General features: G+C 62.7%; 54 protein-coding genes and 1 pseudogene (2 of these 55 cut by a window edge). 27 read left to right on the top strand and 28 right to left on the bottom strand.

All coding sequences use genetic code 11. The features are described 5' to 3' along the window. From aroB to tapM, 7 genes are all read right to left on the bottom strand, one after another. Positions 1-706 carry the 5' portion of a 3-dehydroquinate synthase gene (gene aroB / locus PG883_RS00820; RefSeq protein ID WP_039039582.1) on the bottom strand. Its footprint begins 377 nt before the window's first position, so 706 of the gene's 1,083 nt are visible here — the first part of the coding sequence; its start codon is at positions 704-706; the stop codon falls past the left edge of the window. Positions 707-723: 17 nt separating this feature from the next. Continuing rightward, positions 724-1,242, bottom strand: a complete 519-nt coding sequence (gene aroK, locus PG883_RS00815) for a shikimate kinase AroK (RefSeq protein WP_010673824.1) — start codon at positions 1,240-1,242, stop codon at positions 724-726. A gap of 191 nt (positions 1,243-1,433) precedes the next feature. Next, a complete protein-coding gene (locus PG883_RS00810; protein ID WP_202040746.1) occupies positions 1,434-3,659 on the bottom strand; it encodes a type IV pilus secretin PilQ in 2,226 nt (741 codons plus the stop codon). Between the two features lie 16 nt (positions 3,660-3,675). Next, on the bottom strand, positions 3,676-4,203 hold the full coding sequence (locus PG883_RS00805) for a pilus assembly protein PilP (RefSeq protein WP_029314119.1): 528 nt from the start codon (positions 4,201-4,203) through the stop codon (positions 3,676-3,678). 2 nt (positions 4,204-4,205) lie between these two features. Further along, entirely contained in the window at positions 4,206-4,802 is a 597-nt protein-coding gene (gene tapO, locus PG883_RS00800; RefSeq protein WP_183148804.1) for a PilO family type IV pilus biogenesis protein TapO, read from the bottom strand. Next, the gene (gene tapN / locus PG883_RS00795; protein ID WP_039039579.1) at positions 4,799-5,368 is read right to left on the bottom strand and encodes a PilN family type IV pilus biogenesis protein TapN; all 570 of its coding nucleotides are present in this window, start codon (positions 5,366-5,368) and stop codon (positions 4,799-4,801) included. Before tapN ends, tapO begins: the two co-directional genes overlap by 4 nt. Continuing rightward, entirely contained in the window at positions 5,356-6,417 is a 1,062-nt protein-coding gene (gene tapM / locus PG883_RS00790) for a PilM family type IVa pilus assembly protein TapM (RefSeq protein ID WP_270806852.1), read from the bottom strand. Before tapM ends, tapN begins: the two co-directional genes overlap by 13 nt. Positions 6,418-6,715: 298 nt before the next feature. On the opposite strand from tapM, the gene PG883_RS00785 reads away from it, so the two are divergent. Continuing rightward, positions 6,716-9,205 carry a penicillin-binding protein 1A gene (locus tag PG883_RS00785; RefSeq protein WP_270806851.1) on the top strand — a complete coding sequence of 830 codons (2,490 nt, stop codon included), beginning with the start codon at positions 6,716-6,718 and terminating at the stop codon, positions 9,203-9,205. A 69-nt stretch (positions 9,206-9,274) separates the two neighbouring features. Here PG883_RS00785 and oxyR read toward each other — a convergent pair whose 3' ends face one another. The 3 genes from oxyR to PG883_RS00770 form a co-directional block, all read right to left on the bottom strand. Continuing rightward, positions 9,275-10,171, bottom strand: a complete 897-nt coding sequence (gene oxyR / locus PG883_RS00780; RefSeq protein ID WP_010673817.1) for a DNA-binding transcriptional regulator OxyR — start codon at positions 10,169-10,171, stop codon at positions 9,275-9,277. 135 nt (positions 10,172-10,306) lie between these two features. After that, on the bottom strand, positions 10,307-10,951 hold the full coding sequence (locus PG883_RS00775; RefSeq protein WP_270806850.1) for a DsbA family protein: 645 nt from the start codon (positions 10,949-10,951) through the stop codon (positions 10,307-10,309). A gap of 74 nt (positions 10,952-11,025) precedes the next feature. After that, positions 11,026-11,883, bottom strand: coding sequence for a Vmh family MBL fold metallo-hydrolase (locus PG883_RS00770; RefSeq protein ID WP_270806849.1), 858 nt, complete (start codon positions 11,881-11,883; stop codon positions 11,026-11,028). A gap of 120 nt (positions 11,884-12,003) precedes the next feature. On the opposite strand from PG883_RS00770, the gene PG883_RS00765 reads away from it, so the two are divergent. Beyond that, entirely contained in the window at positions 12,004-12,918 is a 915-nt protein-coding gene (locus PG883_RS00765) for a LysR family transcriptional regulator (protein WP_270806848.1), read from the top strand. A 61-nt stretch (positions 12,919-12,979) separates the two neighbouring features. Here the strand turns inward: PG883_RS00765 and PG883_RS00760 are convergent, their stop codons facing one another. Beyond that, positions 12,980-13,762 (bottom strand): BPSS1780 family membrane protein, encoded by a 783-nt coding sequence (locus tag PG883_RS00760; protein ID WP_045525644.1) that lies wholly within the window; start codon positions 13,760-13,762, stop codon positions 12,980-12,982. A gap of 40 nt (positions 13,763-13,802) precedes the next feature. Beyond that, a complete protein-coding gene (locus PG883_RS00755) occupies positions 13,803-14,117 on the bottom strand; it encodes a hypothetical protein (protein ID WP_191967241.1) in 315 nt (104 codons plus the stop codon). 138 nt (positions 14,118-14,255) lie between these two features. Between PG883_RS00755 and PG883_RS00750 the strand changes: the two genes are divergently transcribed. After that, entirely contained in the window at positions 14,256-15,083 is an 828-nt protein-coding gene (locus tag PG883_RS00750) for a M23 family metallopeptidase (protein WP_010673811.1), read from the top strand. A gap of 87 nt (positions 15,084-15,170) precedes the next feature. Here PG883_RS00750 and PG883_RS00745 read toward each other — a convergent pair whose 3' ends face one another. Then, positions 15,171-16,505 (bottom strand): MATE family efflux transporter, encoded by a 1,335-nt coding sequence (locus PG883_RS00745; protein WP_270806847.1) that lies wholly within the window; start codon positions 16,503-16,505, stop codon positions 15,171-15,173. A gap of 153 nt (positions 16,506-16,658) precedes the next feature. Here PG883_RS00745 and mscM point away from each other — a divergent pair, with 153 nt between their 5' ends. The 7 genes from mscM to frdD all read left to right on the top strand — a co-directional run bounded on the left by mscM (position 16,659) and on the right by frdD (position 26,586). Then, complete coding sequence (gene mscM, locus PG883_RS00740) at positions 16,659-19,934, top strand: miniconductance mechanosensitive channel MscM (protein ID WP_270806846.1); 3,276 nt, start codon at positions 16,659-16,661, stop codon at positions 19,932-19,934. A gap of 29 nt (positions 19,935-19,963) precedes the next feature. Then, entirely contained in the window at positions 19,964-20,641 is a 678-nt protein-coding gene (locus tag PG883_RS00735) for a glycerophosphodiester phosphodiesterase (protein ID WP_043156366.1), read from the top strand. 156 nt (positions 20,642-20,797) lie between these two features. Next, complete coding sequence (locus PG883_RS00730; RefSeq protein ID WP_010673807.1) at positions 20,798-22,675, top strand: methyl-accepting chemotaxis protein; 1,878 nt, start codon at positions 20,798-20,800, stop codon at positions 22,673-22,675. A 515-nt stretch (positions 22,676-23,190) separates the two neighbouring features. After that, positions 23,191-24,975 (top strand): fumarate reductase (quinol) flavoprotein subunit, encoded by a 1,785-nt coding sequence (gene frdA, locus PG883_RS00725; RefSeq protein WP_270806845.1) that lies wholly within the window; start codon positions 23,191-23,193, stop codon positions 24,973-24,975. Continuing rightward, positions 24,968-25,702, top strand: coding sequence for a succinate dehydrogenase/fumarate reductase iron-sulfur subunit (locus tag PG883_RS00720; RefSeq protein ID WP_042065016.1), 735 nt, complete (start codon positions 24,968-24,970; stop codon positions 25,700-25,702). The genes frdA and PG883_RS00720 overlap by 8 nt, the downstream gene beginning before the upstream one ends. A gap of 16 nt (positions 25,703-25,718) precedes the next feature. Then, positions 25,719-26,117, top strand: coding sequence for a hypothetical protein (locus PG883_RS00715; protein ID WP_010673804.1), 399 nt, complete (start codon positions 25,719-25,721; stop codon positions 26,115-26,117). Positions 26,118-26,229: 112 nt separating this feature from the next. After that, positions 26,230-26,586: a fumarate reductase subunit FrdD gene (gene frdD / locus PG883_RS00710; RefSeq protein ID WP_010673803.1), complete on the top strand. Its 357-nt coding sequence runs from the start codon at positions 26,230-26,232 to the stop codon at positions 26,584-26,586. A gap of 109 nt (positions 26,587-26,695) precedes the next feature. On the opposite strand, the gene PG883_RS00705 is transcribed toward frdD, so the two are convergent. Further along, positions 26,696-27,394 carry a DAPG hydrolase family protein gene (locus PG883_RS00705; protein WP_048207131.1) on the bottom strand — a complete coding sequence of 233 codons (699 nt, stop codon included), beginning with the start codon at positions 27,392-27,394 and terminating at the stop codon, positions 26,696-26,698. Positions 27,395-27,487: 93 nt separating this feature from the next. Here PG883_RS00705 and PG883_RS00700 point away from each other — a divergent pair, with 93 nt between their 5' ends. Continuing rightward, positions 27,488-28,129, top strand: a complete 642-nt coding sequence (locus tag PG883_RS00700; RefSeq protein ID WP_048207129.1) for a TetR/AcrR family transcriptional regulator — start codon at positions 27,488-27,490, stop codon at positions 28,127-28,129. A 10-nt stretch (positions 28,130-28,139) separates the two neighbouring features. On the opposite strand, the gene PG883_RS00695 is transcribed toward PG883_RS00700, so the two are convergent. Together PG883_RS00695 and PG883_RS00690 are read right to left on the bottom strand one after the other, a co-directional pair. Beyond that, positions 28,140-29,360, bottom strand: coding sequence for a winged helix-turn-helix domain-containing protein (locus PG883_RS00695; protein ID WP_270806844.1), 1,221 nt, complete (start codon positions 29,358-29,360; stop codon positions 28,140-28,142). 74 nt (positions 29,361-29,434) lie between these two features. Beyond that, positions 29,435-30,076 carry a class I SAM-dependent methyltransferase gene (locus PG883_RS00690; protein ID WP_219596702.1) on the bottom strand — a complete coding sequence of 214 codons (642 nt, stop codon included), beginning with the start codon at positions 30,074-30,076 and terminating at the stop codon, positions 29,435-29,437. A 187-nt stretch (positions 30,077-30,263) separates the two neighbouring features. On the opposite strand from PG883_RS00690, the gene PG883_RS00685 reads away from it, so the two are divergent. From PG883_RS00685 to PG883_RS00655, 7 genes are all read left to right on the top strand, one after another. Continuing rightward, the gene (locus PG883_RS00685) at positions 30,264-30,929 is read left to right on the top strand and encodes a thermostable hemolysin (RefSeq protein ID WP_109111955.1); all 666 of its coding nucleotides are present in this window, start codon (positions 30,264-30,266) and stop codon (positions 30,927-30,929) included. Then, entirely contained in the window at positions 30,926-32,407 is a 1,482-nt protein-coding gene (locus PG883_RS00680; protein ID WP_270806843.1) for an AMP-binding protein, read from the top strand. The genes PG883_RS00685 and PG883_RS00680 overlap by 4 nt, the downstream gene beginning before the upstream one ends. Then, positions 32,404-33,060: a TenA family transcriptional regulator gene (locus PG883_RS00675; protein WP_039039563.1), complete on the top strand. Its 657-nt coding sequence runs from the start codon at positions 32,404-32,406 to the stop codon at positions 33,058-33,060. Before PG883_RS00680 ends, PG883_RS00675 begins: the two co-directional genes overlap by 4 nt. Next, positions 33,057-33,905, top strand: a complete 849-nt coding sequence (locus PG883_RS00670; protein WP_270806842.1) for an SDR family oxidoreductase — start codon at positions 33,057-33,059, stop codon at positions 33,903-33,905. The genes PG883_RS00675 and PG883_RS00670 overlap by 4 nt, the downstream gene beginning before the upstream one ends. A gap of 1 nt (position 33,906) precedes the next feature. Beyond that, entirely contained in the window at positions 33,907-34,554 is a 648-nt protein-coding gene (locus PG883_RS00665; protein ID WP_104455469.1) for a tetratricopeptide repeat protein, read from the top strand. A gap of 81 nt (positions 34,555-34,635) precedes the next feature. Then, positions 34,636-35,328 (top strand): response regulator, encoded by a 693-nt coding sequence (locus PG883_RS00660; protein ID WP_128296505.1) that lies wholly within the window; start codon positions 34,636-34,638, stop codon positions 35,326-35,328. Beyond that, complete coding sequence (locus PG883_RS00655) at positions 35,325-36,764, top strand: ATP-binding protein (protein ID WP_045525604.1); 1,440 nt, start codon at positions 35,325-35,327, stop codon at positions 36,762-36,764. The genes PG883_RS00660 and PG883_RS00655 overlap by 4 nt, the downstream gene beginning before the upstream one ends. Positions 36,765-36,831: 67 nt before the next feature. Here the strand turns inward: PG883_RS00655 and rloA3 are convergent, their stop codons facing one another. Then, a complete protein-coding gene (rloA3, locus tag PG883_RS00650; protein ID WP_041201491.1) occupies positions 36,832-37,311 on the bottom strand; it encodes a retropepsin-like aspartic peptidase RloA3 in 480 nt (159 codons plus the stop codon). A gap of 391 nt (positions 37,312-37,702) precedes the next feature. Here rloA3 and PG883_RS00645 point away from each other — a divergent pair, with 391 nt between their 5' ends. From PG883_RS00645 to efp, 3 genes are all read left to right on the top strand, one after another. Beyond that, a complete protein-coding gene (locus PG883_RS00645; RefSeq protein WP_270806841.1) occupies positions 37,703-38,746 on the top strand; it encodes a GMP reductase in 1,044 nt (347 codons plus the stop codon). A gap of 92 nt (positions 38,747-38,838) precedes the next feature. Next, positions 38,839-40,035 carry an elongation factor P maturation arginine rhamnosyltransferase EarP gene (gene earP / locus PG883_RS00640; protein WP_270806840.1) on the top strand — a complete coding sequence of 399 codons (1,197 nt, stop codon included), beginning with the start codon at positions 38,839-38,841 and terminating at the stop codon, positions 40,033-40,035. A 45-nt stretch (positions 40,036-40,080) separates the two neighbouring features. Further along, a complete protein-coding gene (efp, locus tag PG883_RS00635; protein WP_010673788.1) occupies positions 40,081-40,647 on the top strand; it encodes an elongation factor P in 567 nt (188 codons plus the stop codon). A 94-nt stretch (positions 40,648-40,741) separates the two neighbouring features. On the opposite strand, the gene PG883_RS00630 is transcribed toward efp, so the two are convergent. From PG883_RS00630 to PG883_RS00615, 4 genes are read right to left on the bottom strand one after another with little or no spacing between them, the layout of a single operon-like run. Continuing rightward, positions 40,742-41,413 (bottom strand): methionine ABC transporter permease, encoded by a 672-nt coding sequence (locus tag PG883_RS00630; protein WP_010673787.1) that lies wholly within the window; start codon positions 41,411-41,413, stop codon positions 40,742-40,744. Next, positions 41,398-42,192 carry a methionine ABC transporter ATP-binding protein gene (locus PG883_RS00625; RefSeq protein ID WP_010673786.1) on the bottom strand — a complete coding sequence of 265 codons (795 nt, stop codon included), beginning with the start codon at positions 42,190-42,192 and terminating at the stop codon, positions 41,398-41,400. Before PG883_RS00625 ends, PG883_RS00630 begins: the two co-directional genes overlap by 16 nt. Beyond that, on the bottom strand, positions 42,189-43,001 hold the full coding sequence (locus PG883_RS00620) for a MetQ/NlpA family ABC transporter substrate-binding protein (RefSeq protein ID WP_010673785.1): 813 nt from the start codon (positions 42,999-43,001) through the stop codon (positions 42,189-42,191). Before PG883_RS00620 ends, PG883_RS00625 begins: the two co-directional genes overlap by 4 nt. 21 nt (positions 43,002-43,022) lie before the next feature. Beyond that, positions 43,023-44,063: an isopenicillin N synthase family dioxygenase gene (locus PG883_RS00615; protein ID WP_010673784.1), complete on the bottom strand. Its 1,041-nt coding sequence runs from the start codon at positions 44,061-44,063 to the stop codon at positions 43,023-43,025. Positions 44,064-44,372: 309 nt separating this feature from the next. Between PG883_RS00615 and PG883_RS00610 the strand changes: the two genes are divergently transcribed. Continuing rightward, complete coding sequence (locus PG883_RS00610) at positions 44,373-45,143, top strand: DUF3530 family protein (protein WP_128296498.1); 771 nt, start codon at positions 44,373-44,375, stop codon at positions 45,141-45,143. A gap of 121 nt (positions 45,144-45,264) precedes the next feature. Then, the gene (locus tag PG883_RS00605; protein ID WP_128296497.1) at positions 45,265-46,221 is read left to right on the top strand and encodes a D-2-hydroxyacid dehydrogenase; all 957 of its coding nucleotides are present in this window, start codon (positions 45,265-45,267) and stop codon (positions 46,219-46,221) included. A gap of 87 nt (positions 46,222-46,308) precedes the next feature. Here the strand turns inward: PG883_RS00605 and PG883_RS00600 are convergent, their stop codons facing one another. Beyond that, positions 46,309-46,782, bottom strand: a complete 474-nt coding sequence (locus tag PG883_RS00600; protein WP_039041096.1) for a YMGG-like glycine zipper-containing protein — start codon at positions 46,780-46,782, stop codon at positions 46,309-46,311. A 241-nt stretch (positions 46,783-47,023) separates the two neighbouring features. Further along, a pseudogene (locus PG883_RS00595) lies at positions 47,024-48,568 on the bottom strand (diguanylate cyclase domain-containing protein). A gap of 290 nt (positions 48,569-48,858) precedes the next feature. On the opposite strand from PG883_RS00595, the gene PG883_RS00590 reads away from it, so the two are divergent. Continuing rightward, the gene (locus tag PG883_RS00590) at positions 48,859-49,461 is read left to right on the top strand and encodes a nitroreductase family protein (RefSeq protein WP_270806839.1); all 603 of its coding nucleotides are present in this window, start codon (positions 48,859-48,861) and stop codon (positions 49,459-49,461) included. A gap of 107 nt (positions 49,462-49,568) precedes the next feature. Next, on the top strand, positions 49,569-51,086 hold the full coding sequence (locus tag PG883_RS00585) for an MASE1 domain-containing protein (protein ID WP_406568583.1): 1,518 nt from the start codon (positions 49,569-49,571) through the stop codon (positions 51,084-51,086). On the opposite strand, the gene PG883_RS00575 is transcribed toward PG883_RS00585, so the two are convergent. Beyond that, a complete protein-coding gene (locus tag PG883_RS00575) occupies positions 51,050-51,721 on the bottom strand; it encodes an HAD-IA family hydrolase (RefSeq protein WP_270806838.1) in 672 nt (223 codons plus the stop codon). The genes PG883_RS00585 and PG883_RS00575 overlap by 37 nt on opposite strands. Continuing rightward, on the bottom strand, positions 51,718-51,942 hold the full coding sequence (locus tag PG883_RS00570) for a hypothetical protein (protein WP_203762818.1): 225 nt from the start codon (positions 51,940-51,942) through the stop codon (positions 51,718-51,720). The genes PG883_RS00575 and PG883_RS00570 overlap by 4 nt, the downstream gene beginning before the upstream one ends. A 114-nt stretch (positions 51,943-52,056) precedes the next feature. On the opposite strand from PG883_RS00570, the gene PG883_RS00565 reads away from it, so the two are divergent. After that, a complete protein-coding gene (locus tag PG883_RS00565; protein ID WP_203762820.1) occupies positions 52,057-52,944 on the top strand; it encodes a LysR family transcriptional regulator in 888 nt (295 codons plus the stop codon). Positions 52,945-52,989: 45 nt separating this feature from the next. On the opposite strand, the gene PG883_RS00560 is transcribed toward PG883_RS00565, so the two are convergent. The 3 genes from PG883_RS00560 to PG883_RS00550 all read right to left on the bottom strand — a co-directional run bounded on the left by PG883_RS00560 (position 52,990) and on the right by PG883_RS00550 (position 55,599). Further along, the gene (locus PG883_RS00560) at positions 52,990-53,625 is read right to left on the bottom strand and encodes a cold shock domain-containing protein (protein ID WP_069652118.1); all 636 of its coding nucleotides are present in this window, start codon (positions 53,623-53,625) and stop codon (positions 52,990-52,992) included. Positions 53,626-53,728: 103 nt separating this feature from the next. Further along, positions 53,729-54,295: a cysteine hydrolase family protein gene (locus tag PG883_RS00555; RefSeq protein WP_223924289.1), complete on the bottom strand. Its 567-nt coding sequence runs from the start codon at positions 54,293-54,295 to the stop codon at positions 53,729-53,731. A gap of 140 nt (positions 54,296-54,435) precedes the next feature. After that, positions 54,436-55,599 carry an FAD-dependent monooxygenase gene (locus PG883_RS00550; protein WP_270806837.1) on the bottom strand — a complete coding sequence of 388 codons (1,164 nt, stop codon included), beginning with the start codon at positions 55,597-55,599 and terminating at the stop codon, positions 54,436-54,438. A 224-nt stretch (positions 55,600-55,823) separates the two neighbouring features. On the opposite strand from PG883_RS00550, the gene miaB reads away from it, so the two are divergent. Beyond that, positions 55,824-55,976 carry the start of a tRNA (N6-isopentenyl adenosine(37)-C2)-methylthiotransferase MiaB gene (gene miaB / locus PG883_RS00545; RefSeq protein WP_010673772.1) on the top strand. 1,281 nt of this gene lie beyond the right edge of the window, so the window shows 153 of its 1,434 coding nt (coding positions 1-153); its start codon is at positions 55,824-55,826; its stop codon lies beyond the right edge, outside the window.

Here is a 55,976-nt window from a genome sequence, read left to right as displayed (position 1 = left end):
CGTGCTCGGTCTCGTCCTGACCGACCACATCGGCCTTGATCTCGCAGCAGCGGCGAATGGCATAGGAGAGTGCATCACCGTCGAGGCGCTGCAGGCGGGTCATGTTGGTTTCAAGCCAGGAGAAGAAGGCGGCATCCCAGATGATGCCGTATTTGATCACCTCGGCCATGCCGGCGGCAAATTCCCGGGCAGGCAGGGTCTTGAGGCAGTCGGTATCGATGATCACATGCTTGGGCTGATAGAAGGCACCCACCATGTTCTTGCCGAGGGGATGGTTGACGGCGGTCTTGCCGCCGACGGAAGAGTCAACCTGGGAGAGCAGCGTGGTAGGCACCTGAATAAACGGAATGCCTCGTTGGTAGCTTGCCGCAGCAAAGCCGACAACATCACCTATCACACCGCCCCCCAGAGCGATCAGAGTGGTATCACGACCATGACTGGTTTCCAGCAGAGCAGACATGATCCGCTCGAAGGTCGCCAGGGTTTTGTAGGCCTCGCCATCGGGCAGGATCAGGTGTTCCACCTGAAAACCGGACAGCAACTGAATGATCTGTTCAAGATACAGGGGCGCGACCACGGTATTGGTCACTATCATGACCCGCTTGCCCTTGATCGTCTGCGCCAGTACCTCGGGGCGTTGCAGCAGACCGGCAGCTATCTCTATCGGGTAGCTGCGTTCACCCAGTTCGACCTTCAACCTTTCCATGGACGTCCTCTAATGAATTACATACCAATCAACTTGACGATTTGATTAGCGACAACTTTGGCACTCTGGTCATCCGTCTGGATGACAAAATCGGCAACCTCTTCGTACAGGGCGTTGCGCTCTTGCGCAAGACGCTCAAGCACTTCACGGGGCGGCTCTTCGGTTTGCAGCAAGGGACGACGCTTGTCTCTCTGGGTTCGCGCCAATTGCTTTTCAATGGTGGTTTCGAGGTAGACCACGATGCCGCGTGCGGAGAGTTTGTTGCGGGTTTCACGGCTCTTGATGGCACCGCCACCCGTTGCCAGCACGATACCCTGCTGTTCGGCGAGTTCACCGATCACCTTCTCTTCGCGGATCCGGAAGCCTTCTTCGCCTTCAACATCGAACACCCAGCCGATATCGGCACCACTGCGGCGCTCAATCTCATGATCTGAGTCGAAAAACTCCATGTGCAGTTGTTCTGCCAGATGTCTACCTATGGTGCTCTTGCCCGCACCCATGGGACCTATCAGGAAAATATTGCGTTTCTCAGCCATGTCTTTTCGTTAGTAATTACAAACTGTATGGCCCCGGTAAACACTCGACCGGGGTACCTATGAACCTTATCTTGCGATGGATCAGGAGGGGGATTATCTCAGTAGAAACCAGGACTGGCAACCGCAGCCCTTACGCCCCAGCCTCATCGGGGCGTAAGGTTATATGTGTTTTACTCTCACAAGTAAAGTTTTCAGAGGGCGTCGGTCACTATCCTCGGGGTCACGAAGATCAGCAGTTCACGCTTCTTGTTTTCACTGGTGGTTTTCTTGAACAGATAGCCCAACCCGGGGATATCACCCAGCAGCGGCACCTTGCTGACATCGCTCTTGATGGTCTGTTGATAGATGCCGCCAAGCACCAGAGTTTCACCGTTGTTGACCAACACCTGGGTGGTGATGGACTGGGCGTTGATGGACACCGCATCCCCGGTTCCGGTCGGCACGGTTTCACCCTTGGTATCCTGAGTCACGGTCAAGTCCAGGATCACCCTGTTGTCCGGGGTAATCTGCGGTGTGACCTTGAGGCTCAACACCGCCTTCTTGAAGGTGACCGAGGTCGCCCCGCTCGAAGAGGACTCCACATAGGGGATCTCGGTCCCCTGCTCGATCAGGGCCGGCTTCTGGTTGGCCGTGGTGACACGCGGACTGGCGATGATCTCGGCCTTGCTCTCCTTTTCCAGAGCCGAGAGCTCAAGATCCAAAAGGGTGCCATTGGCAAGACGGGCAACCTGGAATGCCAGGGTGCCGGCCGCGTTGGTCACCGGCAGGTTGACGTTGAGTCTGTCTTCTACGTTGGGGCGAGTGATGGTGGAACTGCCATCATTGTTTCCGGCGCCATCATTACCCTCTATGGTGCCCGAGGTGCCGTTGCCATGACCGTCTGTCTTGGTCACCCCCCAACGAACCCCCAGTGCCTCATCGAAACCATCATCAATGGTCACCATGCGCGCCTCGATCACCACTTGCTTGACCGGGATATCGAGGATATCCAGCATCCGCTTGACGTTGCTGATGACATCCGCCGTGTCCTTGACCACCAGCACGTTGGTACGTTCATCCACGCTGACCGCCCCTCTGGGGGAGAGCAGCTTGGTGCTCTCGGAGGAGAGCAGGGCCGCCACTTCCGATGCCTTGGCATAGTTGATCTGCAGATACTCGGTGTAGAGGGGAGCGAGATCCGCCACCTGGTTACGGCTCTCCATCTGTTGTTTCTCGCGAGCGGCAATCTCGTCCGCCGGCGCCACCAGCAGGATGTTGTTGTCCAGCCGTTTGTCCAGCCCTCTGACCTTGAGGATGATGTCCAGCGCCTGCTCCCAGGGCACGCCATCGAGACGCAGCGTGATGTTGCCGGAGACCGAGTCCGTGGTCACCAGGTTCAGATTGTTGAAATCGGCGATGATCTGCAACACGGTACGAACAGGAATATCCTGGAAGTTCAATGAGATGGGCTTGCCTTGGTACTGCTTCGCTGCCGTGGTGGCCACCCGTTTTTTCACCTCGATGATGAACATCTTGTCGGCCTGATCGTAACGGTAGTCAAACTGGCCGTTCACCGAGAGCTCGAACAGGGTGTCATTGCCCTGGCGGAACACCTCCACCTGGGAGACCGGGGTAGCAAAGTCCTGCACATTGATGAGGTTGAGCTGATCATCAGGCACCCGGGTACCGTGGAACTTGGCCAGCACTTTCTGACCACGGCTGCTGACATCCACCGCCGCCGAACTGTTGTCCAGCGTCACGAGGAACTCCCCCTGCCCCTCCTTGCCACGGCGAAAATCCACGCCCTTGACCGAGTTGAAGTAGGCGCCCCCCATGTTTGCCTGAGACACGGACAACACCGGCTTGCCGGGGGCAACGGGCGAAGGAGCCACGGTAGGTGTGGCAGCCATGGCCGGCTGAGCCTGATACTGGGACTGGTTCTGGGCAACTCGCTGGGTGTCAATCAGCGCAGATTGGGTCACCGGCTGGCTTCTGACGAGCGCAGACTGGCTGGCTGCAACAGGCGCCGCCGAGGAAGCGACCGGCTGCCCTGCCTTGTCTCCCAGCGCCACCAGCAATTTATTGCCCTGCTGATGGACCTGATAGGGGGTGAGCTGATCGAGGGCGATCTTGATGTCGAGCCCCTGCCCCTTCCCCTCCACCAGGAGGTTGTTCACCCCTTGCTGCTTGATGGGCAGGGGATTGACCGTCAGGGCACCGATGGCCCCGGGTACGTGCAGCAGAAGCTGATTGGGTTCATAGGTCAACCTGTCCGTAAAACCGCTGACCGGTTCGCTGAAGCTGAGCTCCAGCAGGAGTTGATCGGCCAGCAGGGGATTCACCTTGACCTCCTGCAACGCGGGTACTGCCCACACCTGAGTGCATCCGCCCAGCCACAGCAGCGCCACACCGGTCATCCTTCTTATTGTTGTTCTCATCTCTGCTCATCCCTGATCATAGTTTTGCGTCGAGATTGGCCATGGCCAGCTGGGTTTCTCGGGTGACCCAGCATCCTTTGCCATCCGGTACCGTCTCCATCAAGTCAACATGCGTGTTCGTTATCTTGATGACCCTGCCCTGATCCAGCCCCATGTGCTGGTTGAGCCCGACGCGCACGGCTTGCCCGTCCGGGGTTTTGATCAATGCCCACAACTGCCCCTGCTTGCCGATGGAGCCTTTCATGCTCAGGCTGGCAAGCGAGTAGCGTTCCAGCACCTCCTTTTCCCGATTGGCCACTATCTGGGCACAGTCCGGCTTGGCCTTGGCATCCAGCCTGGAACTGGTTTCCGGCTGGGGTGCAATAAACGGACTGCGCTGATCGCTGCGTTGATAGACCATGGGAGAGAAGGGCTTTATCTCCGGCAAAGATTCGATCGGTACCGGCTTTCTGGCCTTGGTCTGTTTGACATATTCATCCATGTCCTCCTGTCCCCCACAGGCCGTCAACAGCAGCGCCGACAAGAGAAGTACGCCCGCTCTCATGCTCATGGCTTTTTCTCCACGGTTTTGCCGTTGTACTTGTAGGTCTTGGCCTGCATGGACATACCGATCAGCTCACCCCCCTTCCCCTGGCTGAGCTGGAAAGAATCCAGAATCACGATGCGCGGCAAAGCAGCCATGTCCGCCGTGAACTTGCCAAGTTCGTGATAGGTGCCCACGACCTCGATGCGCATGGGCAGCTCGGTGGAGAACTCGTGTTTCACCTCTGGCTCCCAATTGATCCTGTTCAATGTCAAACCGTTGTCGGTGGCAATGAAGCTGATGTCATCCAGCAAACCGGCGACTTCGTGGGTGTTGGGCAGCTGTTTGAGCTGGGTGTCGACCAGATGTTCCAGCTGGACCATCTGCTTTCTGTATGCTTCCAGGTTCGCGGCCAGCATTGCCTTGCTCTCGAATTGTCCCTTGAGCTCAGTCTCTTTTGCGGCTTCACGACCCAGGGCCGCCAGGGAATTGGCAATCACGTAGTAATAGAGTGCCCCGCCAAGCAGAGCACTGCAGAAGAAGACAAAGATGCCCTTGGCGATCGGCGGCCAGCGGGCAATGTCATTGAGATCCAGGTCGTTGAGTTGTTGCAGGTTCATTTTTGCCCCTTAGCCACGTTGGGTAGCGCCGTGGCAATCTGGAACATCATGGAGAACTGGCTCAGGGCGATGGGGGCCACCTCGGCCGTGAAAATGGTGCTGAGCTGGGATTGTGTCAGCCAGCCGGAACCGTCGATTCGGCGCATCATGCTGGCAACCCTGCCATAGGCTTCGGTCTTTCCCTTCACATCTATCTTGTTGTTTTGCAAGGCAAGGCTATCAAGATATACCCCATTGGGGACCAGCACCGGCAGCTGATTGAACAGACGCACAGGGATGTTGCGGCGCATCTGCAACTGCTCGATGAGTTGCATGCGGTCAATCAACTCCTTACGCCGTTCCTTGAGAAGCCTGATCTCCCCAAGCTGGGTGTCCAGGGTTGCCATCTCCTGCTGCAACCGCTGATTGCGCTGCTGCTGGTAACCGATCTGCTGCTGCACCAGCCAGTCTGCAGCAAAGGCGATGGCAGCCGTCCCCGCCAGGAACAGACCGAACAGGATGCCGAATTGTTTCTTCTGACGCTGCGCCCGAGCCTGCCGCCAGGGCAGAAGGTTTATATTTGACATGGTGTGAAGCTCCTCAGTGCCAGCCCGAGCGCCGTCATGTACTTGGCCCCATGAGTCAGCGCCCCCTCTCCCTGCGGCTTGCCAAAGAGTGCAAAGGGATCGGGATGCAGCACCTCGCAGTTGAGCTCGCTGCCGATTTGTCCGGCCAGCCCCGGCAGCAGGCTCCCCCCTCCGGTCAGCACCAGCCTGGAGAGCTCCTTGTTCCCCGAAGAGCTGCAAAACAGCTGCACGTTGCGCCGTATCTGCAACACCAGGGTGCTGAGGTGAGGCAACAGGACATCCACCTCATGATCCGCGGGCAGGGAGCCCTGGATCTTGGCCAGTTCCGCTTCTTCCATACTCATGCTGTAAAAAGAGGCCAATGCCTGGCTGTATTGATCACCACCAAAATTCTGCAACCGGGAATAGATGACCTGGCCCCGTAGCAGGGCGGCGAAAGTCAGGGCGCTGGCACCGATGTCAACGATGCCAACCGGTTTCTCCGAGGTTTGCAGGTCGGGCAGGCAGGCCAGCACGGCGCGTCCGAGCGCATGGGCCCCCACATCCACCACCATGGTCGTCATGCCAGCCTCCGTCAGGGCACTGACCCGGCCACTGACGCTCTCGGTCCGCGCGGCACTGAGCAGGACCTCCTGACGCCCGTTGTCGCCCGCCATCCCGAGGATTTCAAAATCCAGGCTCACTTCATCGAGGGGAAAGGGGATGAGCTGCTCTGCCTCCAGGTGAACCTGGTTCTCCAGCTCGCTCTCGTTGATGTTGGTATCGACCTGAATGATCTTGGTGATGACATTGGAACCGGTCACGGCCGTGGCCACGTTCTGGCAATCCCCTTGCACGAGCCGCTTGAGCGACTTGAGGGACTGACTGACCCGTTCAATGTCCTGAAGTTGATAGTCGACCAGCGTTCCTCTTGGCATGGGGATCTCGGCAACCGAACCGAGGTGCACCTTGCCGGGACGTCCGCTGATGGTGACGGCCTTGATGGTTTGACTGCCAAAATCAATGCCCGCCATGGAGACGAGGGATCCCTTACTTAATAGCCCAAACATATACACATCCATGCGTTATTGGGTTTTCGGACTTATTGTAGGACAGCGCGTCATGATGTGACGGCTTAACTCAATATAATGCTCTATCTATCAATGTCATAAAGTTTGTGTCAAAAGTTGACGCCCCTCTCCTTTCGGCCTTGATTGCGGCCCCCTTGGTAATTGTGCCCTGGAGTGCTACCCTCCCGCCTCTTCTCGGGGTCGCCTGTTTGCGGACAGGAAAACCTCGAATCCGCGAGGGTAAAAAGGCTATACTCTGCGCCCGTTGGCTAATTTTAAGACGATTGGTAGTTCTTCCATGCTGAAATGGCTCGTTCGCCTGTTTATTGTCATGATGCTGGGTGCTGTGCTGGGCGTTGCCAGCCTCATCGGCATCTACTTCTACATCAAGCCCCAGTTGCCGGACGTCAGCGCCTTGCGCGATGTCAAACTGGCTACCCCCATGAAGGTCTACAGCCGGGATGGGGAATTGATCTCCCAGTTTGGCGAAATTCGTCGCATCCCCCTGCGGCTGGACGAAATTCCCCAGTCCATGATCGATGCCGTACTCGCCACCGAAGATGCCCGCTTCTATGAGCACCCGGGCATTGACCCCATCGGCATCATCCGTGCCGCCACCGTCTGGGCCGTCTCCGGCCAGGCGCGTCAGGGCGCCAGTACCATTACCCAGCAGGTGGCCCGCAACTTCTTCCTGAGCAACGAGAAGACCCTGGTACGCAAAATCAAGGAAGTGTTCCTCGCCTGGCGCATCGAGCAGAACCTCTCCAAGGACGAGATCCTCACCCTCTATCTCAACAAGATTCCCCTCGGCTACCGGGCATTCGGGGTCGGCGCGGCCGCCCAGGTCTACTTCGGCAAGGAGGTCAAGGATCTGACCCTGGACGAGATCGCCATCATCGCGGGTCTCCCCAAGGCCCCCTCCATGCTGAACCCGATCCGTTCTCCGGAGCGCGCCTTCGCCCGCCGCAACGTGGTACTGGGTCGCATGCTGGAAACCGGCAAAATCACCCAGGCCCAGTATGACGAAGCCTCCAAGATGCCGGTCAAGGCCCGTTTTCACGGTGCCGAAACTACGCTGAACGCCCCTTATCTGAGCGAGATGGTGCGCCAGAAGATGGTGGAGCAGTTTGGTGAAGATGCCTACACCATGGGGCTGCATGTCTACACCACCGTCACCGCCAAGCGTCAGCGCGCCGCCCATCAGGCGCTGCTGGACGGTGTCTTCGACTACGACACCCGCCACGGCTACCGTGGCCCGACCGCCTTGCTGTGGAAAGCCGGTGAAACGGCCTGGGACTACGAGCAGATCATGGCCCATCTGGCCAAGCAGCCGACCTATCAGCCCCTGATGGCCGCCGTGGTCGCCCAGCTCGGCGACAAGAGCGCCACCCTGGTGCTCAAGAATGGCAAACAGGCCGAACTGGGCTGGAATGGCATCAAGTGGGCGCGCGCCTTCATCACCGACGATCGCCAGGGTTTTGCCCCGAAATCGGCGCGGGATGTACTCAAAGTCGGCGCCCAGATCTGGGTCAGGGAGAAAGGGGAAGAGTTGCTGCTCTCCCAGATCCCCGACGTCAACGCCGCCCTGGTGGCCATGAACCCTCAAGACGGCGCCATCGAGGCCCTGGTCGGCGGCTTCAGCTTCGAGCTCTCCAAGTTCAACCGGGTCGATCAGGCCCGTCGTCAGGTCGGCTCCAACATCAAGCCTTTCCTCTATGCCACCGCGCTGGAGCAGGGCTATACCCTGGCGTCCCTCATCAACGATGCACCGATCAACCAGTGGGATCCTGCCAAGGGCCCCATGTGGCAGCCCAAGAACTCGCCCGCCATCTATGAAGGGCCGACTACCTTGCGCCTCGGCCTTGCCAAGTCCAAGAACGTGATGTCGGTCCGCCTGATGCGCGCCATCGGGCTGGATACCTATATCGACGGCCTGACCCGCTTCGGCTTCGCCCGTGATCACATTTCCGCCAATGAATCCCTGGCGCTGGGTGCGGCGGAGTTTACCCCGCTGGAAGTGGTGCGCGGCTACTCGGTGCTGGCCAATGGCGGCTTCCAGGTCACCCCCTACTTCATCACCGAAGTGACCGACAGCTTCGGCACTCCCCTGTTCGAGGCCAACCCGGCCGCTGCCTGCCGCGACTGCGGCGTGCTGGCCGCCGCCGGTCTCGACAGCGCGGATGCCTATGCCAATACCACGGCAGACTGGAAGGCCCAGTGCCCCATCGATCCTGTCGTGCCCAACAACATGGCACCGCAGACCATCAGTGCCCAGAGCGCCTTCCTCATCACCGACACCCTGACCACCGCCATCTGGGGTGGCAATGGCTGGCGTGGTACCGGCTGGCGGGCAGCCCGTGACCTCAAGCGTCACGACATCTCGGGCAAGACGGGGACCACCAACGAATCCCGGGATGCCTGGTTCTCCGGCTATACCCCGAATCTGGTGGCCACCTCCTGGATCGGTTTTGACAACCACCAGCGCGGTCTGGGCCGGGCCGAGTTTGGCGGCGGCGCCGCCCAGCCCATCTGGATTGACTTCATGAAGACGGCTCTGCACCAGGTGCCCGAACGCAAGATGCCGGTCCCCGAAGGGATCATGCAGGTCCGCATCGATCGTGAAACCGGTCTGCTGACCAATCGCGCCGATGGCAGTACCACGGAGGAGTTCTTCAAGGAGGGCACAGAGCCCACCCGCTACGCGAGCCAGATCTCCGATGGCAATCAGGTGTATGGCGGTGACGATGCGACCACAGACGGTCCCGTCTCCACCGACGACATCTTTTAGGTCCCCTGGAAACAACAAAAACCGGCGCCCAGGCGCCGGTTTTTGTTTCGGGATGACGAGCGGGCTGCGTCAGCCCAGCAGGGCTTTCATCAGACTCGAGATGCGGGCCGCCAGCTCATTGAAGCAGGGGCGGCGAACCGAGTAGTGACGATATAGCAGGGAGATGGTGCGCCCCGGCACGGGGTTGATCACCGGGCGATAGCTGACGCCCCCCTCCTCCGGGTTGGCGGGCACGGCGAGCCTGGGCACCAGCGTCATGCCGCTGCCAGCGGCGACCATGTTGCGCAGGGTCTCCAGACTGGTGCCCTTGAAGCGCTGATCCTCACCGATGCCCGCGGCAAAACAGAAACCCATCGCCTGATCCCGCAAGCAGTGACCGTCGGCCAGCATCAGCAATTTCTTGCCCTTGAGATTGTGCAGGGGCACCGCCTTGGCGCTCGCCTCCGGGTGATGCTGGGGCACGGCCAGCCACATGGGCTCCTGATAGAGGGGGATGGCGCCAAACCCCTCCATCCCTTCCAGCTCCGCCAGCACGAGGCAATCCAGCTCCCCCTCCTCCAGCCGCTTGAGCAGCACTTGGGTCTGATCTTCGTAGAGGTAGAACTCCAGCTTGGGGAAGTGTTCACGCAGATCCTGGATGATGTGGGGCAGCAGGTAGGGGCCCACGGTGGGAATAAAACCGATGTGGATCTCGCCGGACATGGGCTCGGCGAAGTGCTGGCCTATGCTCTTGAGCTCTCGCGCCTCTTTGAGCACCTTGCGCGCCTGACGGGCCATGGCATCGCCGGCGGGCGTGAACAGCACCTTGCGGGAGGTGCGCTCGATGAGGATCACTCCCAGTTCATCTTCCAGCTTGCGCAGCTGGCCACTCAGGGTCGGCTGGCTGACAAAGCAGCGCTCCGCTGCCTTGCGAAAGTGTTTCTCCTCTTCCAGCGCTACCAGATATTCGAGATCGCGAAGGTTCATAGGTACTGCATCCTGCCGTTCAATGAGGCCGATAGCATGCACAAGAACAGTGCGGGGGACAAGGGAGGCGCGCAGACGGGTCTGCCCTCTCCCTCTCCCTCTCCTTTGACAAGCCGCAGGCGATGGGCGAGAGACTCACCCCATCAGAGAGGTGATGTGATCCGCGAACGCCGCTGGCTCTCCCAGATAGGAGGAGACAGGCAGCTCAACGACGCGCTCCCCTTGCATCAATCCCAGGGTCGGGAACACCTGCCCGCCGAGGCGGCGCAGCCACGCCTGGCTTGTGGCCAGATGGCCCACAAGATCGACCCGACCAAAGGCCAGGGCGAATGCTTCCGGTGTCAGCCCCTGCTCCCGCGCGAGCGCCGCCAGCCGTGTCGGGGAACCGACCCATTCCCCATCCCGGTAGTGGGTTTCCTGGATGCGGTGCAACAAGGCAAGGCCGTCGCCGCCAAGCTCGCTCACCGCCAGAACGGCGCGTATGGGCGGCTCGGAGTCGAGGAGCAGTGACTCGTTGAGCAGAAGCTCGTTGAAGTAGCGCTCACCAAAGCGCTGTCCGGTGAGGGTGTGGATGCGCTCGTCATGGGGGCGCACATAGTCCCGCAGGGGCTGTCCCATGGCCTGGCGCCTGGTGCCCATCCAGAGGCCCCCCCCATGCAGTTCGATGCGAAGGCCCGGGATCTCGGCAGCGGCTTTCAGCAGGGGGGCGGCGCCATAGCACCAGCCACAGAGGGGGTCATAGACATAATGGAGGGTTGTTTGCGCTTCGTTCATCATCATTCTCGCTTCAATGCTGGATAAAAAACCGGGCCCTCGGGCCCGGAAAAAAACACAGGGATGTAGGCGTCAGGGAGTTACCACTTCATCTCGCCGGTATTGACCTTGGCACCGATGGCCAGGCCATCATCGACCGGCAGGGAGGGGTAAGCCTTCTTCAGCGCTTCAATCAGCTGGCCGGAGTGCTTGGTCTTGGCCAGCGCTTGCTCAAAGCGCTGCACGTAGTCACGGGTGAAGGTCACGGCTTCGGTACCCTTGGGCGCAGTCCCCAGGAAGTGACCCGGCACCACGCGCTCAGGTTTCAGCGCCAGCAGATTGTTCAGCGCCTTGACCCAGTGGCTGCGAGCGGCCTTGGACTGGCTGTCCGCCATCCAGACGTGTACACCGCTGTAGACCGGCACACCACCAAAGGCCGTCTTGATGGAAGGGGCCCAGAGGTAAGCATTCGGGGTGTTCATCTCTTTGATGTCAATCTTCTCGCCATCCAGCGTCAGGTGGCTGGCCGTCATCACTTGCGGCACGGTCAGGCTCTTGGGTGCATCCTTGCCCAGGATCGGGCCCCAGTAGCTCAGCTTGGCATCCTTGGTCTGCTTGATATGGTCGACCACATGCTGGTCGGCCAGCACCTTGACATCCGGGAACGCAGCCATGACGGGTTCCAGACCGAAGTAGAAGTCGGGGTCACCGGCACTGATATAGACAGTGGTCAGCTTCTTGCCGCTCTTCTTGATCATGTCCACCAGCGCCTGACCATGTTGCACATCGAACTGGGCATCGATCAGGATGGCCTCTTTGTCACCGGTTACCAGTGAGGAGGAGACGGGGAAGATGGCCTTCTCGCCGGGGTTGTAGACGGTCACGGTCAGGGGGGCCGCCAGGGCGGAACCCGTCATCAGGAGGCTGGTCAGGGTCAGGGTACGCAGTGTGTTGTTCATCAGATAACGCTCATCGGTGTGGATTAATGGAATGAGCGCAGTTTATTGCATCACCATCGATACAAATACCGCATAATAGGCGCATCACTGTTGCACAAATCGAGCATATAGGGGCACAAGATGGATAGGCTGACCGCATTGCGGGTCTTTGTCTGCGTAGTGGAACAGGGCAGCCTAAGCGGCGCCGGGGAGAAACTGGAGATGTCCCGTGCCATGGTGTCGCGCTACCTGGCCGAGCTGGAACGCTGGATGGGGGCCAGATTGCTGCACCGCACCACCCGCCGGCTGAGCCTGACCGGGCCAGGAGAAGAGGCGCTGAACCGGGCCAGAGCCATGCTGGCCCTGGGGGAAGAGATGGAACACCTGACCATCCGCCATGACGAGGCCCCCAAGGGGCAACTGCGCATCACCTGCAGCTACTCTCTCTCCGAAGCCCTGCTGGTCGGGGCAGCGAACGACTACCTGGCCCGTTACCCCGGCACGGCGATCGACATCCTGCTGCTGGACCGGACAGTCAATCTGGTGGAGGAGCGAATCGATCTCGCCCTGCGCATCACCAACGACCTCGATCCCAACCTGGTGGCCCGCAGGCTCGGCACCTGCCACTCGGTGGTGTGCGCCAGTCCCGCCTACCTGGCCCGCCATGCTCCGCCGCAGCAGGTGCAGGATCTGGCACTGCACAACTGCCTCACCTACACCTATTTCGGCAAGAGCCTGTGGGAGTTTCTGGGGCCCGATGGTCCCGAATCCGTCCCGGTGAGCGGCAACCTCAGCGCCAACATCTCCAACCTGCTGCTGGCCGCCACCCTAGAAGGGGCGGGGATCAGCCTGCAACCCGCCTACTCGGTTCACCCCCATCTGGCAAGCGGCGCCCTGGTCCCCCTGCTCACCCCGTGGCAGCCCAAGCGCCTCGGCGTCTATGCCGTTTATGGCACCCGCAAACAGATGTCCCCCCTGCTGCGCAGCTTCCTCGACTTTCTCGTGGAGCGGATGGCGGACGATCCCCTGTGGCAGGAAGCCCCTCCCTCTCTCTGATCCCTGCGAGCCGCACAAAAAAGGGGCCTCGCGGCCCCTCTTTGCTCCATCCTGTGCCCGGTCAGGCTTCGAAACCGAATGCCTTGACCGGGGTCTCTCCCTCCTCGGCCTCCTGATCCTCCAGATAGATGTCGTGATAGGCGGCATAGATGGAGTAGTTGATGGCAGGCAGCACCACCAGCAGGCCCACCAGCATCAGGAGTGCGCCAAAGAAGATCAGCACGGCCCCGAGCAGCCCCCACCAGAGGAAGGGCCACATGTTGCGCAGACATCCCTTGAAGCTGAGCCTGGCTGCCTGCCAGACCCCGACCTGATGGAAGAGGATAAGGGCGGGGGCGAAGGTGATGGCCATCAGCACGGGAACGAACAGTGCCAATCCCACCAGGGCGCAGACGAGGAAGCCCTGTGCCTGCTCCGGGGTCAGCGCCAGGGAGCCCGGATCCGCGGACAACAGGCCGGTGAGTCCCCACTGGTGCAGCAGGAACACGCAGATCATCAGGATCCCCATGATGAGGCCGAGCACCATCAGGCCCCCCAGCATCAAGGGGGTCAACCGATGGCGGAAACCGGCAAAGAAGTCGCCAAACTGCAGCGCCTCCCCATGGTGCCCCCGCCGCGCCACCGCCACCCAGCCAGCCCCCCACACCATGTAGAGCAACTGGGAGATCAAGCCCCCCGCCGGCAGCTGATCCAGCACGATGCCCACCACAAACCAGAGCACTATCATGGCCACGCTGGCACCCATCCCCTTGTTGAAGATGTCGAATCCGGTGCGGATCCAGATCCAGCCCTGTCCTATGCCATGGCGTTTGGGTTCGTGGCGCAGGGCCCTGTCACTGTTCATCATTGACCTCGTCGAAAAATAGGGGCGAAGCGGCGTCTCCTCAGGGCACGCTCACCGTGACCATGATGGTGCCGGTGTAGGGACCGGTGCGTACTACCTGGCCCGGCAGCCGGGTCGGGTAGAGCCTCACCTTGTAGTCGGTGACCTGGGTCGCCGCCGAGTAGGGTACCGCGATGGCGGTATCGAATGGAATAGGGGTCAGGGCCCCTGTCCGGCCATGCCCACCGCGACCCGGCCTGGCTGGTGGTGAAGCTGTTGTCGCTCGCGAGCGCCCCCAAGATGCGGTAGCGCAGCGGCCCATGCTCAGGCTGGCAAGGTCGAAGGGAAGGCGGGCACCCGCAACCAGAGCATTCACCTCGCTGCAATGGCGTGTCCGTTGCGTCTTTCTGGGCCGCAGCCGACGAGTTTATCGGCCACGGTTGACGGACAGCACCGCCAGAATGTGGCATCATCTCCCCCCCTCTTGCTTTCCCCCTGATCCGATGGAGCCATCATGCGCCGCCTCTTCTTTCTTCTCCTGCTGCTCGGCAGCCCTGCGCTTCACGCCGAACCGGGGTTTATCAGCCGCCTGCTCAACCACCCGGTGCCGGGGGGCGTGGCCGTGGTACCACTGGGAAGCGGGGCCAAGGCGCCCGCAGTGCGCTATCAGGACAAGCCTGTGCTGGTGGTACAGGAAGACGGGAAGACGTGGATCGCCATCGTCGGCATCCCGCTCAAGAGCGCGCCCGGCCCCCATCAGGTGACCACCAGCGATGGCCGCACCTTGAGTTTCAAAGTCGGCACCAAGCACTACCGTGAGCAGCACATCAAGCTCAAGAACAGCCGCCAGGTCAATCCGCTGGCCGAAGACATGACCCGCATCAACCGGGAGCTTGCCGAACAGACCCGCGCCTACCAGACCTTCAGCCCGGCTCAGCCGAGCAACCTGCTGTTTGACAAGCCGGTCCAGGGCCCGCTCTCCAGCCCCTTCGGGCTGCGCCGCTTCTTCAACGGCGAGGAGCGCAACCCCCACTCCGGCCTCGACTTCGCGGTCGGAGCCGGCACTCCCATCAAGGCACCAGCCGCTGGCAAGGTCATCCTCATCGGCAACTACTTCTTCAACGGCAATACGGTGTTCGTCGACCACGGCCAGGGCCTCATCAGCATGTTCTGTCACATGTCGAAGGTGGACGTGAAGCTGGGCCAGAGCCTGCCCCGCGGCGGCATCGTCGGCCGGGTCGGCGCCACCGGCCGCGCCACCGGTCCCCACATGCACTGGAACGTCAGCCTCAACGACGCCCGCGTCGACCCCGCCATCTTTATCGGCGCCTTCAAGCCCTGAGGCCGGCGACCTGCCGCCCACAGGCAGGGGCACTCAAAATGAAAAAGGCAGCCAAGGCTGCCTTTTTCATGGACGCATGACCACATCTCAGGCAGCGCTGTGCTGGCGCCCCTCCCTGTTCATCGCCCGCCACATCACCAGGACCAGCAGAGTGCTGCAAGTGGGCAGCGCCAGCCAGACACCGGCCACTCCCCACAGGGAGGAGAAGCCCCACAGGAAACCGCCGATCAGCACCAGCTTGCCGCCGGTGAGCAGGGAAGCGATGCGGGCCCGGTTGATGGCCTGGAAATAGGTGGCCCCCACCAGCAGCAAGCCTTCCATGGGCAGTCCCCAGAAGTAGAGCCAGATACCGAGGCTGGCCACCGGCAACAGGGCAGCATTGTCCCCCGCAAACAGATAAACCACTGCCTCCGGCCACAGATACAGCGGGATCATCCCGCACAATGCCACCGCCATGGTCACTCCCAATGCCAGGTTACGCACCCGCAGCACCCGTGCCCAGTTGCCCGCCCCGGCATTGAAGCTGGCGATAGGCTGGATGCCCATGGCGATCCCCTCGAAGATGAGATAGAAGAAGGCCTCGCTGTAGCTGATGACCCCATAGGCGGCCACGTGCAGCGAAGTGCCCACCAAGAGCAGCGCCTTGTTGTGCAGCGCCAGCACCACCGAGAGGTAGAGGTACATCAGAAAACTCGACACCCCGAGTCGCAATGTCTCCCCCATCAGCCGCCAGTCGGGCACCAGGGTATCCCAGCGAATGCGCAACTGGCTGCGGGGGGTGAAGAAGTGCCACAGGCACAGGCCCCCGGTGACCGCCTGGGAGAGCATGGTCGCGATGGCGGCCCCCGCCAGCCCCCAGGGGATCACCGCCATTAGCAGGTAGTCGAGCAGCACGTTGAGCACGCCGCCCCCCACCAGGATCCAGGTGGTGAGGCCGGGTCGCCCGTCGTTGCGCAGCAGGGCGGTAAAGGCCATGGAGAGCACCGCGAACACCCCGAGCCAGGCGTACCACTGCAGATAGGCGAAGCCTGCGTCGAAGATGACCCCCTGCGCCCCCATCCAGACAAGCATGGCCTTGCCGTAACGAATGCCAATGAAGGCGAGCAGCGCGGAGGCGATGAGCACCATCACCAGGGCATTGCCGACGATGTGGCGCGCCCTGGCCTGCTCCCCCTTGCCCAGATAGAAGGAGGCCAGCGACGAGGATCCCATGCCGATCAGGGCCCCTACCGCGTAGAGCACGGCGCAGATGGGGTACGCCAGCATCATGCCGGCCAGCCCGTCCTGGCCCAGGATATGGCCGACGAAGATGCCGTCAATGGTGACATAGATGCCGGTGACCAGCATGGCGGCCACCGTGGGGGTGACGTAACGCAAGAAGAGGCGGGAAAGGGGGGCCGTGCCCAGATCGACGGAGGACATAAATTGCTCAATGAAGGGGAACGGCCAGAATAATAGCCAAACAAGACCCGGATCACCCGTTATTTGTGCCGTGGATCATTCATCTTGAGGGCTTTACCCGCCCCGGCCCCTGCTTTAGGCTAGGGCGACTTCTCCTGAACGGAAACGTGCGCCATGTTGCAACGCCTGCTCTGTCTGATGCTCTGTCTCAGCCTGTTCCCCTTCTCCGCTGTCCAGGCTGATGATGCCATCACTCAGGTAGAGGAGCTGCTGCAAAGCATCCCCAAGACGGATACCCCGGAAAATCAGCAACTGCGGGAGAGCTACCAGCAGGCCCTGCAATATGCCCGGGATGCCCAGCGCTACCGGGAACAGGGCAAGGCCTACCAGCAGATCCTCATCGACTACCCCAAGGAGTCCGCCCGTCTCAAGGAGGGGCTGCACAACTATCAGCCCCAGTCCCGCCCGTCCCTCTCCTCCCTCAAGGAGGATGCCCTGCGCCAGGCCATCAGCCTGAGCAGCAACCGCCAGCTCAACCTGCGCAAGGAGCGTCAGGCGGTGACCGACAGCCTCAACCAGCTTGAGAGCACGGGCCAGGAATATCACCTGCGGGTCGACGAGTTGCGCAAGCAGTTGCTCCAGACCCGCTCCCTGCTCGATCGCCTGAGCTTCAGCAACGAGTCGGACAGGTTGCAGGAGGCCCAGCAACTGGCCACCCGACTCAAAGAGCAGAGCCTCTCCGACCGGATCCAGATGCTGGAGCTGGAGCAGCTCTCCGCCCAGCAGCGCAACGATCTGGGCAAGCTCAAGCTGCAGGAGCTCAACCTCGCCATCACCGACGAGGATGAGTGGCAGACCAGTCTGCTTGCCCAGCAGAACCAGCTGCGCCGGGACAAGACCGAGCAGGCCCTGGCCGAGAGCGAACGCCTGCGCCGCCAGCTCACCTCTGACCTCCCCCTCTTGCAGGAGCAACAGCAGCAAAACCAGGCCCTCTCCCTCCAACTGGGGGCCCTCGAGGACCAGATTGAACGGGTGCAGGACGAGCAACGGGGGGTGGACACCTCCCTCTCCGGGCTCAACGAGCTGGTCAATTCGGTGCGCGAACAGCTGGAGTGGTTGCAGATAAGCAACGCCTACGGCGAGAACCTGCGCAGCAAGCTGGCCGATCTGCCCGCCTACTTCCCGCTGGAGCGGCTGGAGTCCGCCATCGTCAAGGCGCGTATGGCCAAATACCAGTACGAGACCGAGCAGGATGCCCTGAAGGATCCGGTCCAGCTGCGCAACAGCCTGCTCAGTGGAGACGGCATCACCCTGGACAGGGCCCAGCGCGCCGTGCTGGACAACCTGCTCAAGGCGAGGCGGCAACTGCTGACCCGGCTCAACGATGCCTCCGACACCCTCATTCAGGAGCAGACCCGCCTCAAGCTGCTCTACAGCCGTCAGAACAGCAAGATCGACGAGATCCGCGAACTCAGCGCCAGCCATCTGTTCTGGATGCCGGACGTGCGCCCCCTGAGCCCGGCGGTGCTGCTCGGCGTCCCGGCCGCCCTCGGCCTTGCCTTCAACCCGACCAACTGGCTGCAACTGCCCAGGGCCATCGCCGAGAACAACCCCCTGAGCCTGACCCTGGCTGGCCTCGGGCTGCTGGGGCTGGCCTGGTGCTGGCTGAAACTGGCCCGCCACCTCATTCAATACAGCCAGTACATTGCCCCGCGCATCGGCAAGGTAACCCAGGACAAGTTCAGCCTCACCAGCCGGTTGCTGGTGCGCTCCGTGCTCGCCGCCCTGCCGCTGCCCGCCATGGTGCTCATGGTGCACGGCCTGCTGGACGGCGCCTGGCAATATCCCTTCGCGGTGGCGGTGGCCAGGGGCCTGGGTGAAATCTGGTTCCTGCTGCTGGCCCTGCTGGTGGCGCGCCACCTCACTCTGGAGAAGGGGATCCTCATCCTCCACTTCCGCTGGCAGAAGGAGCGGGTGCAGCGAGTATGGGGACAATTTCGTACCTTGCTGCTGGTGCTGATCCCGAGCTTCTTCGTGCAGGGCATGGCGAGCAGCTATCAGGAGCACGCCTTCTACGACTCCCTGGGACGCCTCGCCTTCATCATCGGGGCCCTCTGGCTGCTGCTCTTCTTTGCCCGCCTCAACCGGGAAAAACTGCCCCTCACCTGGGGTCAGGCAGACATGACCAAGCCCCATCTGCTGCACCACTTCATCTGGAACAGCCTGATGCTGGCCCCGCTGCTGGCGGTGCTGGGCGCCCTGTTCGGCTACTTCTACACCTCCCGCACCCTGCTGCGCCAGCTGGAGCTGAGCCTGCTGGCGGGGCTCGGCTGCCTGCTCGTCTACTATCTGGCCCACCGCTGGATGCTGATCCAGCGCCGCCGACTCGCCTTCGATCGCGCCAAGCAGAAGCGGGCCGAGATCCTGGCGCAGCGGGAGCGGGAAGAGGACGATCTCAGCTCCGAGATCCCCGATGTGGTGGAGGAGCCCGAGCTGGATCTGGATACCATCAGCGCCCAGTCCCTCGGCCTGGTGCGCACCCTGCTGATGCTGGGCTTCACCATGCTGGTGGTGGTGCAATGGTCGGATCTCAACTCGGCATTCAGCTTCCTCAGCAGCATCGAGGTGTGGCAGGTGAGCAGCAAGGTGGCCGGCATCGAGCAGCTCTCCGCCATCACCCTGCAGGATCTGATGCTGACCGTCTTCGCCTTCATCCTGACGGTGGTCACCGCCCGCAACCTGCCAGGGTTGATGGAGCTCACCCTGCTCCAGCACCTGAGCCTCTCCCCCGGCACCGGCTTCGCCCTCACCACGGTGAGCAAGTACCTGGTACTGCTGATTGGCGCCCTCACCGGCTTCTCCATGCTCGGCATCGACTGGTCCAAGACCCAGTGGCTGGTGGCAGCACTCTCCGTAGGGCTGGGCTTTGGGTTGCAGGAGATCTTCGCCAACTTCGTCTCCGGCCTCATCATCCTGTTCGAAAAACCAATCCGCCTGGGTGACACCGTCACCATCCGGGATCTCACCGGCACCGTCACCAAGATCAAGACCCGCGCCACCACCATAGTGGACTGGGACAGGAAGGAGATCATCGTCCCCAACAAGGCCTTCATCACCGAGCAGTTCATCAACTGGTCCCTGTCCGATGCCATCACCCGGGTCCGCTTGCGCATTCGCATCGGCCTGACCCAGAATCCCAAGCAGGTACAGCAACTGCTGGAGCAGAGCGTGCGCGAGTCCACCCTGGTGCTGGATACGCCCGCCCCGGAGGTGTTCCTCATCGAGTTCACCGACTCGGCCCTCATCTACGAGATCCGGCTCTACGTCAACAACATGGATCACCGGATGCCCATTACACACGAGGTACATTCCCTGATCCTGGAGAAACTCGGCCAGGTCGGCATGCATCTGCCACATCAGCAGATCGACATCCGGATGAGCCGGGGATGAAGCCGCCAAAGACGACAACAGGAGCCATCATGCAGATCATTGCCCATCGCGGTGCCAGCGGCCTGGCCCCGGAGAATACCCTCAAGGCGATGAGCCTGGCGCTGGATCTGGGTGCCAAAGCCATCGAACTGGACGTGCAGTGGGCCGACGGAGAGCTCTGGGTCTTCCACGACCGGCGGCTGGAGCGCTGCACCAACGGCCAGGGTGTGCTGACCGGGCAATCCCGGGAGTACCTGGCGAGCCTGGATGCGGGGGACGGGGAGCGGATCCCGACCCTGTGGCAGGTGATGGCACTGGTGGCGGGGCGCTGCGAACTGCACATCGAGCTAAAGGGCGCCCACACCGCCGAGCCGGTGGCCGCCCTGACCAGGCGGGCCGAGGCCGAGCTTGGCTTTACCCAGGCGCACTGGATCGTTTCCTCCTTTCATCATCCCGAGCTGTTACGCTTCAAGGGACTGCGACCGGAAATCAGGATCGGCGCCCTCACGGCCAGCCTGCCTCTCGACGGCGCCGCCTTCGCCGAGACGCTGGGGGCCTGGTCACTGAACTGCGACGTGGATTTCGTCGACGAGACCCTGGTGGCGGATGCCCATCGCCGGGGGCTCAAGATCCTGGTCTATACAGTCGACGAAGTGAGTGATGGGAGCGCCCTCGCCAGCATGGGTGTCGATGGCATCTTCACCAACCGACCAGATCGATTCAGCTGAGTATCGGCGCGCCCTGGCAGGCCACAAGGAGGTGAAAAGAATTGAAAAAATGCGGTGCACCGGGATACATAAAGTCCATAGCCAGCCGATACAGAGTTGGCTCATAACAATAACAAACACCATGGATCTCTGACTGACGCTCACAAGGATGTAAACATGAACCTATCCATCAAGAACAAGCTGGTCCTCTCCATCGGGGCCATCATTCTGGTCATCACCGGCCTGCAGGTCTGGTACAACACCTCCCAGTTGCGCAGTGAAACCCAGCGGCTGATCTGGAGCTTCATCGACGACAGCTCGGTCGCCAACGTCAAGGGGATCTCCCGCTGGCTCGACGCCCGCATCAATCTCGTCACCGCCACCAAGGAAGCCTTCGCCAAGGAAGACGAGCCCCTCAGCCACCTGGCCCAGTCCATGAATGCGGGCAACTTCGATCTCGTCTACGTGGGCACCAAGGATGGCCGGATGATCCAGAGCAAGCCGACCGATCTGCCGGCCGGCTATGATCCGCGCCAGCGCCCCTGGTACAAGGACGCCATGGCCGCCGGCAAGCTCGCCATCACGGCCCCCTATGCCGACATCACCACCGGCCAGCTCATCATCACCATCGCCGAGCCCTTCAGTCGCGGCAACACCGACGGCGTCATCGCCGGTGACGTCTCCATCGACGGCCTGGTGAAAGACGTGCTCGCCATGAACTCGGAAGGCACCTATGCCATTCTGGTGGACAGCAACGGCACCATCATCGCCCACCCGGACAAGGATCTGACCCTCAAACCCGCCACCGCCATCTCCCCGGAGCTGACGGCAGCCAAGGTCAACGAGCTGGCCCATGACAACACCATCTCCGAGATGGATATCAGCGGCAAGGCGAGCGTATTCGACCTCACCGAGATCCCCAACACCAACTGGTATTTCGGCATCGTGGTGGACGAAGCGGTCGCCTACCAGTCCGTCTCCCGCATGGTCACCTCCGCCCTCATCCAGGGATTGCTGACCATCCTCATCGTGGCGGGCTTCTCCTATGTCGCCATCAACGGCTCCCTGGCGCCGCTGAAAACCCTGGGCGAGGCAATTGCCGATCTCTCCCGCGGCAACGGCGATCTCACCCGTCGCATCAAGATCGAGCGTGAAGACGAGGTCGGTACCGTCGCCAAGCACGTCAACACCTTCATCGAGCGCATCCACGTCATGGTGCAGGACATCTCCAACTCCTCCACCCAGCTCAACCAGCAGGCCAGGTCTTCCCACGACATGGCGGAGAAATCCAACCAGGGGCTGGCCCGCCAGCAAAACGAGATCTCCCAGATTGCGACCGCAGTGCACGAGATGTCCGCCACCGCCGTCGAAGTGGCCAGCAATGCCGAGCAGACCGCGGAAGCGGCCCGCAGCTCCTCCAGCAGTTGCGAGCACGGCAAGCAGGTGATTGCCCGCAACCAGCGCTCCATCACGGATCTCGCCACCCAGGTCAAGCAGGCCTCCGGCATCATTCAGGAACTGGAGAAGAACGCCCAGGAGATCAACACCATCCTCTCCACCATCCAGGGCATCGCCGAACAGACCAACCTGCTGGCGCTCAACGCCGCCATCGAGGCCGCCCGGGCTGGCGAGCAGGGGCGCGGCTTTGCGGTGGTGGCCGACGAGGTGCGGGTGCTTTCCCAGCGCACTCACAGCTCCACCGTCGAGATCCGCAGCATGATCGAGACCCTGCAGCGCAACACCCAGGGCGCCGTCAGTACCATGCACGAGGGTCAGCTGCTGGCCCAGAACAGCGTGGAAGATGCCAACGATGCGACCCAGGCCCTGGAGCAGATCACCACCTCCATCAACCAGATCTCCGACATGGCGACCCAGATCTCCAGCGCCGCCGAGGAACAGCGTGCCGTCACCGACGAGGTGAGCCGCAACATCCAGGCGGTCAAGGATGTCTCGGACGAGCTGGCAGTGGATGCGGACAGCTCCCGCAATCTGTCGGCCCAGCTTAAAAATATTTCAGGTGAATTGAATAATCAGGTCGGCATGTTCCGCATCTGATCGACCATGGGAAGAAAGGGGCCGTTCAGGCCCCTTTTTTTATAAACCCTTTTTGTTTCAACGGTTATAATCCCCTTTCGAGACCCTCAACCCTGTGATCGACATCTCCTTTTGCCCATGTGTGGGAGACGGGCGCAGTCTGTCATGGCTATATTCGCATTACTTTTTTGATGCCTAATATCGATATGTCATCGTGATAATAGTTATCATTAAACTGTTTTGATAAAAAACTTAAAAACTTTATGGGTAATACCCAAAAAGAGAGGCATTTCTCATTTTTTTGAAAGAAAACTACGTATAATCCTGAGCTTAAAATAACCATAGTAATGACAGCGGCTGATACCGATAACTGCAGGATGGCGATAATTACGGCGTTTTCATCCAAGGAATGGGGTGATTTTGATAAAGATCACCATTGCCAAGCACTAAAACAGACCAGTTTGACTTGCATCAAGCCTGAATTTTTTTCATAGAGCAAAATCGTGCCCAGCAAATCTATCCCTAAGGAGGCAGATGTGGATATTATCAAGACCGATGTCGCCATCATCGGTGCTGGTGGTGGTGGCCTGCGTGCCGCAATCGCCATAGCGGAAGCTCACCCGGAGCTGGAGATCGCCCTGATCTCCAAGGTCTACCCGATGCGCAGCCACACGGTAGCCGCAGAGGGCGGCGCCGCCGGTGTCGTCCGTGATGATGACTCCCTCGAAAACCACTTCAACGACACCGTCTCCGGTGGCGACTGGTTGTGTGAGCAGGACGTGGTCGACTACTTCGTCAACAACGCCACCAACGAGATGATCCAGCTGGAGCACTGGGGTTGCCCCTGGAGCCGCAAGCCGGACGGCAAGGCCAACGTGCGCCGTTTCGGCGGGATGAAGATCCCCCGCACCTGGTTCGCGGCAGACAAATCCGGTTTCCACATTCTGCACACCCTGTTCCAGACCTCCATCAAGTACCCGAGCATCAAGCGCTTTGACGAGCACTTCTGCATGGATCTCATCGTGGAAGATGGCCGCGTCCAGGGCGTACTGACCTTTGACATCCAGAACGGCATCACCCGCTTCATCCAGGCCAAATCCGTCATTCTGGCCACCGGTGGCGCCGGCCGTGTCTATCGCTACAACACCAACGGCGGCATCGTCACCGGTGACGGCATGGCGCTGGCCTACCGCCACGGCGTACCGCTGCGCGACATGGAGTTCGTCCAGTACCACCCGACCGGTCTGCCGGGCACCGGCATCCTGATGACCGAAGGTTGTCGTGGTGAGGGCGGCATCCTGCTCAACAAGGATGGCTACCGCTACCTGCAAGACTACGGCTTGGGCCCGGAAACCCCGGTCGGCCAGCCGAAGAACAAACACATGGAGCTGGGTCCCCGTGACCGCCTCTCCCAGGCCTTCTGGCAGGAGCAGCAGAAAGGCCGAGTGATCCAGGGCCCGATGGGCGACGTGGTTCACCTCGACCTGCGCCACCTCGGCGAGAAGTACCTGAAGGAGCGTCTGCCCTTCATCTGCGAACTGGCCAAGGCCTACGTGGGTGTGGATCCGGTCAAGGAGCCGATTCCGGTACGTCCGACCGCCCACTACACCATGGGTGGCATCGAAACCGACGGCAAGTGCGCCACTCGTCTGGCCGGTCTCTATGCCGCTGGCGAATGTGCCTCCGTCGGTCTGCACGGCGCCAACCGTCTGGGTTCCAACTCCCTGTCCGAGATCGTGGTCTTCGGCAAGGTGGCCGGTGAGCAGGCAGCCGAATATGCCGCCACCCAGCAACACGGCAACACCCAGGCACTGGTCGCCAAGGCCGAGGCGCTCATCAAGCAGCACCTCTCCCTGCTGGACATCGACGGCACCGAAAACCCGGCGGATATCCGCAACGAACTGGGCATGTCCATGGAAGCCGGTGTCGGTATCTACCGTACCGAAGAGCTGATGCAGGGCACCATCGACAAGATCAACGAGCTGAAAGCCCGTTACAAGAAGATCAAGATCAACGACAAGTCCTCGGTCTTCAACACCGACCTGCTGTACGCCATCGAGCTGGGCTACATGCTGGACGTGGCGGAAGCCATGGCGCACTCCGCCATCAACCGCAAAGAGTCCCGCGGTTCCCACCAGCGTCTGGACGGTTACGAGGAGCGCGATGACGTCAACTTCCTCAAGCACACTCTCTCCTTCTACAACGGCGAAGGGGCCCCGACCATCGACTATTCCGATGTGAAGATCACTAAATCCCAACCGGCCAAGCGCGTGTACGGTTCCGAGGGTGAGAAACAAGACGAGGCTAAGAAGAATGGCTGAGATGATCGAAATTGAAATCCTGCGCTACCGTCCCGAGCAGGATAACGAGCCCTGGATGCAGACCTTCCAGGTGCCCTACCTCAAAGAGATGTCCCTGCTGGATGCGCTGCAATACATCAAGGATCATCTGGACTCCACCTTGAGCTTCCGCTGGTCCTGCCGGATGGCGATCTGCGGCTCCTGCGGCATGATGGTCAACGGCATTCCGAAACTCGGTTGCAAGACCTTCCTGCGGGACTACCTGCCGGGCAAGATGACTATCGAGCCGCTCAACAACTTCCCCATCGAGCGCGATCTGGTGGTCGACATGTCCGACTTCATCGAGAAGCTGGAGAGCATCAAGCCCTACATCATCCCGTCTGAGCCGCGCAGCCTGTGCGATGGCGAGTACACCCAGACCCCGGCTGACATGGCGAAGTATCACCAGTTCTCCATGTGCATCAACTGCGGTCTGTGCTACGCGGCCTGCCCGCAATATGGCATCAACAAGAAGTTCACCGGTCCGGCGGCCCTGGCACTGGCCTATCGCTACAACGCCGACAACCGCGACAGCGCGTCCAGGGAGCGGATGAAGATCATCAGCCAGGATGAGGGCGTCTGGGGCTGTACCTTCGTGGGCTACTGCTCCGAAGTGTGCCCGAAGGGCGTGGATCCGGCCGCCGCCATCCAGCTTGGCAAGGTCGAGAGCGCCAAGGACTACATGATCGCCATGTTCAAGCCGGATTGAGACCAGGAGTGAGACCATGAACAACACTGAGAGCAAACGTAAGCCCTACGTGCGCGAGATGAAGAAAGACTGGTGGCTGAAGAATGCCTTCTACACCGGTTACATGATCCGCGAAGGCACCAGCATCTTCGTCTCCATCTACGCCGTCGTGCTGATGTGGGGTCTGCTGCGCCTGGTACAGGGTCAGGAGGCATTCAACGGCTGGCTGGAATCCCTGCAGAGCCCCATTGCCATCCTGTTCCACGTCATCGCCCTGGCAGCCTGCCTGTTCCACGCCAAGACCTGGTTCGCACTGGCACCGAAAGCCATGCGCATCTTCCGTGGCGAAGACCTGGTGCCGGAGAAGCCGATCGTCATCGCCCAGTATGTGGCGCTGGCGGCGGTATCCCTGCTTGTCCTGATCATCGTGGCCTGAGGAGAAAACCATAAGACGTTCTGACGAACCCGGTTATTGGTGTCTGTTTGGTACCGGGCTCTCACTCAGAAACGTTGGCCACGATCACTCAATCATGATTTGAGGAAAAAATATGAGACGTTCTGACGAGCCAATTTACTGGGGTCTGTTTGGTGCGGGTGGCATGGTGGTTGCCATGCTGCTGCCGGTCATTGTCCTCATCACAGGTCTGCTGGTGCCCATGGGTATCATGGACGTGGAGACCATGAGCTACGAGCGCGTGCTGGCATTCGCCAGCTCCTGGTGGGGTGCCTGCATCCTGTTGGTCATTATCGCCCTGCCCGTCTGGCACGGCATGCACCGTATCTACCACGGCCTGCATGACTTGGGGATCCACACCACCAAGCTGCACCACTATGTGTTCTATGGCTTCGCCTTCCTGGTGTCCGCCATCACCGTCGGTCTGCTGATGGTGCTGGTGCTCCAGTAAGCACATCCTGACTGCATGACAAACCGGGCCCAGTGCCCGGTTTTTTTACGACCATCTTCCGCTGTTCATCTCCACCCGGCAGCTGGCCTGCGCGCTCGTTCGGCATCCGTCACCAGAGTCGCGGAGCCGGTTCACGGCCGTTTTCCGCGTAGTAGAGCGACGGCAGAAACTGCGCCAGATAACTGAACTCGCTGTAGCAGTGGCGCATCAGGTTGAAGCCTACCTCGTCCGGCACCTCGTCAAACGGGTTGGCGCAGGCTTTGCCCAGCAGAAAACGACTGCGCAGCACACAGCCGTATGGGGTATCCCGCGCCAGGTGCAGCATCTCGCCATCCAGCGGCGCACCGTTGTCATCCAGCGCCACCTCGTCGCCAAAGCCGATACGGGCGCAGATGGCGGCAGAGAGAGCCTGCGTCTCCCGCGCCTCCTGTAGCGATTGCGGGGCGAACACCTCTTCGGCGCCGTGGAACTTGAGGCGGGCCGCCACCGGCGGCAGCTCGGCAAGCCACTCCACCGCCTCTATGCTGGCTCCCACATAACGCTCACCTTTTTTCCAGTGATGATCCCAGCCCCGGTGCTCGACATGATCGTGGGGGTGCCACCACCTGATGTGCTGGGTCGTCTCGAAGAAGGTGAACCACCAATCCAGCATGCGCCCCTTGCAGCCGTGCAGATCGGTGCGGATGGCGACCGTCAGCAGGCCGTCGGTGCTGCGGGTCAGACCCATTTCCAGGCGAAGGGGCTGCGGGCTGAGCAACTCATTGATGTCATTGACGCCCCAGGGGGCAAACAGGGCAGAAGGATGCATGATATGACTCCCATAAATTTAGGAAACGAAGTTCGTTTCCTAAATTACGCTATGCCTGTATGCTGGGTCTGTCAATGCTTTCCAGGAGCCCATATGTCGCACCAGAACGATGAAGAAACACGCTCACGAGGCCGTCCGGTCACCCCGGAAGCCGACCTTCGCGCCGCCCTCGCCGAGGCGACACTGACCTTGTTGCTCAAGGGGGGCTACAGCGCGGCGACCGTGGATGCGGTGGCTAAAGAGGCGGGGGTTGCCAAGAAGACCCTCTACCGCTTCGCCGCCAATCGCGACGAGCTGGTGGCGCAGGCGGTGCGCAGCTGGACCGATGCCTTCCAGCCGGCCTTCGAGCAGGATGCAACCCACCCCGAGGCACTGGGAGAGATGCTGGAGCAGGGCTTGCAGGCGATTGCAGATCAGGTGCTGAGCGCACCGGCGGTGGGCATGTTCCGGCTGCTGCAACATCAGTTCGCGGGGCGGGATGCCCTGTTGGTGGCCTATCAGGAGAACGGTATTGCCCGCGGCAGGGCGACCCTGGCGGCGTGGCTACAGCGCCAGCAGCAACTGGGCTGGCTGCGCGAGCTGGACGCTGCCCAGACCAGCGATCTGTTGCTGGCGATGACCATGGCGGAGCCGCTGCGCCAGATGGCGCTCGGCTTGCTGGCGCCGGGCAGCGACATTCGCGAGCGCATCACCGCGGCCGTTGCGCTGGTGCTGCCCGGCTTGATGCGAGGGTAGGCGTCCTTCCTCAGCGTGCCACCTCCTGCCATTGAGCCAGCAAGGGCGCAGGGATGGCGCCGTAGCGCAGGGTCGGGGTCTGGTGCCACTGCGCCAGCTTCTGGATGGCCTTGCCCAGATCCTGGGCCAGGGTCCGGGTCACCCTGACCCCGTCTTCCAGATAGAGGCTCTTGACCTCGAACACCCCCTCCTTGCGATGGGCCTTGGCGTCCATCCTGCCCACCAGCTTGCCGCGATGCAGCAACGGCAGCACGAAATAACCGTACTTGCGCTTGGGGGCCGGGGTATAGCACTCGATGCGATAGTCAAAGCCAAACAGCTCGCTGGCCCGCTTGCGATCCCACACCAGCGGGTCAAAGGGCGAGAGCACGGCGGTGTGGCTCGCCTTGAGGGAGCCTGCCTGGGCCCGGACCAGTTCATCGCCCAGGGAGGCGTGAACGAAGGCTCCGTGCTGCCACCCCTCCACTCGTACCGGCAACAGCTCCCCCTCGTCCGCCAGCTGGTGGAGCAGGGCGTCGTATTTCCCCCGTTTAAGGCGATAGTAATCCGCCACCCAGCCGGTCTTGACCAGCCCCAGCGCCCGGCAACTGGCTCGCACCATGTCCCGCCGGGCGAGATCAGGACTCGGCAGATCCCGCTCGTCGTTCCACTCCGGCATGACCCGCTCGGCGAGATCGTAGACCCGCTGGAAATTGCGCCGTTCGCGCACCATCAGCTGGCCTGCGGTAAACAGCACCTCCAGGTGGCGCTTTTCGGGCTTCCAGTCCCACCAGCCGTTGCCCTTGTCCCCCTTGCGCTCGAAGTCGACGGCCCGCACCGGGCCATCCTGGCGTATGCGCTCGACTATCTGCGCTATCTCGCCGCCGTGGGTCTTGAGCCACTGGGCGGAGAACTTCCAGCCCATGGCGGCGGGATCCAGCATGCGATGGCGCAGCAGCCGGTAATCTTCCCGGGGGACGAAACAGGCCTCGTGGGCCCAGTATTCGAAGAGGTCACCATCGGCCAGCAGTTGTTCCAGCCAGCGCGGATCGTAGTGGCCGAGACGGCTGAACAGCACCAGATAGGGGCTGCGGGCCACCACGGAGATGGTGTCTATCTGCAGCAACGCCATGCGGCGAATGCAGGCGAGCAGGTCGGCGGGGGTTGCTCTGGCGCGGCGCGGGGTCAGCAGCCCCTGGGCCGCCAGTTGCAGGTGGCGAGCGTCTTGCAATGAGAGGTGGGGGATCGACATGGAGATAGGGGCATCCGTTCCTGGGCATCAGGCCACCAGCATGCCCAACTCATGGCCAAATGAAAACGCCCCGCTCAGGGTTTGGTGAACACCGCCACATCCGCATGAGGAAACTCGACCGCTGCCTGCCAGCGGACCGCCAGGGCACGGAACGAGGCCTCGGCGAAGAAGACGATATGGGTGGGATCGTGGCGATAGCGCCAGGTCTTGAAGCGCTCGTCCCCCAGCACCCGCTGGGTCTGCAACACCAGCACCCCGCTGGGCTTGAGACAGCCCCAGAGCGTGTCCAGCACGGCGCGGGGGGTGGCGATGTGCTCTATCACCTCGGTGCTGGTGATGAAGTCATATTGCCTTGTCAGGCACTCGGGGTCGTCGGCATAGAACTTGTCGTAACCCGCCATCTCGAAGCCCGCCTCCCGCCCCATGGCGATGAGGGCAGGCCCGGGGCCGCAGCCAAAATCGAGGCCGCTGGCAGGAGGCGACACCCGGGCCAGCACCTCGCCAAAGGCACGCATCAGAAAGGCCCGGTAGCGGGGATCGTCCACCCGGTTGTCGTGCCCGTCATAGACCGCCTTCTCTGCCCCCTCGTCCAGATGGTCCGCCTCGTCCATCCAGACCAGCTCGCACGCCAGGCAGCGGTAATAGCCCTTGCCCGCCACCGGCAGGGCATGGTGCCGAGGGGAGAGACACAGGGGACAGTGAACAGGGGATGACATGGCAGCTCCTCGGGTGGCGACAGCGGGGCAGATTGCCTGCCACGCCCGCTGCTGGCAACTGTTTTGTCTGGAGCCCCCATCGACCCCCGTTCACCCCCCGCCAGTTTTTTTCGTCTTTTTTTGCGCCTTAAGGGTTTCTTAAGTTTGCCCTTTTACTCTCATCCCATCGCAAAAGAAGGAGCCAACCATGACCATCGAGATCCAAGCCCCCTACCGGCTGATCCTGGCCGAATCCCCGCAGCAGGTCATGGCGCTGCAAACCTATATCCAGGCCGCCTATACCCTCGAGTTCAACGCCCGCATTCCCCATTTTCTGCCCTGCCAGCTCGGGCTCTACCGGGCAGATGGCGTGCTGGTCGGTGCCTGCGGCCTTAACCAGGCCTGCCATGGCGAGCACGAGCAACCGCTCTATCTGGAGCAATATCTGGAGCAGCCTGTCGAGGCCGCCATCGAGACCCGTCTCGGGGTCCGTCCGGCCCGCCACCGCATCATCGAAGTGGGCAATCTTGCCTGCAGCGAACCGGGTCACGCCCGCCTGATGTTTGCCGCGCTGTGCCGTCTGCTGTGTGACAACGCCCTGGACTACGTGGTGTTCACCGGCACCGCCAAGCTGCGCAACAGCTTTACCCGCCTGCGTCTCAACCCGGTGGAGCTGGCCCCCGCCCAGGCCCATCAGGTGGGAGAGGATGCCAGCGCCTGGGGCGAATACTACCGCTGCCAGCCCAAGGTGATGGCAGGCGACATCAACCAGGGGCGCGAGGTACTCGCACAGAGCAGCCTGCTGCTCAACCTGCTGGGGCCCATGCCCCGCCTTTTTAACCATGCCGACATCGACAGGAGGTGCGCACAATGACGCTGTTCGACACCATCGCCCACCATGCCAGCCAGACCCCGCACCAGCCTGCGCTGCTAGGCAGCCAGGGTGAGCTGGATTACCAGAGCCTGTGGCAGCAGATCCAGCAACTGGCAGGCGTGCTGCAAGGGGCCGGCATCCGCCGCCTGGCCCTGCAACTCGACAACGGCCTGCCCTGGGCACTGATCGATCTCGCCTGCACCTGGGCCGGCATCGTGGTCATCCCGGTTCCCCACTTCTTCAGTCCGGCGCAGCAGACGTGGCTGCTGGAAAGCAGCGGAGCAGACGCCCTGGTCGGCCCGGAGCACCAGGGGTGGCAGTCCGCCTCACCCCTCGTGCTCATGGCAGGCAGGCCCGATGAGCAGGCCGTGCCCCTGTGGCGCCGCATCCCGGCCCGCCTCCCCGAGCTGCCGGCGGGCACCGCCAAGATCACCTATACCTCTGGCACCACGGGGCAACCCAAGGGCGTCTGCCTGTCGCTGGAACAGATGACGGCGGTCTGCGGATCCCTTGCCCTGCGGGTGGCCCCTGCCCGGGTTGAGAAGCACCTGACCCTGCTGCCCCTCACCACCTTGCTGGAGAACCTGACCGGCTTGTATGTACCGCTGCTGACCGGCGCCTGCAGCCGCATCCCCTCCCTGGGGGAACTCGGCTTCTCGGGCTCCAGCAAGCTGGATCCTGCGGCCCTGGCCCAGGCACTGCTGCGCTGGCCCAGCCACAGCCTGGTGCTGGTACCCGAGTTGCTGCGCCTGCTGCTGGCTCTGTGCCTCAATACCCCTGCCCTGGCGACACAGCTCGGCACCCTGCGCTTCGTCGCCGTGGGCGGCGGCAAGGTCGCCCCCGAACTCATCGCTCACGCCCGTGCGGCGGGGCTGCCGGTCTACGAGGGATACGGTCTCTCAGAATGCGGCTCCGTGGTCGCCCTGAACGGCCCCCACGGGGATCGTCCCGGCAGCGTCGGCCTGCCTCTGCCCCACTGCCAGGTGACGATCGCCGCAGACGGCGAAGTCATGGTCAGCGGCAGCGCCATGCTGGGCTACCTGGGGGAAGAGGGCGAGACGGGCAGCCAGATCGCCACAGGGGATCTGGGTCGGATCGACGAGGAGGGCTATCTCCATATCACGGGGCGCAAGAAGAACGTGCAGATCACCGCCTTTGGCCGCAACTTCTCCCCGGAGTGGGTGGAAGCCCAGGCCCAGCTCTGCCCGGCCATCGCCCGCATCGTCATCTTCGGTGACGGTCAGCCCGCCAACGTGGCCCTTATCCAGCCGCTGCCGGGCAGCCAGTCCCAATTGCCAGAGCAGATTGCCCGGCTCAACCAGCAGTTGCCCGATTACGCCCGCATCCATCACTGGTTGCCGGTCGCCCTGGATCAGCTCCCTGGCCTGCTGACGGCCAACGGGCGCCCCCGTCGCAATGAGATTTATCACCATTTTTCCCGGCAGATCAGCCAATGCCTCACAGGAGAGACCTCATGAGCTTCTACCAGACCCTGCAACAAGCCACCGCCTGCGAGCGCGAACGCCTGTTCAACGCCCCCATCATCGAGGCCTGCCGCCGCGGCGACATCAGCCGTGACACCTACCTCGCCTTCCTGGCACAGGCCTACTACCACGTGCGCCACACGGTGCCGCTCCTGATGGCCACCGGCGGCAAGCTGGGGCAGGAGTACGAATGGGTGCGTGGCGCCATCAGGGAGTACATCGACGAGGAGTACGGCCATCAGGAGTGGATCCTGAACGACATCCGTGCCTGCGGCGGTGATGCCGAGGCGGTGCGCCACGGCCAGCCGGGCCTGCCCATCGAGCTGATGGTGGCCTTCCTCTACGACCAGATCCAGCGCGGCAACCCCATGGGCTTCTTCGGCATGGTGCAGGTGCTGGAAGGCACCAGCGTCGCCATCGCCCTGACCGTCGCCGACCAGCTCAAGAGCGGTCTGGGTCTGCCGCCCCAGGCCATGAGCTACCTGAGCTCCCACGGGGCCCTGGACCAGGAGCACCTCAAGTTCTTCGAATCCCTGATGAACCGGGTGGAAGATGCCGCCGATCAGGCCGCCATCATTCACGCCGCCAAGGTGGTCTACCGCCTCTATGGCGACATGCTCTATCAGCTCACGGGATCCTGCCAATGAAGCTTGAAGGCAAACGCATACTGCTGACTGGCGCCAGTGGCGGCATTGGTGAAGCCCTGGCCCATGAACTGGCGGCCCAGGGTGCCCATCTGCTGCTGCACGGTCGTCGGGCCAGCGCCCTGGAGCGCCTGCGCCGGGAGCTGCCTCATCCGGATCGCCACCAGACGGTGACGGCCGATCTCGGCTCTCCCCATGAACGGGCGCAGCTGCTGCAACATCCGGCCCTGGACGAGGGGCTGGACGTGCTCATCAACAGTGCAGGCTGCAACCAGTTCGCCTGGCTGGAAGATCAGAGCAGCGAGCAGGTGACACGCCAGTTGCTGCTCAACGTCGAGGCGCCCATCCAGCTCACCCGAGCCCTGCTGCCCCGGCTGCGCAAGCCCGCCATCATCATGAACATCGGCTCCAGCCTCGGGGCCATCGGTTTTGCCGGCTACAGCGTCTATTGCGCCAGCAAGTTCGCCATGCACGGCTTCAGCGAGTCCCTGGGGCGGGAGCTGGAGGGAACCGGCATCAAGGTGCTGCACTTTGCCCCCCGCGCCACCCGTACCCACCTCAACTCCGAGGCGGCTTATGCCATGAATGCCGAGCTCGGCACACGGACCGACAGCCCGCAGGACGTGGCCGAGGAGGCCGTCATCGCCCTGTGCAACGAGACACGCCGCCGCTGGCTCGGCTGGCCGGAAAAGCTCTTTGTGCGGCTCAACGGCCTGCTGCCCGCCTTGGTGGACATGGCCCTGGCCAAACAGCGCCCGATCATCGAGCGCCACGCCCGCCGCACCGCCTCCCCAGCCCCCGATCACAGGAGCGATCCCGCCTGTGCGACAAACGAGAAGGAACATTGAGATGAAGCACGCCACTTTCCGTCCCCGATTTGGTCACGGCCCCCTGTTGCTCGCCCTGGGGGGCCTGCTGACAAGCGGTCTGGCCCAGGCCGCCGATGCCCTGCCCACCATTCAGCAGGAGTGGGCCCACTGTCAGTACCAGCAGACCGGCAACGCCAAGGAGAGCTGCCTGGAGAGCCTGAGTGCCAAGGCCGATGAGGCGAGCGCCAAGGAGGCATTTCGCACCGATCTGCTGATCTGGTCCGCCATCGTCAAGAGCACCTGGGCGGGGGCCAAGGGCGGCCTCGGCGCCCTTGGTCTGGTGAAGGAGGCCAAGGCCAAGCTCGAGATCGCCATCAAGCAGGATCCCAAGGCGCTGGAAGGCTCGGCCTACACCAGCCTGGGCTCCCTCTACTACCAGGTGCCGGGCTGGCCGGTGGGCTTTGGAGACGACGAGAAGGCGGAGAAGCTGCTCAAGCAGGCGCTGGCCATCAATCCCACCGGCATCGACCCCAACTTCTTCTACGGCGACTTCCTGCTGGATCAGGGTGACAAGGCACAGGCGAAGGTCTATCTGGACAAGGCCCTGGCCGCCCCGGCGCGCCCTGGCCGCGAGGTGGCGGACGAGGGCCGCAGAATGGAAATTCGCGAGCGTCTCGCCAAGCTGTAAACACAAGCAGCACAGTGTGCTATTTCAACTCTGCCCACCAGCTTGCATACTGGTGGGCAGTGTCGTTTGAGGGAGAGAACAATGCGGATCCTGTTGGTGGAAGATGATGTGATGCTGGGAGACGGCATGGTGGATGCCCTGCGCAGCAGCGGCTACACGGTGGACTGGCTCCAGCAGGGGATGCCGGCCCTCTCGGCGCTCAAGAGCGAGGAGTTTGCCGCCCTTGTCCTGGATCTCAACCTGCCGGACATCGACGGCATCAGCCTGCTGCGCAAGTTGCGCCGGGAGGGGCAGCCCCTGCCCGTGCTCATCCTGACCGCCCGTGATGCCCTGGACGACCGGGTGCTGGGGCTGGATGCAGGCTCCGACGACTACATGGTCAAACCCTTCGCCCTGCAGGAGCTCAACGCCCGGCTGCGCGCCCTGGTGCGGCGCAGCAAGGGGCAGGCCCAGGCGGTGCTGGAGTACGGGGAGCTGCAGCTCTTCCCCGCGTCACAGCAGGTCACCTATCGGGGCGAGCCGGTCAAGCTCACCCCCCACGAGTACAAGCTGTTGCAGGAGCTCATCACCCAGAGCGGCCGGGTATTGAGCCGGGATCAACTGCAACAGAGCCTCTACGGCTGGGACGAGGGGGCAGAGAGCAACGCGGTGGAGGTGCACATTCACCACCTGCGCAAGAAATTCTTCCCCGAGCTCATCCGCAACATTCGCGGCGTCGGTTACATCGTGCCCCAGCTCGACGTCCAGGGCGCAAGAGGAGCCTCCGCCCCATGAGCCGTGTCCGTTCCATCCGCCGTTTTCTGCTCTCCGGCATCCTGGCCCTGGTCAGCCTCAGCCTCGCCATCAGCGGCCTTATCGGCTACCTGCAGGCCAACCACGAGATGGAAGAGCTGTTTGATGCCCGTCTCGCCCAGTCCGCCCGCATCACCAACCAGTTGCTCAGCCGCTATCTCAAGCAGAGCGGCGAGCTGCCGCGCAACGGCACCGTGTACCAGGAGTGGGTGCAGGCCGTCCCCGAGACGCCCCACATCGAGAAGGGCGGCTTCTTCCAGTTCGGCCAGGACAACGAGTTCACCCCCTATGGCCATGAATTCGAGCACAACCTCTACTTCCAGTTGCTGAGCGAGCAGGGCGCCGTGCTGCTGCGCTCGCCCAATGCCCCGGCCCAACCGTTGACCACCCTGGAGCGGGGCTTCAACAGCGAGACCAAGGATCATCACGAGTGGCGCACCTTTACCCTCTACAACGAAGGTGAACAGACCTGGCTCATCGTGGCGGAGCGGGATGACGAACGCAGCGAGCTGGCCAGCAAGATGGCCACCCTCACCATGCTGCCCCTCTTCATCACCCTGCCCTTCCTGCTCGGTCTGCTGTGGTGGCTGATCACCCGGGGGCTGTCACCGCTGCACCAGCTGGCGCAAGCCATCGGCGAGCGTCATCCCGCCAACCTGAGCCCCCTCAATCTCGCCATCAAGGCCGAGGAGCTGACGCCGCTGGTGGGGGAGATCAACCGGCTGATGCACGCCCTCGCTGACACCCTGGATCGGGAGAAACAGTTCACCAACGAGGCCGCCCACGAGCTGCGCACCCCCCTCGCGGTGCTGCGCATCCACAGCGAGAACGCCATGACGGCCGAGGATGATCAGAGCCGGGAGCAGGCCCTGCGCAAGATGCTCTTGGCCCTCGATCGCAGCGACCGGCTGATCCGCCAGTTGCTGACCCAGGCCCGCATCGACAACCAGCAGAGCCCGGCCCTCACAGCCCTTCCCTTGTTCCCCTTGTTGCAGGGCACCCTGGCGACCCTGGCCCCCATCGCCCTGAAAAAGGATCAACAGCTGTCCCTGGAGGGCGCCGAACAGGTGCAGGTAATGGGACAGGCGATGTTGCTGGAGCTGATGTTCGGCAACCTCATCGACAATGCGCTGCGCTACACCCAGGTGGGCGGCGAGGTCGCCGTGGTGGTGAGCCAGGTGGGCAACCGGATCCGGGTGGATGTGCGGGACAACGGCCCCGGCATCCCCACCGCCGCCCTGTCCCGGTTGTGCGAGCGCTTCTTCCGGGTCAATCCCCAGCAGGGGGATGGCGTGGGCCTTGGCATGGCCATCGTTTCGCGCATCGCCCAGCTTCACGGAGCGGATCTCGACATCCACAACCGGCCCGAAGGGGGGCTCGAAGTGAGCGTGCTGCTGCCCGCCTCGCGCCAGGCATGAGGGATCAGCCTTTGCGCACGCCATGAAAAACGGGGGCCAGGCCCCCGTTTTTCATGGCTGCACCACCCTAGTCGCAGGTGGGCTGTACCGTGAAGGTCCGGCTCGAATCCACCGGTCCCAGCTCCGCCAGCAGACGGCGCCCCAGCAGCACCGGGTAGATCATCTTGCTGCGATCCCGCAGGGTGAACCACTCCTTGTAGACCTGGTCCCCGACGCAGACGGACATGGTCACCGTCGGGCGCTGCTCCATGCCGCCCGCCCCGCGCACCGTCACGCTGCGCTCCACCGGTCGCTCCACGCTCCGGCGCACCACCTTGTCGGTATTGGCATCGGTCAGCACCAGGTTGAAGCGCACCCAGGGCTTGCCATCCTTCTTGAAATGCTTCAGGTCGCGGGCATCCAGCGACGAAGTGAGGGCACCGGTATCGAGCTTCATCTTGACCGCCACTCCGTAGGGCATCAGCACCCCCTTCTCGATCCAGCCATAGCTGGTCTGGGCCGCCATCGCGCTGCCGCACAGCGCCCACATCATGGCCGCCGCCACCATTCTCTTGCCCATCTTGCTCTCTCGCCTTGTCAGTCTTGCGCCCAGATGTATCACAGCCAACTGCCGGGTCAACCGGATTCTGGCGTGCAGGGGAGCGGGCTCTGGACGCGGTGCCAACAGGCGACAATCCATGCCGGGCACGGTGCGTGAGTGGGGAATGCAGCAGGAAAACGAGGGGAGAACAGGGTGCTGGATGACGCTGGCGGCCATCCTCAGGTTGTGACGCCAAAGGCTACCACAGCGGTGCGTGAATTATCAGTCTTGTTCTGACGGGATTTTTGCCTACACTGCTGTAAACCGGAGGGCCTGAAAACCACCGGTTTTTTTGCGCCTGCCGAAAAGTTGCCACTGCAAAGTGACCTCTCACACAAGGCTCAATAAGGAATTCGCAATGCGTATCGAAGAAGACTTGAAGCTCGGTTTCAAGGATGTCCTGTTTCGCCCCAAGCGCTCTACTCTCAAGAGCCGTTCCCAAGTCAGCCTGACCCGCCAGTTCACCTTCAAGCACACCCAGACCCGATGGCAGGGCGTGCCCGTCATCGCCGCCAACATGGATACCGTCGGCAGCTTCGCCATGGCGCGTACCCTGGCCAGCTTCGAGATGATGACGGCGGTGCACAAGCACTACAGCCTTGCGCAGTGGCAAACCTTCGTCAATGAGACCGACCCGGCCCTGCTGGGCCATGTGATGGTCTCTACCGGCACCTCGGAGGAGGACTTCACCAAGACACGCCAGATCCTCGCGATGTCCAGCGCCCTGCGCTTCATCTGCGTGGACGTGGCCAACGGCTACTCCCAGCACTTCGTCGAGTTTTTGCGCAAGATCCGCGAGGCCTGCCCGAACCACGTCATCCTGGCGGGCAACGTGGTGACCGGCGAGATGGTGGAGGAGCTGATCCTCTCCGGCGCCGACATCGTCAAGGTGGGCATAGGCCCGGGTTCGGTCTGCACCACCCGGGTCAAGACCGGGGTCGGCTACCCGCAGCTCTCCGCCATCATCGAGTGTGCCGATGCGGCCCACGGCCTGGGTGGCCAGATCGTCGGTGACGGCGGCTGCACCTGCCCGGGGGATGTGGCCAAGGCCTTCGGCGGCGGTGCCGACTTCGTGATGCTGGGGGGCATGCTGGCCGCTCACGAAGAGTGCGGCGGTGAAATCGTCGAGGTCGAAGGCGAGCCCTTCATGAAGTTCTACGGCATGAGCTCGGCCAGCGCCATGGACAAGCACGCCGGCGGCGTCGCCGAGTATCGCGCCTCCGAAGGCAAAACCGTGCTGCTGCCCTACCGCGGCCCGGTGGAGAACACGGTGCGCGACATCCTGGGCGGGGTGCGATCCACCTGCACCTATGTGGGGGCCAGCCAGTTGAAAGAGCTCACCAAACGCACCACCTTCATCCGGGTGCGCGAGCAGGAGAACAACGTCTACGGCAAGGAGTAAGTTCCTCCTTCGGCCCCGAGCCGACCGTTAGAAGCCGACCGACCGGTGTGCTACCCTGCGCACCAGTTTTTTTGCATCTGGGATCCCGCGCCATGACAAGCCCTCTCCCCCCGTTCGACTGGGACATCTTCTGCTGCGTCGTCGACAACTTCGGTGACATCGGCGTCACCTGGCGACTCGCCCGCCAGCTCAAACAGGAAGGCGCGCTCCCGGCGCAGAAGAGTGAGGTGCAAGTGCGGCTCTGGGTGGACGATCTGGCTAGCTTCGCGCGCATCTGCCCGGCGCTCGACCCCGCACAGGACGGTCAGTGGGTCGATGGCATCTATGTCCAGCACTGGCACGAGCGCCTCCCCGCCGACATGACACCGGCCAGGGTGGTCATCGAGGCGTTTGCCTGCGAGCTGCCCGCCCCCTTTATCGAACGCATGGCCGAGCAGACCATGCCCCCCTGCTGGATCAACCTCGAATACCTCTCGGCCGAGAGCTGGGTCGAGGATTGCCATGGCCTCGCCTCGCCCCAGCAGGTCGGCAGCCGGCGCCTCGACAAGTACTTCTTCTTCCCGGGTTTCACCGCCAGAACCGGCGGCTTGCTGTGCGAGCACGGCCTTATCGTCGAGCGCGAGCGCTGGCAACAGGATGAAGCGGGACTGACTGCCTACTGGGCCAGCCTCGGCTTGCCACCCCAACGAGAAGACGAGCTGCGGGTCAGCCTCTTTACCTACGAGAGCGAGGCGCTCAGGAGCCTGGTCGAGGGCTGGCGCCAGAGCGTCACCCCCGTCACCCTGCTGCTGCCGCTGGGGCGCTCCCTCGACGACGTGCTCATCGGCGCAGGGCTGGCAGAGGCCATTCCCGGTGCACGGGCCGGAGATCTGCTCCAGGCGGGCAACCTCACCATCAAGCTGCTGCCGATGACCGATCAGAGGGGCTACGATCGCCTGCTGTGGAGCTGCGATCTCAACCTGGTGCGCGGGGAGGACTCCTTCGTGCGGGCCCAGTGGGCGGGGCGCCCCTTCCTCTGGCACATCTACCAGCAGGAAGAGGATGCCCACATGGTCAAGCTGGACGGTTTTCTCGACCACTACCTCTCCCCCTTGCCAGCGTCGGCCGGTCAGTGGCTGCGCCGCTTCAACCATGCCCTCAACCGGGGGGAACACACCGGTGAACTCTGGGCACAATGGCCGCAATACGCGGCCATATGGCAGCAACATGGGCACACCTGGCCACAGAGGCTGCTGGCGGACGGGGATCTCGTCACGAGGTTGGTGAAATTTTTAGAAAGCCGTATATAATCTGGCAGTTTTTATCCGTCCGTTTCACGAACAGGAATTTTTTACATGAAAACCGCACAGGAAATCCGCGCTGGTAACGTAGTCATGATCGGCACCGAGCCGATGGTGGTCCAGAAGGCTGAATTCAACAAATCCGGCCGTAACTCCGCCGTGGTCAAGATGAAGCTGAAGGGTCTGCTGAACGGCAGCGCCACCGAGACCGTCTTCAAGGCCGACGACAAGCTGGAAGTCGTTCAGCTGGAGCGTAAAGAGTGCACCTACTCCTACTACTCCGACCCGCTGTATGTCTTCATGGACACCGAGTACAACCAGTACGACGTCGAGAAAGACAACCTGGGTGATGCCCTGAACTACCTGGTAGACGGCATGGAAGACCTCTGCGAAGTGACTTTCTACAACGAGAAAGCCATCTCCGTAGAACTGCCGACCACCATCGTGCGTGAAGTCGAGTACACCGAGCCGGCCGCCCGTGGCGACACCTCCGGTAAAGTGACCAAGCCTGCCCGCCTGAAGGGCACCTCCTACGAGCTGGCCGTTGCCGCCTTCGTGGAGATCGGTGACAAGATCGAAATCGACACCCGTACCGGTGAATTCAAGCGTCGCGTCAACTAAGTTGACCCCTTGATGTGATTGCAAAAAAAGCGAGCCCAGGCTCGCTTTTTTATTGGCTGGCACCTCACGGCCGGCCTGATGAGAAGCCGTGCCCCTAGCGGCGATGGGCCAGTGCCCGCACCAGCCTGTCCCCCACCCCCTGTACCAGTTGCACCAGCAGCAGCAACATGACCACTGTCCCTGCCATCACCTTGTCGTCAAAGCGCTGGTAGCCGTAGCGGATCGCCAGATCCCCGAGCCCGCCACCACCGACCACCCCCGCCATGGAGGAGAAGCCAATGAGCATCACCACCGTCAGGGTGAGTCCGGCCAGCAGCGCCGGCAAGGCCTCGGGCAGCAGCGCCTTGACGACCACGTGCCAGCCGCTGCCCCCCATGGCGAGCACGGCTTCGACGCGCCCCTTGTCCACCTCATCGAGGGCGCTCTCCACCACCCGGGCAAAGAAGGGGAAGGCCCCCAGGGTAATGGGAACGATGGCGGCGGTGCTGCCCAGTGAGGTGCCGACCACCAGCCGGGTCAGGGGGATCAGGGCGATCAGGAGCACCACGAAGGGGAGCGACCGCCCGATGTTGATACCGATCCCCAGCACCATGTTGAGACGGGGCAAGGGCAGCACGCCCCCGGGACGGGTCACCACCAGCAGCACCCCGGTCGGCAACCCCAGCAACAGGGTGAACACGGCCGCCACTCCCACCATGTAGAGCGTTTCGAGCGACCCCTGATACATCAGTTCGAGCAAGGCATCGACACTCAGGCGACTCTGCATAAACGCACCTCCTCTGTGACTCCGTGACGCGCCATGAAACGCCGCAGGATCTCGGGATCCGGCAACAAGGCCTGCCGCACGCGGGAGTCGGGGTTGGCCAGCAGGGTGCCCAGAGCGCCGCTTTCCACCAGCTGACCCCGTTCAAGCAATGCTGCGTGATCGCAGATGGCCCTGACCACCTCCAGCTCGTGGGTGATGAGCACTATGGTGATCCCGAGGCGGCGGTTGATGTCGGCAAGCAGCGCCAGCACCGACTCCGTGGTCTCCGGATCCAGGGCACTGGTCGCCTCGTCACAGAGCAAGTGGCGCGGATTGGCGGCCAGGGCGCGGGCGATGCCCACTCGTTGCTTCTGTCCCCCCGACAACTGGGAGGGAAAGGCGCGACGGTGCTCGCCAAGCCCCACCAGTTCCAGCAGCTCGCTGACCCGGGCCGCCCGCTCCCGGCGCGCCACTCCGGCGATTTCCAGCGGGACTGCCACGTTCTCCTCCACGCTGCGGGCGTGCAGCAGATTGAAGTGCTGGAAAATCATGCCGGTCCCCTGACGGTGGCGGCGCAAGGCCGCCCCCTCCAGGGCCGTGATGTCGCGGCCATCGAACAGGATGCGGCCCCGGCTTGGCCGCTCCAGCAGATTGAGGCAACGAATGAGCGTGCTCTTGCCCGCGCCGCTGCGCCCGAGAATGCCGTAGATGGCCCCATCCGGGATCTCGAGCGACACCCCCTCCAGAGCGGGTTGCCCGTGCCCCGGGTACTGCTTGCCGAGCCCCTCCAGCACTATCATGACTGCCGCCCGGCCACCGGGATCACCGACCCCTTGTAGCTCTTGCGAATGAAGTCGGCGATCGCCCTGGACTCCAGGTCCCGCGCCAACTGGCGGATCCGCGGATCATCCTTGAGCGCCGGGGTGGTCACCAGGATGTTGGCGTAGGGATTGTTCTGGGCGCTCTCCAGCCCCAGGGCATCGCGAGCAGGCTCCAGCCCCGCCTCCAGGGCATAGTTGCCATTGATCACCGCCAGATCCACGTCGTCGAGGGAGCGCGGCAGCTGCGGCGCCTCGATCTCCAGGATCTTGAGCGCCTTGGGGTTGGTGGCGATGTCGTGCACCGTCGCCAGATCCCGCGCCGGATCTTCATGGCCGGCCTTGAGGGTGATGAGCCCCTCGTGCTGCAACAGATAGAGGGCCCGGCTCAGGTTGGTGACATTGTTGGGCAGGGCTATCACCGCCTTTTCCGGTACCTCCCTCAGGTGCTTGAACTTCTTCGAATAGATGCCAAGAGGCTCCACGTGTACGGTCGCGGCCACCACCAGCTCGGTGCCGAGCGCCTTCTCCTGATCCCGCAGGTAAGGGACGTGCTGGAAATAGTTGGCATCCACATCACCCGCCACCAGCAGGGCATTGGCATTGATGCCGCCGCTGAGCTCGATCACCTGCAGATCCAGCGAAGGGTCCTGGCGTTTCACCTCGCCGAGGATATCCGCATGGGGCAGTGGATCCGCGGCAACCCGCAGCGCCTGGGCTGCCTGGGCGGAGAGAGAGAGTCCGAGGGCCAATACCAGGCCGCTCAGGGAAAACAGTCCGTGCTTGTTCATCTTGTGCTCCTTGCCATGCAATCAATGGGTGGTTTCGCCGACCGCCAGCGCCCGGGGCGCCGGCAACAGATCGGCATGGTGGCGCAATGCCACATCAGGGTGAGAACGCAGCCGCCCCTTGAGGTAGTTCCAGCCCACCTCCCGCAGCAGCGGATTGTGCGGGTCGGTGGCAGGCCCTCTGACTTCACGGGCCAGTGCCTCGGGCAGCGGATAGACGGGCACCACGGCGTCGAGCTGGGCCCCCAGGAAGAAGGCGATGGAAAGACGCTCCTGCCCCGGCGCCGACGGCACCACCCGGTGCACGGTCGCCCGCAGGTAGCCGTTGCTGGCCAGCTCCAGCAGCTCACCGATGTTGACCACGAAGGTGCCGGGGAGCGGGAGCGCATCGATCCAGTGATCCGGCGCCACCTCCACCTGCAGGCCGGGCTGGTCATCCTGCAGCAGGAAGCTCAGGAAGCCCGAATCCTTGTGGGGACCGACCCCCTGAGTGGCGCCCCGCTCACCGGGATAGCGGATCAGCTTGATATGTTCGTTGGGACGCTCTCCGTGCAGGGCATCGAAGGCATCTGGCGACAGTGCGAGCGCCTCGGCAAAAGCCCCGAGCAGGGTACGGGACATGCGGGTCATCTGCCCACGCCAGCGCGTCAGCACGGGTTGCAGTGTCGGCAGCGCCTCCGGCCACTGATTCGGCCCCTGCAACCGCCACCAGGGCGGGTCGCCCGCCGCGCGCGGCAAGGCAGGGCGATCGGCACCGATATCAAACTGCTCTCGCCAGTCGGGTTGACCCCGGGTCAGCTCTGCCCCCGGTCGGTTGTAGCCACGAAAATGGGGAGAGTGGATCATGGCGACCTGCTGCTTGGCCGCCAGAGGCAGCGCAAAGAAGGCCCGCGACAGCTGCTGCACCTCCTGTTGCAGCTCGGGATCGATGCCGTGGCCGGTCAGGTAGAAAAATCCCGTCTCTCTCGCGGCATCGCGCAACGATGCCAGAAAATCGGCCCGAGCGTCGGGCGAGGCATCCAGCTGCCTCAGGTCGAGGATGGGCAAGTGAACCAAGGTGCTCATGGCGATAACGCTCCCTGTCGATGGAAAGTGAGGGTGAATCTCTCGTTCTGACGAGACAGGGGGGAGAATTCTCCGCCTGCGGCCAGTGACGACATGCCCCGGCCCCCTGTCTGCCTGCCCTTACTGAACCATGTATGGGTCACAGGATGGAACAATCAAAACCGGGAATGCTTTGCCATTTGGAACAATCCCGGGCCAGTGTCCGGCCCGCCGGTCAGACCCTCTTCGCCACCGCCGATGCCGATGTGCCCCCTTGCCCTAAAGAAACCCCCGGCGAGGCCGCTATGAGGGAGTGCTGGAGGATCCCCCATGACATTTCGCCCCTATCTGCTGCTGACCCTGCTTGCTTTTGCCGCCCACGGCGCCGGGCAGGCACCGTCAGGCGCCGCCCTGGATCCAGCCCCCCTGGTTCCCCCCGACTACTGGCAGAGCAGCGACTGGCAGGGAATACCCGACAGCACCAGGGTGGACAAGCAACAGGTACTGTTTGCCAAGCACGACAGCGACAACTACGTGGGTCTGGTCATCCTGCTGCCCGACTGGCAGCGCAGCGGCCAGCTGTGGCAACTGACCCGGGAGCTGGGGCGCCTCGGTTTCGATACCCTGCTGCTGCTCCCCTCGCCGCAGCAGACCGAACTCGACCCCGCCGCCGAGAAGAAACAGCAGGTCATCGACGATTTTCGCAAGCAGTTTGCCTCCCGCATCAGCAAGCTGGGGGATGCCAAGCTGCAGGAGGGGGGCTTCAAGCTGCTGCTGGCCCAGGGTACCAGCGCCGCCTGGGCCGCCAACCTCATCGCCAGCGAACAGTTGCCCGCCCCCGATGCCCTGGTGCTGCTCGACGGCTTCTTCCCCAACCAGCTGAGCAACCAGACCCTCGCCAAGCAGATAGCCCAGGGCAGCATCCCTACCCTGGATCTCTATCAGGAGGAGGGAGGACGCTGGCCCCTGCTGGCGGCCGAAGCCCGCAGAAGCGAGAGCCGCCGCAGCCACAAGCTCAACTACCGCCCCTATGCCCTGATGGATCTGGAGGAGACGCCGGGGCGCATCCAGGGCTGGCTGACGCACCTGGGCTGGATCTGAGTCCCTCCGAGGCACAGCCACCCGCCTTTTGCCTTCCCCATCGGACTTGACCCGATGCCACCGCGCTGGTCAGCCGCCCTCCATGTTTGGCATCATGTCCGAACCAATGGCAGGAGGCTTCATGCAGCAAATCGTGTTTCTCGACAGCGACACCCTGGACACCGGCATCAATCTGCGCCGCCCCGATTTTCCCCATCACTGGCAAAGCTACCCGACCACGGCACCGGATCAGGTGGTGGAGCGGCTCAAGAGCGCCAGCATCGCCATCATCAACAAGGTGCGCATCGGGGCCGATGAACTGGCCCAGCTGCCCGAACTGCGCCTGATCGCCCTGGCCGCCACCGGCAGCGACAACCTGGATCTGGAGGCGTGCCGCGCCGCCAATGTCGCCGTGTGCAATATCCGCAACTACTCGGGCCCTTCCGTCCCCGAGCACGCCATGGCCCTGATGCTCGCCCTGTCGCGCAACCTGTTCGCCTGGCGCCAGTCCCTGCTGGAGGGGCGCTGGCAACAAAGCGGCCAGTTCTGCTTCTTCGACCACCCCATCACGGATCTGCATGGCAAGCGCCTCGGGATCATCGGCAAGGGAACCCTGGGACAGGCACTGGGACAGCGGGCCAGCGCCATCGGGATGGAGGTCTACTATGCCCAGAGCCAGGTCGGCTCCCCGGGGGATGACGACAGACTGCCCCTGGATGCCCTGTTGCAAAGTTCGGATGTGATCAGCCTGCACTGCCCGCTCACCCCCTACACCCGCCATCTCATCGGGGAGCGGGAGCTGGCCCTGATGAAACCGGGCGCCCTGCTCATCAACGTGGGCCGTGGCGGCCTGGTGGACGAGCAGGCGCTGCTCGAAGCCCTCGGCAACCGCCGTCTGGGCGGCGCCGGTTTCGATGTGGCGAGTGTCGAGCCGCCGCCTCCGGATCACCCCCTGATGCAGGCCCTGCGTTACCCCAATTTCATCCTGACTCCCCACGTGGCCTGGGCCAGCGAAGAGTCGATGCAGCGCCTCGCGGATCAGCTCATCGACAACATCAACGCCTTCTCCCTTGGCAGGCGCCAGCACCGGCTGGTGTAAGAGGCCGCTCGCCGCCCCTTACGGGCCGGCAGCGGGATCAAAAAAAGGGGCCAAAGGCCCCTTTTTGTCGGTCAGCTTGCCGCGGCATCAGTCGTCATGCCATCTGTGCTTGCGGTGCTTTTTGTGTTTCTTGTGGTGCTTGTGATAGCGCCTGTCATCGTAATAGCGATCGCCGCGGCTCTCGTGACCATCCCCGGTCCTGGCTCCGATGGCGGAGCCACCGGCACCACCGATACCGGCGCCGATCAGCTGGCCCGTACTGCCACCGACGCTCTTGCCGATGGCTGCCCCGCCCAGGGCACCGACGGCGCCGCCGAGCGCAGCTTCGTTCTTGTTGCCCCTATTGGCCGTGGCCGCACCACCGGCCGCGCCCCCCAGGGCAGCCCCCACCAGGGCGCCGGTGTCGCCACCCAGCTCCTTGCCGATCATGGTGCCCGCCACCCCGCCGGCTCCGCCGCCGAGAATGGTATTGAGGGTCTCGGATGCCTGCACCTGTCCTGTGCCCAACAGCAACGCCCCCAGCAGCGCCAGTGCGCTCATGCCAAACGGTTTCATTTTCATGGGGTACTCCTGTCAAACCTGATGATTGATTATTTTTCCCTGCACTATACAAAGCCCCCTGACCTGCGCCACTGCCGCAAGGGGCACCTCACGGCCAGCCCTCCCTGTCTCCGGTTCGCGACACGATGCAAGAAAGCAGGCTAACCACCTGAAACCACATCAAAAAAAAAGGTCACACGAGAAATCATCCCCGTCATGACCCTTTTCTAGGCCCAAAGGCCCTTTTTTGCAGCAATCACCGTCAGACAGATACTGTCACAACCTCCCCGTCAACGGGCAACGACGCCGCCAGATGCCAGCAATCCCGCCCCTGGTGCTTGCTCTCGTACAGGCAGGCATCGGCCCGCTCGAGCAGCGTCAGGGCATCATCCGGATAGCGCGCGCCGCCGGCGCTCAGGGTGATGGCGTCGGCGAACTCCCGCCATTTCAGGGCCTTCACCCGACCGAGCAGGTGGGTCAGGCGACATTCCACCTCCGCCTGCTCCCAGGGCAGCAAGGCCGCAAATTCATCGCCCCCGATGCGGTAGACATGCTCATCCCCCAGGGTTCTCGCCATGATGGTGGCTACCCGAAACAGCACCGCATCCCCCACACCGTGTCCCCAGCTGTCGTTGACGCGCTTGAAGTTGTCCACATCGAACAGCACCAGCCAGTAGGGTGTCCCCGCCTGCTCCAGCCCGGCCCGCTGCTGATCGAAGGCTCGCCGGTTCAGGATGCCGGTGAGAGGGTCGTGGAGCAGGGCATCCTGCCCTTGCAGCAGGCTGTTTCACACCTGTTCTATCTCCCCCAGGCTGCCGTGCACGAACCAGGTTCGCTGACGCCGCTGGATCTCCTTTCGCGCCTCATCCCGGATGAGGCCGCTGAGCGAGCCCTGCACAAGCGCCTGCTCCTGGCGAAAGATCCGCATCAGAAAGCACAGGCTGCACAGCCAGATGCAGAGCAGCGCCAGGGCGGGCAGCACCACCATCAGCAGGGTGTCTTGCAGGTTTTCATGAAAATGGGAGGGGGGGAGATAGACGTTGAGATCCCACTCCATCCCCTCCAGAGCGTGTTGCAGGTGGCGACCGGCCCAGAACCCGTCCAGCCCAGCCGCCTGCGTCTCCCGCTCGAGATGGGGCGGCAACAGCGACAAATTGTGCCCCACCACCAGCTTGCCGCCCTTGCGCTCGGTGATGTAGAGGGCCACCGGGTCCTCACCCACTGCCCGGTGCAACGCCCCCTGCAAGGCGCTGAACGACATGTCCACCATCAGCAGCCCAAGCAGTTGCCCCTCATCATCCTTGACCCGCTTGATGAGAGTCAGTACCTGCCGGGCCGAATCGAACGCCGGGTAGGGACCGAACCAGACGAGATCATCACCCTCGCCGGACAGGGTCTGGTACCAGGGCCGCGCCTGTACCCGGTAGCCCTCCGGTTGCTGCCAGTCGGGATAGCTGTCGAGCCGATGGGTGCGCGCGTTGTAGAAATAGAGGAAGTGGGCGTCGTACTTGAACTGATGGGCAATGGCCCAGATGGGATTGATGGCCGATGCCCCGGCAGCGATGGCCTGCTTGTCCAGGGACGCCTCCAGTACGCCAAGCTGGCGGCGGTTGTCCTGCGCCATGTCCTGGAGCAGGGTGGCGTCGAGGGCGGCCAGCATGTGACCGTAACCCGCCACCGTCTTGTCGATGCTGCTCAGGTAGCTGGCTGCCGCCAGCAACAGGGTGGCGATCAGCACCAGCCCTCCCAGGAGAAACGACAGCGGAGTCAGTATGTAATAGCGTTCCTTGATCAGCGCCGCCGTCATGTCAATCTCTATAAAATGTCATATTGGATGAATTTTATAGATTAAAAATCTGCAAAAGATATTGATTGAAGTCATTAACATCCACTGCTAATGATAAAAAAGATATCAAGGTGTCTCACGGCCATATTCACATCCGTCATGTGAATATCCATAAAAAGTAGAAACAGTCATTACTCCTCGTTGACGGTTTATTGCCCGCAAGGTGCTATAGTCGATGACTCGAGAAATCGGAGCCAGATGACCTTTGTCGGCAACGCTGGCGGTGATGATTCATCAACCAAGGAGATGTTATGAGCAGTCAGTTTATCGAACAGATCAAAGCACGTCGTACCATCTATGCCCTGGGCAACCGGGTGACCCACTCCGAGGCCCAGCTGACCGCCCTCATCAAGGATGCCGTCAAGCACAGCCCCTCTTCGTTCAACTCCCAGAGTTCCCGCGCCGTCATCCTGTTCGGCGAGCAGCACCACAAGCTGTGGGACATCGTCAAGGCGGAGCTCAAGAAGATAGTGCCGCCGGAGGCCTATCCCCAGAGTGAAGCCAAGATCAACGGCAGCTTCCGCGCCGGGGCTGGCACCGTGCTCTTCTTCGAAGACACCGCCGTCATCGAGGATCTTCAGCAGAAATTCGCTCTCTATGCCGACAACTTCCCCATCTGGTCCGAACATGCCACCGGGATCGCCCAGTTCGCGGTCTGGACCACCCTGGCCCAAGAGGGCATCGGCGCCTCCCTGCAACACTACAACCCGCTCATCGACGATGCGGTGCGCAAGGAGTGGGACCTGCCCGCCAGCTGGCTGCTCCGTGCCCAGATGCCTTTTGGCAGCATAGAGCAACCTGCCGGCGACAAGACCTTCATTGACGACGACGTGCGTTTCCGGGTCTTCAAGTAAGCCTTCACGCCCCCTCCACCAGGGGGCGTTTTCTTCTCTCCCCCTCGTTCACCCTTGTCACGTGCCAGCCATACTCTGAACAAACGCTCTCTTGTCAGGAGGTCCCCATGGGGGACATCGCACGCCAACGTACCTCATGCACATTGACGCCCTTGTCCGCTCTGTTGTGTGTCGCCGCCCTGGTACTGCTGTTCTCGCTGATCGGCATCTTCACCCGCCCCCCCAACCTGCTGGCGGCCTTCTGGCCTGCCAATGCGGTCCTGCTCGGCTGCATGGTGCGCTATCCACGCCTGGCCACCCCGGCGGGCTGGGCCGGCGGCATACTGGGCTTTTTTCTCGCCGCCCTCTTCACCGGCGAGCCCCTGTTCAAAACCATCCTGCTGACCTGCGGCAACCTGGCCGGCATCGGCGTCGGGTATCTGCTGATGCATCGGCTCGCGCCTGCCAACAAGCTCCTCAGGCGCCCCACCTCCCTCGTGCTCCTGCTGCGAAACACCCTGGCCGCCTCCCTCGCCGCCGGCGTGGTCGGCGCCATCATCAATCCCATCCTGTCTCTGGGCACCCCGCTCTACGGGCTGGGCTTCTGGTTTGCCAGCGAGCTGGTGAACTACATGACCATACTGCCGGTGCTCCTGACACTGCCTCCCCATGACAGCGTGCCCCCCTGGCGCACCCTCCTCTACCGCACCGAGTTCTCCTGGACCAGATTGATGCCGCTGCTGAGCCTGGTGGCCTCCCTGCTGCTCACCCTGCTCGTCGAGGGGCCGGGATCCATCGCCTTCCCGGTACCGGCGCTGCTCTGGTGCGCCGTCACCTACTCCGTCTTCGCCACCAGCCTGCTGACCCTGAGTTACAGCACCCTGATCCTGATCGCCCTCTCAAACGGCCACCTCGTCATCAATCACGATGTCCAGACCCAGTACTGGATGTTCTCCGTCCGGATAGGGGTCATGTTGATCGCTCTCACCCCCCTGACCGCCGCCAACATCATGGCGGCCCGCAACAGCCTGCTGCGGGAGATGAAACACCTGGCCCACCACGATCACCTGACCGGTGCGCTGAACCGGGCCGGCTTCTGGTCGGCCGCCAACGAACTGCTCCAGCACCTCACGGTGCAGCGCTACCCTGTGGCGATCTGCATGCAGGACATCGATCATTTCAAACGCATCAATGATCGTCACGGTCACGAAGAGGGTGACAACCAGTTGAGCAGCTTCGCGGCCCGTGTGCGCGACCAGCTTCGACCGGGGATCTCTTCTGTCGCCTGGGGGGAGAGGAGTTCGTGGCCATCTGGCCCGGCCTCAGCGAGGAGCAGGCCATGGCAGTTGCCGAGCGGCTGCGAAAAATCGTCGCGCAGCCAGGGGAAGAAAAGGGAGCCGAGCCCGCCGTCTGCATCACAGTCAGCATCGGTATCGCCTCCCAGAAAGAGGGCCCCTTCAATCTGGACGAGCTGCTCTCTCGCGCCGATCAGGCGCTCTATCTGGCCAAGCACAATGGCCGCAACCGGGTGGAACGCTATTCGGCCGAGCAGGCTTCCCCCAGCATCGGGCAATCTTGCGGCGCCTGAATGGCGTGCCCCTTGTCGTCATCATCCGGCCTCTGCCGGCAGCGGGGCGGGCAGATGAAGATGGAGCCCGTCTGGTGCCACCTCGATCTCGATCCCGCGCCAGTCCCGCAGCCAGCCCTTGAGCCTGTCGTCATACCGCCTTGTTCCCCCCATCTGCACCACCTGGCAACCCGCCTGCAGGGCGCTGGCGATGCCCGCTGGTGCATCCTCGAACACCAGGCAATCGGCCGGAGCCAGTCCCAACCGGCTGGCAGCCAGCAAATAAGGCTCGGGATCCGGCTTGCCCCGTACCACATCCCCGGCACACACCAGGAGTCGGGGCAGCGGCAATCCGGCGTGCAGCAGCCGGTGCTCTGCCACTCTCCGGCTTGCGGAAGTCACCAGCGCCCAGCGCGTCGACGGCAGCTGTTCGAGCCGTCGCCGGGCACCGTCCAGGGGCATCGGCGCCGCAGCGTATGCCATCTCCAGATCGTCGAGCAGGGCCACCTCCACCGCCATGTCCAGCTGGGGAGCCAGGGCCCCTATCACCTCCCGTGAGCGCACGCCGTGACACATGGCGAGCACGGGAGCGGGATCCAGCCCATGGTGCTGACACCAGCGCCGCCACACGACTTCCACGTCGCCGGTGGAGTGGACCAGGGTCCCGTCCATGTCCAGCAGCAGGGCCGCGGCCTTCACGCGCACCGCGCTCACAGGGCTCTCCCCGCCAGCGCATCGGCGAAGACCTGCCGCTGGGCAGCGGCCTCGTAACAGGCGAGCGCCTGCTCCGCATTGCTGGCCCACACCGGCAAGGGGGCGACGACGAACCCCTGCTGCAACAGACTGGTCAGCAGCTCCCCGGTCTCCGGTGCGGCCAGTGGCTGAGCCATCACCAGGCTCCCCTTGCTCAAAAACAGATAGCGTTCGCTCGACATGACATGACTCCTTGTGACTGAACAGCGGGCAAGCAGGCCCGTTTCGAGACCATTAGAACAAGGAGATTAGATAATTTATAATCAATAAATCGCCACGTTAGATAACCAAATGGAATGAGATTCGACCTGAGACAATTGCAGGCCTTCGTCATGCTGGCCGAGAGTGCCAACTACCGGGAGGCGGCCAGCCGGCTTTTTGTGACGCAACCGGCCCTGACCAAGCAGATCCAGGGGCTGGAGCAGGCCCTCGGCAGCACCCTGTTCAACCGGGGCCGCCACGGGGCCGAGCTGACCGCCATCGGCCTCCAGTTGCTGCCCCAGGCCATGGCTCTGGTGGATCACGGCAAGGGATTCGAGCAGCATGCCCTGGCGCTGGCAAGCGGTGCCGCCGGACGCCTCAACATCGGGTTCGGGCTCTCCAGCTTCGCACTGGCCCCCTCCCTGGTAGCCCGTTTCAAGCAGCAGGCCCCCGACGTGCTGGTTCACCTGCGGGACACCACCTCCGCCATCCAGCAGGAGCACTTGCTGGCGGGTAGGCTGCAACTGGGCTTCATGCGACGGCCTGATGCGCCGCAGCTGAGGGAACACAGGTTGCTGACGGACAGACTGGTGCTGGCCGTCCCCACCCAGGTGGCAGGGCCGGACTTCGACCTGGAGCGGGCGCTGATCCGCGATCCCTTGCTGCAGATGGTGGGCCATCGCTGCCCGGGTCTCAGCCAGCAGATCGCCCGCTTTCTCGGCGCCAACCGGCTGACCGGTCTCATCCAGGAGGCGGAAGACATCCAGACCCTGGTCGCCCTGGTGGCCGCCGGTATCGGCAACGCCATCCTGCCGCGCAGCGTAGGGTTCATCGCGGGCAAGGAGGTGACCCTCTACCCTCTCTCCGGCCCCTGGTCGGAATGGGAAATCAGCCTGGTGTGGAACCCGGAATTTGCCGATCCCATCCGGGATCGCTTTCTGGCCCTGGTCAGGGCGGCATATCCGCAGAGCCACAGCCTCTGAGAGGAGCGCAGCCCAAACCGGAATCCTGAAGTACATAACGGCTGGCTAATGGCCACACCACTGCCGCTCGCAGGGGATGCCGTCTCCTTCCCCATCCATCTTGGTATTGGGGCAATTTTGCAAAAACCAGGTCGCCTCCTCGCAGGAAGTCATCTGGGAGCAATGCTGACGGCCATCGCACTGACGAACAAAAGTCGGAACCTGAACCGTACTGTTCGAAGTACTGTCCTCCTGGCTAAAAGAGGGAAAGGATGGAAGTGAGGCAAACTCGGCCGAGAAGCGGGAATAGAGGGAGAACAACCCCGCCAGCACCAATAGGGGGATTAACTTGCCACCCCAGCTCCCCTTGCGACGAGGAGCATGATACTCCCGGGTTCTATATGTGGTGGCGTGTGGTGCCCGAGGGCTCAAATCCTCCCTGCTCCCACGATCCGGCATGGATGGCATAGGTCCGCCAGCCAGCGAGAGCGGGCGGTCGGGAAAGAACACTTGTACGGCACAAGGCTTGCCATCCTTGCTGCTCCCGATCAGATAGGAAACCTTTTCCCCCACCTCCGGCGGCCTGCCATCGAATTGCAGGGTGGTGATGTGAACAAAAAGATCGGCACCGCCCTGCTCCTGCTTGATGAACCCGAAACCGCGTTGTGAATTCCAGCTCGCGATCCTGCCCTGATAACGCATGTCCTCATCCTTGTGGCCAGTACGGTTCCACTCATGTTGCCCGAAATTGGTTCGGTTTCAACAGAGCATTGGCATGAAAAATGAGTGGATTAGATACGAGTGGTCAGAGCAGCTCCGCGACCTTGATGATCTCGGCAATGCGACCGAGCATGCGCAGGGAAGCCTGGTGTTCTGCGGTATCCGCCGCCGCGCAGGCATCTTCCAGGATGGTGATGGCGTAGTCCCGATCGTGGCCATCTCGCACCGCCCCCTGAATGGCCCAGCTGGTGCTCACGCCGCACACATAGAGATGCTCGATGCGATTGGCCCGTAGCGCGGGCTCCAGCGCCGTGCCGTAGAAGGGGCTGACCCTGGGTTTGGTCAGCACCAGATCCCCGGGTTGTACATCGAGATCCGGGTGAAAGTCGGTGCCGCTGTCCGCCAGGGAGAGGGCCCCGAACTGCCGGGCACGGCCAAACATGGGGGAACCCCTGGGTTGCAGCAGATAGCCCTCGTCAAACCCCACCTTGATGAGCACCACCAGCCAGCCGTGAGCGCGGGCATGAGCCAGCGCCTGATTGGCGTGCGCAATGGCGTCCTGCTCGATCACCTGGGCCGCCGAGGCGGCGATGCGCCCGTCCGGGTGGGCGATGTCGTTGATGAAATCGATCACCAGCAATGCCTTGTTCATGGTGTGCTCCCCCCTTGCCTGAGGCCGTTTTGCCCCTGCGCCGCCTGGATCACTCCTCGCGGCCATATAAAAAACCGGCTGGCACCATCACACGGATTGATATGCCACCCGATTGGCACCTGGCAGTGCCACGCACTGCCTCATACCAGCCCAAGCGCATAGCGTAGCGCCATCTCCTTGAGGGGACCCGCCTTGTCCGCCAGATTCAGCGCCAGGTTGCGGGCAAGCCTGAGGGGGCCTATCTCGTTGCTGAAGACCCCGTAGAAGAGATCCATCCCCGACTGCATCAGCAGGTTGTCAGGGCGGCGTCGCCCCTCGTAACGCCCGGCCAGCGCCAGCTCATGCCACTGTGCCCCCGCCTTGCCGAGCAACCCGGCCCAGCAGGCCACGTCCTTGAAACCGAGGTTGACCCCCTGCCCCGCCAGCGGGTTGATGGTGTGGGCCGCATCCCCGAGCAGCACCACTCGCCCGGCGTGATAGTCGTTGGCGTGGCGGCGCACCAAGGGGAAGCTCCCCTTGGCCGTCACGGTGAAACCGCCAAGGCGGCTGGGGAAGTGGCGGCGCACCTCGGCGGCCAGGGCCTCGTTGCTCATGGCGGCCAGCGCCCGGATGCGGGCCGGGCTGTCATACCAGACCAGGGAGCCATGGCGGCCCGGCAGCGGCAGGAAGGCGCGCGGGCCGCTCGGGGTGAACTGCTGCCAGGTGATGTCTTCCTGCTCGAAGTCGGTGTCGATATTGATCAGCATGCAGTGCTGGCGGTACTCGAAGCGCGACACCCCGATCCCGGCCAATTGGCGGGTGTGGGACTCGGCGCCGTCGCAGGCCAGCACCCAGCGGGCGGCGAGCTCGCTGCCATCGTCCAGGGTCAGCACGGCCTCTTCCGCACTCTGGCGCAGGCTTTTCACCGCCGCCGGGGTGTGGGTCTGGATGGTCGGGAAATCTTCCATCCTCTTGAGCAGGGCGAGCTGCACCAGCCGGTTCTCTATGATGTAGCCGAGCTGGGGCAGCCCCAGATCGGCGGCGTCGAAGCGGGTGGCGAAACCGTCCAGCTCCCAGGTCTCCAGCCGGCGATAGGGACACAGCCGCATCTGTTGCAGGTATTGCCAGGCACCGGCCCGGGTCAGCAGCGCCACCGAGGCCTGGCTGATGGCGGAGACCCGCAGATCCAGCGGCTGCCCGGGGGCATAGGGCTCGGGCAACCGGGTCTCGATGACCCGCACCGAGAGCCCCTCTGCCGCCAGCAGGCAGGCGGTGGCGGCGCCCACCATGCCGGCGCCGACGATGGCAATATCACACTGTTCCATAACTTGATTCCTGCAAGGAGTCCCCGCGATAAGGGGCAAGGGCCGAACCGAATGGGGCATGATAACGCAAGGAGGCGGCAGAAACAGTGAGAGGGATGCGCAATTGCCGACGACAAGCCGGCCCTGATGGCGACGGGCGGCCCCAGACTGGTCAGCACCGGGATTGCGGAGTAAAATGGTCGGTCCTTTGACCCTGCCGATTTCAAAACCAGTCACGAGAAGCAATGAGCAAGAAACTTCATATCAAGACCTGGGGCTGCCAGATGAACGAGTACGACTCGTCCAAGATGGCGGACCTGCTGGATGCCAGCAATGGCTACACGCTTACCGAGGAGCCGGAAGAGGCAGATGTGCTGCTGCTCAACACCTGTTCCATC

The organism is Aeromonas sp. QDB25 (assembly GCF_027707725.1).
Classification (GTDB): domain Bacteria; phylum Pseudomonadota; class Gammaproteobacteria; order Enterobacterales; family Aeromonadaceae; genus Aeromonas; species Aeromonas caviae.
The sequence above is the reverse complement of the archived record's forward strand: the minus strand, read 5'-3'. Positions and strand labels throughout refer to the sequence as shown.

Bases quoted from the DNA above. Each gene is read 5' to 3' on its own strand.
- aroK (WP_010673824.1), bottom strand. From the start codon at position 1,242: ATGGCTGAGAAACGCAATATTTTCCTGATAGGTCCCATGGGTGCGGGC.
- PG883_RS00810 (WP_202040746.1), bottom strand. From the start codon at position 3,659: ATGAGAACAACAATAAGAAGGATGACCGGTGTGGCGCTGCTGTGGCTG.
- PG883_RS00805 (WP_029314119.1), bottom strand. From the start codon at position 4,203: ATGAGAGCGGGCGTACTTCTCTTGTCGGCGCTGCTGTTGACGGCCTGT.
- tapO (WP_183148804.1), bottom strand. From the start codon at position 4,802: ATGAACCTGCAACAACTCAACGACCTGGATCTCAATGACATTGCCCGC.
- tapN (WP_039039579.1), bottom strand. From the start codon at position 5,368: ATGTCAAATATAAACCTTCTGCCCTGGCGGCAGGCTCGGGCGCAGCGT.
- tapM (WP_270806852.1), bottom strand. From the start codon at position 6,417: ATGTTTGGGCTATTAAGTAAGGGATCCCTCGTCTCCATGGCGGGCATT.
- PG883_RS00785 (WP_270806851.1), top strand. From the start codon at position 6,716: ATGCTGAAATGGCTCGTTCGCCTGTTTATTGTCATGATGCTGGGTGCT.
- oxyR (WP_010673817.1), bottom strand. From the start codon at position 10,171: ATGAACCTTCGCGATCTCGAATATCTGGTAGCGCTGGAAGAGGAGAAA.
- PG883_RS00775 (WP_270806850.1), bottom strand. From the start codon at position 10,951: ATGATGATGAACGAAGCGCAAACAACCCTCCATTATGTCTATGACCCC.
- PG883_RS00770 (WP_270806849.1), bottom strand. From the start codon at position 11,883: ATGAACAACACACTGCGTACCCTGACCCTGACCAGCCTCCTGATGACG.
- PG883_RS00765 (WP_270806848.1), top strand. From the start codon at position 12,004: ATGGATAGGCTGACCGCATTGCGGGTCTTTGTCTGCGTAGTGGAACAG.
- PG883_RS00760 (WP_045525644.1), bottom strand. From the start codon at position 13,762: ATGAACAGTGACAGGGCCCTGCGCCACGAACCCAAACGCCATGGCATA.
- PG883_RS00750 (WP_010673811.1), top strand. From the start codon at position 14,256: ATGCGCCGCCTCTTCTTTCTTCTCCTGCTGCTCGGCAGCCCTGCGCTT.
- PG883_RS00745 (WP_270806847.1), bottom strand. From the start codon at position 16,505: ATGTCCTCCGTCGATCTGGGCACGGCCCCCCTTTCCCGCCTCTTCTTG.
- mscM (WP_270806846.1), top strand. From the start codon at position 16,659: ATGTTGCAACGCCTGCTCTGTCTGATGCTCTGTCTCAGCCTGTTCCCC.
- PG883_RS00735 (WP_043156366.1), top strand. From the start codon at position 19,964: ATGCAGATCATTGCCCATCGCGGTGCCAGCGGCCTGGCCCCGGAGAAT.
- PG883_RS00730 (WP_010673807.1), top strand. From the start codon at position 20,798: ATGAACCTATCCATCAAGAACAAGCTGGTCCTCTCCATCGGGGCCATC.
- PG883_RS00720 (WP_042065016.1), top strand. From the start codon at position 24,968: ATGGCTGAGATGATCGAAATTGAAATCCTGCGCTACCGTCCCGAGCAG.
- PG883_RS00715 (WP_010673804.1), top strand. From the start codon at position 25,719: ATGAACAACACTGAGAGCAAACGTAAGCCCTACGTGCGCGAGATGAAG.
- frdD (WP_010673803.1), top strand. From the start codon at position 26,230: ATGAGACGTTCTGACGAGCCAATTTACTGGGGTCTGTTTGGTGCGGGT.
- PG883_RS00705 (WP_048207131.1), bottom strand. From the start codon at position 27,394: ATGCATCCTTCTGCCCTGTTTGCCCCCTGGGGCGTCAATGACATCAAT.
- PG883_RS00700 (WP_048207129.1), top strand. From the start codon at position 27,488: ATGTCGCACCAGAACGATGAAGAAACACGCTCACGAGGCCGTCCGGTC.
- PG883_RS00695 (WP_270806844.1), bottom strand. From the start codon at position 29,360: ATGTCGATCCCCCACCTCTCATTGCAAGACGCTCGCCACCTGCAACTG.
- PG883_RS00690 (WP_219596702.1), bottom strand. From the start codon at position 30,076: ATGTCATCCCCTGTTCACTGTCCCCTGTGTCTCTCCCCTCGGCACCAT.
- PG883_RS00685 (WP_109111955.1), top strand. From the start codon at position 30,264: ATGACCATCGAGATCCAAGCCCCCTACCGGCTGATCCTGGCCGAATCC.
- PG883_RS00680 (WP_270806843.1), top strand. From the start codon at position 30,926: ATGACGCTGTTCGACACCATCGCCCACCATGCCAGCCAGACCCCGCAC.
- PG883_RS00675 (WP_039039563.1), top strand. From the start codon at position 32,404: ATGAGCTTCTACCAGACCCTGCAACAAGCCACCGCCTGCGAGCGCGAA.
- PG883_RS00670 (WP_270806842.1), top strand. From the start codon at position 33,057: ATGAAGCTTGAAGGCAAACGCATACTGCTGACTGGCGCCAGTGGCGGC.
- PG883_RS00665 (WP_104455469.1), top strand. From the start codon at position 33,907: ATGAAGCACGCCACTTTCCGTCCCCGATTTGGTCACGGCCCCCTGTTG.
- PG883_RS00660 (WP_128296505.1), top strand. From the start codon at position 34,636: ATGCGGATCCTGTTGGTGGAAGATGATGTGATGCTGGGAGACGGCATG.
- PG883_RS00655 (WP_045525604.1), top strand. From the start codon at position 35,325: ATGAGCCGTGTCCGTTCCATCCGCCGTTTTCTGCTCTCCGGCATCCTG.
- rloA3 (WP_041201491.1), bottom strand. From the start codon at position 37,311: ATGGTGGCGGCGGCCATGATGTGGGCGCTGTGCGGCAGCGCGATGGCG.
- PG883_RS00645 (WP_270806841.1), top strand. From the start codon at position 37,703: ATGCGTATCGAAGAAGACTTGAAGCTCGGTTTCAAGGATGTCCTGTTT.
- earP (WP_270806840.1), top strand. From the start codon at position 38,839: ATGACAAGCCCTCTCCCCCCGTTCGACTGGGACATCTTCTGCTGCGTC.
- efp (WP_010673788.1), top strand. From the start codon at position 40,081: ATGAAAACCGCACAGGAAATCCGCGCTGGTAACGTAGTCATGATCGGC.
- PG883_RS00630 (WP_010673787.1), bottom strand. From the start codon at position 41,413: ATGCAGAGTCGCCTGAGTGTCGATGCCTTGCTCGAACTGATGTATCAG.
- PG883_RS00625 (WP_010673786.1), bottom strand. From the start codon at position 42,192: ATGATAGTGCTGGAGGGGCTCGGCAAGCAGTACCCGGGGCACGGGCAA.
- PG883_RS00620 (WP_010673785.1), bottom strand. From the start codon at position 43,001: ATGAACAAGCACGGACTGTTTTCCCTGAGCGGCCTGGTATTGGCCCTC.
- PG883_RS00615 (WP_010673784.1), bottom strand. From the start codon at position 44,063: ATGAGCACCTTGGTTCACTTGCCCATCCTCGACCTGAGGCAGCTGGAT.
- PG883_RS00610 (WP_128296498.1), top strand. From the start codon at position 44,373: ATGACATTTCGCCCCTATCTGCTGCTGACCCTGCTTGCTTTTGCCGCC.
- PG883_RS00605 (WP_128296497.1), top strand. From the start codon at position 45,265: ATGCAGCAAATCGTGTTTCTCGACAGCGACACCCTGGACACCGGCATC.
- PG883_RS00600 (WP_039041096.1), bottom strand. From the start codon at position 46,782: ATGAAAATGAAACCGTTTGGCATGAGCGCACTGGCGCTGCTGGGGGCG.
- PG883_RS00590 (WP_270806839.1), top strand. From the start codon at position 48,859: ATGAGCAGTCAGTTTATCGAACAGATCAAAGCACGTCGTACCATCTAT.
- PG883_RS00585 (WP_406568583.1), top strand. From the start codon at position 49,569: ATGGGGGACATCGCACGCCAACGTACCTCATGCACATTGACGCCCTTG.
- PG883_RS00570 (WP_203762818.1), bottom strand. From the start codon at position 51,942: ATGTCGAGCGAACGCTATCTGTTTTTGAGCAAGGGGAGCCTGGTGATG.
- PG883_RS00565 (WP_203762820.1), top strand. From the start codon at position 52,057: ATGAGATTCGACCTGAGACAATTGCAGGCCTTCGTCATGCTGGCCGAG.
- PG883_RS00560 (WP_069652118.1), bottom strand. From the start codon at position 53,625: ATGCGTTATCAGGGCAGGATCGCGAGCTGGAATTCACAACGCGGTTTC.
- PG883_RS00555 (WP_223924289.1), bottom strand. From the start codon at position 54,295: ATGAACAAGGCATTGCTGGTGATCGATTTCATCAACGACATCGCCCAC.
- PG883_RS00550 (WP_270806837.1), bottom strand. From the start codon at position 55,599: ATGGAACAGTGTGATATTGCCATCGTCGGCGCCGGCATGGTGGGCGCC.